Genomic DNA, 53997 nt, shown 5'->3' on the forward strand with positions numbered 1-53997 from the left:
AGGCGCAGGTGACGCTGCGCGGTGACCACGGTGGCCGGATCGTCACCTGGCCGGCCCGGGTTTCCCGGGTGCGCCCGGGCACCGAGGCGTGGGACACCACCGCGCCGCTGGTGGCGGCCAAGCGCCTGAACGCTCCGGGCCCGACCGCTGAACTGGTCGCACGGTGGGCCGCCGACGGCTGTGCGGTGAACCGGCTCGCCCCGGCCGCTACGCCGCTTGCCGGCGCCGACCTGCCGTCCGACGCGCAGTCCGAGTCGCCCCGCGCCACACCTGCGGTGCGGGCCACCCGCAAGCCGTTCCGCCTGCACCGGGTCCGCCGCCGCTGAGACCGGTGGCCGGGCCGTCAGGCCACGCCCACCACCTCGACGTCGGAGTCGACGAGGTCGAGCACCTCGCGCAGGGTGCCGAGCACCGGCCCGCGCCAGTCCCGGTCGGCGTTGAACACCATGTGTTCGCCGAGGTCGGGCGCGGCGAGCCGGACGGCCGTCATCCCTGCCCGCTCGGCCCCGGTCAGCTCCTGACTGCCGCCGTCGCCGACGTAGAGGCAGTCCGCCGGCGCCAGCCCGAGCCGGCGACAGGCGGTCAGGTAGAGCGCCGGATCCGGTTTGCACTGTCCGACCTGCACGGAGAAGACCCGCACGTCGACAAGCGGGGCGACTGCGAGCTGCGGGAAGAACGCCGGCAGTTCGTGCGTACAGTCGCTGATCACCCCGGTGCCCAGGCCGCGTCCGCGCAGGGCCGTGAGCACCGGCACCGCGTCGGGGCGCAGCCGGGTGTCCGCGCGGACGGCCCGGTGCCGGGACGCCACGGCCGCGCGCAGCGCATGGTCGCTGGGGTGTACGCCCACCTGGGCGCACACCCACCGTAGGGTCGCCTCCGCGTCGCCGAGCCGGCCGGTGGCCCGCTCGTAGTAGGTGCGGTCCAGCACCTCGGTCAACGTGTCGGTGGGGCATCCGAGCAGTTCGGCGGTGCCGAGGTGGGCTACGCCGCGCTGCACCGAACGGGTGAGCGTGCCGAAGAAGTCGAACAGAACCGCCTGGTAGCTGGGCATGGGGGAACGCCTCCGGGCGGTCAGGGGTCGCCGACGGGACTGCGTGATCGTAACGGAGTGCTGACCGTCCGTGTTGGCGGTCATACGTGTGAGGATTGCTCCCCGTGGCCCCACAGTCATCCCGCCCGTCCCTCGATCCGCTGACCACAGGCGCGGTCGGCCTGGCCGTCGTCGCCGTGTCGTCGTCCGGGCCCCTGATCGCGTACGCCGCAGCTCCCGCGCTTGCCATCGCGTTCTGGCGCAACCTGCTCGCGGTCGCCGTGCTGAGCCCCTTCTCCCTGGCCCGGCGCCGGGCCGAGTTCCGCAGGCTGACCGTCGGCGCCGGCCGGCGTGAGGGTCTGTTCTGTGTCCTGTCCGGTGTCGCGCTGGCCGGGCACTTCGCCACCTGGGTGCCGAGCGCACAGCTCACCTCGGTCGCCGCCGCCACCGCCCTGGGTGCCACCCAGCCCATCTGGCAGGGGTTGATCGCCCGCGCCCAGGGGCGGCGGCTGCCGCTGGTCGTGTGGATCGGCGTCGCGGTGGCGGCCGGCGGCGCCGTGATCGCCACCGGCGCCGACGTGGGCGTGTCCGGCAGGGCCGTCGTCGGTGACCTGCTGGCGGTGACCGGTGGCATCTTCGCCGCCGTCTACACCGCCTTCGGTGAACGCGCCCGGGCGAGCATCAGCACCACCACGTACACCACCATCTGCTACGGCATCTGCGCGCTCATCCTGCTGGTGGTCTGCCTAATCGGTGGCGTACGACTGGTCGGCTTCGACCCGCGCACCTGGCTGGCCATCCTGGCTCTGGTGGCCGGCGCCCAACTGCTCGGGCATTCGATGTTCAACTACGCCCTGCACAAGATCTCGGCGACCACCGTGAGCGTGCTGATCCTGCTGGAGGTGCCCGGCGCGGCGCTGCTCGGCTGGGCGTGGTTGGGCCAGTCGCCCCGCCCGTACGCGCTGCTGGGGATGGCGCTGCTGCTGGTCGGGGTGGCGGTGGTGGTGCTGGGTGGGGCCCGGGCCGGCCGTCGCGTCACACCACCCACCCCGCTACCGGCCGACCCGGCCCCGCTGGACGGCTGACGACGTTCAGAGGTACGCGGCGAAGTGGTCGGCGACCAGGTCGGTCAACTGGTCGCCGCCGAGCGTCCCGTCGACCCGGACCACCCGTACGCCCAGCCGTTCGGCCTGGGCGACCGCGTCGGCCGTCACCAGTTCGTCCCGCGCCCAGCGGTTGCGCAGGGCCCGTTCGGGATCACTGAGGTCCGGTACGGCGAAGCTGGCCCGTGGCAGCCGTGCCATCTGGTGGGCACGGAACTCGGCGGTGGGTGTGAGCACCACCATCTGCCGTACCGAATCGACGACGGGTGCCACCAGCTCCGGCCTGCCTGTCGTAGAGGTACGCGGTGAGCCCGTGCCGCAGGGCGAGCGTGACGGCGACAGTGGACTTGCCGGCCCATTGTCCGCCGCCGATCCACAGGGCCCGCCGGGCGGTGGCTGTCGCATCGAATTCCATGCACCGACCCTGGCCTCCGGACACGCCAAGATCAAGTCTTGTTTCTGCTGGTGAGCCGTGATGAAGTAGGGGAAGAGAGGCGACCTCGACCAGTGCCTAGACCTCGTGCGCCTCGATGACCCTGGTGTTCGGCGCGGCTTCTCCGAGGGCGGCGCGCAGGGCGGCCCGCTCCGGGTCGACGAGGAACGACTCGTACCCGGCCCGGTCCGCGAAACGGATCACGTGCACCTCGCACTGCCCGTCGACGCTGCGCAGCCGCCGCTCCAACCCGCCGCCGTGCCGGCCGAGCAGGGCCAGCACCGTGTCCTCGTAGCGTTGCCCGGCGGCCTCGGCCCCGGTGGGATACTCCACGACTGCGACGAGAGTGAGCATGGCGGTCACGCTACCCATCGACGCCGACGGCCGTGGTGCCGTGGACGGGCCGTTCTGGTTGCGGCGGGGACGGGGCGTCAGGCGCGCTGGGCCATCACCGCCACCCGGGGCAGCGCCTCCGGATCCGGCACGTCGGTGAGCAGGTCGTCGACGGCTGTGACGTGCTTCGGCACCCAGCCGGCGTCGGTCAGTGCGGCGAGCACGTCGGCGACCCGGTGTGCGGTGTTGGTGATCGTCGTGGCGAAGGGGGTCGTACGCCCGTCGTCGGTGCGCAGCTCACCTGTGATGTGCAGCGGGCGGCGCTCGCCGTCGAGCGGGCCACGGGCCGCCACGACGGAGGCCGTGCCATCCTCCCGGCTCACAGGGGGGACGTCGGCGCTGAGCCCTCTGATCGTGGACATGTCGAAGCCGAACCAGCCGCCCGGGGTGACCGCCGCGTGGACGCGACGCAGGTAGGCGCTCACCCGGTCGAGCTCACCCACGTGGTTGACGATGTCGTACGTGGAGAGCGCGAACGCGCAGGGGCGCGGCACCTCGAAGTCCGTGGCGTCCGCGGTCAGCAGCACCGCGTCGGTGCCGGCCAGCCGCTCGCGGGCGCGGGCGATCATTGCCGCCGACACGTCGACCCCGACGACGCGGTAGCCGGCGGCGGCGAACCGGGCGGCCACGATGCCCGTGCCGCAGCCGACGTCGAGCAGGCTCCGTTCGGCTCCCGGCGCCAGGTGCGCGTGCAGACGCAGCCACGCCTCGCCCATCCGCTCCGGGTACGGCGCCCAGAAGCGGTCGTACGCCGTGGCGAAGGCGTCAATGTACTCGGCCATCGGGTTGCCTTTCGTAGTGCCGGACGGAGGAACTGACCAACGGGACGAGCGCGGCTACGAAGATCACCCCGGCCAGGCAGAGCAGGGCCGGCCGTACGCCGATCTCGGGTACGACGAAGCCGGCGGCAATCATGACCGGTGGCCCGAGACCCACCGCCCCCAGCCACTCGTACGCGCTCACACGGGACATTGCCTCGACCGGCACCTCGGACTGGACTGTCGTCTCCCACAGCACCCCGAAGACGTCGAACGCCACGCCGGCCAGTACTGCGGCGAGCACCACGGCTGGCAGCGCGGCACCGGAGCCGAGCAGCAGCGCCGGCAGTCCCAGCATCGACACGGCGAGCACTGCCACGCGCAGCGGCCGGGTCGTCCGGACCCGCATCGCGACAAGCACCCCGGCGAACATGCCCACCGCGTACCCGGCGAGGACTGCCGACCACGCGCCCGCGCCACCGAGGTGGGTCCGGGCGACCAGCGGGCCCGCGAGCCCGAAGGTGACCCCGACGGCGGCGTTGACCACCGCGGCGGCGAGAATGATCTGCCACAGCCAGCGCCGCCTGACGAACTCGCGCCAACCGTCCCGGAGCTGGGCGGGCAGGTTCCGGCCGGTCGCCCGGCGGGCCCGGTCGAGGCGGAGCCGCGCGAGGAGCGCGGCGGCGACGGCGAACGTCGCGGTGTCCAGGGCCAGCGCCCAGCCCGGCCCCAGCCAGGCGATCAGCGTGCCGCCGGCGGCGAAGCCCGCCACCGTCGCAGTGTTCGTGCCCAGCCGCAGCACGGCGTTGCCACGTTGCCGTGCCCCGGGCGCGACCAGTTCGGCGGTCAGCCCGTTCAGCGAGGGCAGCAGCAGCGCCGAGGCGGTGCCGGCGACGGCCGCGCAGAGGGCGAGGGTGGCGACGCCCGCCCGCCCGGTCAGGACGAGGACGGTCATCGCGGCGTACGCCGTGCCGCACATCAGCTCCGCCGCCACGAGTACGAGGTGGCGCGGCAGCCGGTCGCCGATGACGCCGCCGAGCAGCATCAACGCGATCCTGGGCACCGAGATCGCGGCGAGCACGAGGGACAGCGCCGGAGCCGACCCGTCGGGCAGGTCGAGCACGGCGAAGGTCAGCGCCAGCGGGCCCATGGCGTTGCCGAAGACGGAGATCGTCCGGGCGGCGGCGAACTGGACGAACCGGCGCTCGCGCAGGGGATCCGTGACCTCCACCGTGTCGGTCACGTCCGGTGCCGGCGGACCGGCGCCCGCCACCGTGTCGGTCATGCCCGGTCCGGGCGGACCAGCGCCTGCCACCGCGCCACCGGCTCGCCCGAGTCGAGCACGTGCAGCAGCGGCTGGCGGGCCACCACCGGGCAGACGTGCCCGGGCAGCACCCGCACCTCGTCGCCCACGCTCACCGAGTCGGCGTGGACCGGGGTGCCGTCGAGGCCCGTCATCACGACACCGCTCATCCAGGTCTGGTCGGCGCCCGTGAGCAGCTCGTCGGCGTCGGTGCGCGGCACCGGCCCGTCGGTACCGGTGACGGTCGCGGTGACGGCTATCGCGACCGCCTCGCTGTCGCACTCGCCCAGCCGGGCGAGCCCGCCGTCGAGCAGGGCGTACGCGCCTGCGCAGACCTCGGTCACGCCGGCGACGCCAAGTGCGCCGAGAAGGGTCGGTGTGCCGCCGACGCTCACCGTCGGGCAGGCCGCTCCGGTGGCCCGGATGCGCCGCGCGACCGACACCAGCAGTTGCGCCTGGTGGCGGCCCATGTCGAAGCGGTCGCGGGCGGCAGCGGGATCGGTGATGCCCACGTACCCGGTCACGCCCGTCAGGCGCAGCCCGTCGGTCACCGCGATCGACTCGGCAAGCTTCCCGGCCGCCTCCGGGTCGACGCCGCCCCGGTGCAGGCCGGTGTCGACCTCGATCCGCACGTCGAGTGCGACTCCGTGCGCCACGGCGGACGCGCCGAGGCCGGCCACCGTGTCGGGGTGGTCGACGTGCACAGTCACCGCGCAGCGCCGCGCCAGCCGGGCGAACCTGTCCCACCGCCACGGGTCGCGCCACGGCCACGCCACCACGACGTCGGTCACGCCCACCGCCAGGTAGGCCTCGGCCTCGGCCGCGGAGTGGACGGCGACGCCCACCGCGCCGGCGGCCACCTGCCGGGCGGCGATTTCGGGCGTGCGGTGCCCCTTGACGTGTGCGCGCAGTGCGACGCCTGCCTCCTCGGCGAGGGCGCCGTACCGCGCGATGTTCGCGTCGAGCCGGGCCAGGTCGACTGTGATCCTCGGCGTCATTCGCCCCGTCCGTGCCAGGCGTCCGGGGGGAAGGAGAAGGCGGCCTCGCCACCGTCGAGCATCGCCGCCTGCCGGTCCCGTTCGGCGGGGTGCGGCACGCCGACGCCTGACACCCCGAGGAAGATCTCCTCCGACCAGGACAGGCCGAGGGTGTCCTCGACGGGCTCGTCCCTGGTGGCGGCGGTGAAGAACGTCCCGAGACCGAGCGCGGTCGCGGTGAGGTAGACGGTCTGACTCAGGTGGCCGACGTCGAGCAGGAGCGCCCGGTATGCCCGCGCCGCCGGATATTTCCACACGGTCCGGTCGAGGACCGCCGCGTACATCAGCAGGAAGCCGGCCTGGGCGGCGTGTGGCTGCCCACCGCACCACTCGCGCAGCCGGTCCTCGCCGCTCGCGTCGGCGAGCCGCACCAGCTCGTGGCGGCGCACGGAGTAGTGGTAGACGCCGGGCTCCACCCCCGCCACGTCGCGGATGACCGGGTAGACCTCGACCGGATGGCGGGATCCGCCGGACGGCACTGTCTTCATCAACGCCGTCCCGACTCCCGCGACATCCACCTCGCGCCTGACCCCGGCCGTCCACCGCAGGAGGGCGGCGAACGCCGACAGCGGCACCGGGGTCTCGGGATCGAACCATCGCGTCGACCGCCGGGCGTCCAGGACCCGGGTGAAGTCGACGGCCGGCGGGTCGGTGTGGGGCAGCGCGGTGCGGGGCCCCTCGTATTCCTTGACCGGATCCGGCTGGGTGGTCTTGGCACGCAGCACGGCGGCGTCCTCGGCGGCGGAGCGGAAGACGTCCTTGCCGAGGGTGCGGCTGGCCAGGTGGTAGTAGGTGGCCGCCGGGCCCAGGTCACGCCAGGCGGCGAGACGTTCCTCCTGGGCGTGTTCCGGCGAACCCTCGGCGACGAGGACGTGCGCGGCGAGCAGCTGCTGCGCGAGCTTGCCGGTGGGCTCGGCCCAGTCGGCGTAGTCGCGCAGCAGCCGCTCCGCCTCAACAGTCAGCGCGAACTGCCGGTGCCGCAGCGGATCGTCACAGACGAGCTGACCATCACGCCACAGAAAGACGACCAGCCGCGACACACGGACACGCACGACTGGTCAGGACTCGACCGGCGGCTCCAGGCAGGTCAGCTCCTGGTCGTAGTCGTCCGATGCCACGGGCTCGAAGGCCTCAACCTGCTCGGTCATGCGGGTCTCCTCATCAATCGGCGTTGATCACTGGGCCGCATCGACCGTATCAGCAAGTCCACTGTGAACACACCCCCTGTGGGGGCTCGACTACGCGGGGATGCCGACCGCCTCGGCGCTGGCCGACCAGAGCCGGGCCGCCAGCCGGGGGTCGGCGGCCTTGCGGTACGGCCGGCGGGGTCGGCGGTTGTAGTAGTAGCCGCCGTGCACCAGCCGGGCCGGGTCCTGGTTGGCCAGCCAGACCAGCGTTCCGGCGGCGCTCTCCGGGCTGCGGAACGGCAGGACCCGCATGCCGAACGCGACAAGCCTGCTGTCGTTGGCGAACCGGGTCCGCACCAGGCCCGGGTGGAAGCTGTACGCCGGGATGTGCGGCCAGCGGCGGGCCGCCTCGGCGGTGAACAGGATGTTCGCCTGCTTGCTGGTGCCGTACGCGCCCATCGGCCGGTAGCGGCGCAGCGGGCTGTTCAGGTCGTCCGGGTCGAGCCTGCCGAAGCGGTGCGCGCCCGAGGCGGTGACCACGACCCGGCCGATCCGGTCGGCGAGCAGGTTGGTCAGCAGGAACGGGGCCAGGTGGTTGGCCTGGATCGACATCTCGAAACCGTCGACGGTGGTGAGCGGTTGCAGCGCGATCGCGCCCGCGTTGTTGGCGAGCACGTCGATGCGGTCGTACGCGTCGCGCAGCCGCTCGGCGAGCCCGCGTACGTCGTCGAGCGCCGCGAAGTCGGCCCGGAACAGCTCCGGACGCTCACCCGAGGCCTCCCGTACGCGTTCCGCGGCGGCCTGGAGGCGGGCCGGGTCGCGCCCGACCAGCACCACCTGGTCACCACGGCACGCCAGGTGCTCGGCGGCGGCCAGCCCGATGCCGGAGCTGGCCCCGGTCACCACCACCAGTCGGCGCCCAGTGAGATCTTCCACAGGTCCATTCACCCCGGTCATGGCGCGAGGTTACCGTGGCGTCACCACGCCCTTTGGGATCGTTAAGTTTCTCGGATCTGTCGTCAGCTGGCGTCGGCGTGCCCGCCGGACGCTTGAAGGAGTGCACCCATGGCCGCAGTCGGTCGTCCCCGCCGGTCCTGCCTCGCCGTACCCGGTTCCAGCGTCAAGATGCTCGGCAAGGCGCAGGGTCTCCCGGCCGACCAGGTCTTCCTCGACCTGGAGGACGCCGTCGCCCCGCTGGCCAAACCGGACGCGCGAAAGAACATCGTTGCTGCTCTCAACGAGGGCGACTGGGCCGGCAAGACCCGGGTGGTCCGGGTCAACGACCTGACCACCCCGTGGACCTACCGGGACGTCATCGAGGTCGTCGAGGGCGCCGGCGCGAACCTGGACTGCATCATGCTGCCCAAGGTGCAGAACGCCGAGCAGGTGCACTGGCTGGACCTGCTGCTCACCCAGATCGAGAAGACGCTCGGCCTGGAGGTCGGCCGGATCGGCATCGAGGCGCAGATCGAGAACGCCGCCGGCCTGGTCAACGTGGACGCCATCGCGGGCGCCTCGCCCCGGGTGGAGACCATCATCTTCGGCCCCGCCGACTTCATGGCCTCGATCAACATGAGGTCGCTGGTGGTGGGTGCGCTAATCCCCGACTACCCGGGCGACCCGTACCACTACATCCTCATGCGGATCCTGATGGCCGCCCGGATGCACGACAAGCAGGCCATCGACGGCCCGTTCCTGCAGATCCGCGACGTCGACGGCTTCCGCGAGGTGGCCAAGCGTTCGGCGGCGCTGGGCTTCGACGGCAAGTGGGTGCTGCACCCGGGCCAGGTCGACGCCGCGAACGAGGTGTACCAGCCGGCGCAGGCAGACTACGACCACGCCGAGCTGATCCTCGACGCGTACGAGCACTACACCTCGGAGGCTGGCGGCAAGCTGGGCGCGGTGATGCTCGGCGACGAGATGATCGACGAGGCGTCGCGCAAGATGGCGCTCGTGATCGCCGCCAAGGGCCGGGCCGCGGGCATGAGCCGTACGTCGTCGTTCACCCCGCCGGAGTGACAGGCGGGGTCGGGGTGGGCACCACTGGTGATCACCCCGACCCTCGGCGGTGCGCCGTCAGTAGCTGCTGTCGCTGCTGGCGCCGGTCGTGATCGCGAGGACGATCACCACGATGTAGAAGATGATGAGCAGCACCAGGAGCGCGGTGAGGATCCAGCCGATGATGATGGCCGCCTTCGCCATCCCCTCGCCGCCCTCACCGGTGAGCCGGATCTGCTTCTGAGCCACGTGGCCGAGGATCGCGCCGACCGGCGCGGTGATGCAGGACGCGAAGCCCACCAGGGCCAGCACCAGCGCCGCGATGGCCATCCCGTTGGTCTTCGGGGCCGGCGGGTAGCCGTAGCCGGGGTACTGCGGCGGATACCCAGCCGGGGCGTACCCGGGCGGGGGATATCCGGGCACCGGCTGGCCCGGTGGGGGCTGCGCGCCGGCGTACGGGTCGATCGGCGCGTACGGGCCCGCCGGGCCGGGCTGGGTGGGCACCGGCTGACCGGCCACGAGGGTCGGGTCCGGCGGCGCGCTGGACGGCTGCGCCGACCACGTGGGGTCGGTCCAGCCGCCGGGCGGTGGGGAATTGGTCATGCGAAGTCTCCGTCAGGTCGGGTGCGCCGTCAGGGTAGCCAGCGTCGGGTAAACACGACGCCCCCGCTACCGGGTGCCGCGTTGCTCGGGCCGGTCGCAACGGGCAGGATCCCTGGCATGGCAATAGACGCGCGCGCTGCGGACCGCTCCGGCAGTCGACCGAGACGGGACGTCAGCCGGCCCGGTATGGCGCGACGGGCCCGTGCGGCCACGCCGGCCGGCGGTCCCGGCCCCGACGAGCCTGTCGCGCTCGCCGACCCGGTGACCATGCGGCTCGACGGGCGGGTCGCCCTCGTGACGGGGGCGGGCAGCGCGGACGGCATCGGGTACGCCACGGCCCGCCGTCTAGCCGACCTGGGCGCCCGGGTGGCCATCGTCTCGACCACGCGGCGCATCCACGACCGGGCCGGTGAGCTGGGCGTGACCGGCTTCGTTGCCGACCTGACCGACGAGTCCGAGGTCGGCGCCCTCGCGGACGCGGTCGCCGAGCAGTTGGGCGACGTGGAGGTGCTGGTCAACAACGCCGGCCTGGCGAGCCGGGCCAGCCCGGAGGTGCTGCGGCCGGTCGCGCAGTTGACCTACGACGAGTGGCGCGGCGAGATCGACCGCAACCTGACCACTGCCTTCTTGTGCAGCAGGGCGTTCATCGGCGGGATGGCGGAGCGCGGCTGGGGCCGGATCGTCAACCTGTCGGCCACGGCCGGTCCGGTCAACGCGCTGCCCACCGAGGCTGCGTACGCGGCGGCGAAGGCAGGCGTGGTCGGGCTGACCCGGGCGCTGGCCATGGAGATGATCGCCGACGGGGTGACCGTCAACGCGGTGGCGCCCGGCACCATCTACACAGCGGCGTCCACGATGGCCGAGATCAAGCAGGGGCTTGGCACACCAGTGGGTCGACCGGGCACTCCGGACGAGATCGCCGCGGCTATCAGTTTCCTCTGCTCGCCGGCCGCCTCGTACATCACTGGTCAGATGCTCGTGGTGGACGGCGGCAACAGCGTCCGGGAGGCCCGCTTCCGCTGACCGGCGTGGCCGATCAGTAGCCGCCGCTGTCGCCGGTGTTGCCGAAGATCACCAGGGCCAGCCAGCCACAGCAGGCCAGCACCGTGAGTCCGGTGAAGACGTAGCCGAGGATCAGCCCCCACGTGGCGAGCTGGTCGCCCTCCTCGCCGCTGGTACGGATCTGCCGCTTGGCCACGTGGCCGAGGACGGCGCCGGCCGGGGGGAACACGAAGGCGAACACCAGGGACAGGATCGCCAGCACGTTCGTGCCCCGCCCCGGGCGGGCCGACTGTGGGCCGTACTGGCCGTAGGGGCCCTGCGCGCCGTACGGCGGCTGTTGGCCCCAGTGCCCCGCCTGGTGCGGCCCGGGCTGCCCGTACGGCGACGGTTCGTCCGCCGGCGGCCCGTACGGCGAGCGCTCCGGGGGCGGCTCGTGGGACGGCTGGCCCGGCGCGTACGGCGACTGGTCCCGGGGTGGCTCGTAGGGTGACGGCGGTGGCTCGTCGCCAGGTCCCGACGGCGGCGGGTGGCTCACGGCGTCGTCCTCCTGCCGGTGTCGGAAACGTCCCTCTTGCCGGACGCTACCCGCAGCGGTGAACCTTTTCACAGCGGTTGTGTGGACTGGTCACCTTGGCCTCGCCGGCCCGGAAGCCGATACTGACCGAGCGTTCAGTTACCCATGAGTAGTGCGCTGATCCCCGGAGGCTGAGATGGCTCGACTCGCCCAGACACCCGGCCTGACCGACGTGCAGCAGTCGATTCTGGAGACCGTCCGGGAGTTCGCCGACAAGGAGATCATCCCGCACGCCCAGCGGCTGGAGCACGCCGACGAGTACCCCACCGACATCCTCGACGGGATGCGCGAGATGGGGCTGTTCGGCCTCACCATCGACGAGGAGTACGGCGGGCTCGGCGAGTCGCTGCTCACCTACGCACTGGTGGTGGAGCAGCTGTCCCGGGGCTGGATGTCGATCTCCGGCATCGTCAACACGCACTTCATCGTGGCGTACCTGATCTCCCAGCACGGCTCCGCCGAGCAGAAGTCCCGCCTGCTGCCCAGGATGGCCACCGGCGAGGTGCGCGGGGCCTTCTCGATGTCCGAGCCGGAGACCGGTTCCGACGTCTCGGCGATCAAGTCCCGCGCGGTCCGCGACGGCGACAGCTACGTGCTCAACGGGCAGAAGATGTGGCTGACCAACGGGGCGTACTCCTCGGTGGTGGCCACCCTGGTCAAGACCGACACCGGCGCCGAGTCGGTGTACGGCAACATGAGCACCTTCCTGCTGGAGAAGGAGCCGGGCTTCGGCGAGACCGCCCCCGGCCTCACCATCCCCGGCAAGATCGACAAGATGGGCTACAAGGGCGTCGAGACCACCGAGATGGTGCTCGACGGCGTCACGGTGCCCTACTCGGCCATCCTCGGCGGCGCCGACAAGGTGGGCCGCGGCTTCTACCAGATGATGGACGGCATCGAGGTGGGCCGCGTCAACGTGGCCGCCCGCGCCTGCGGCATCTCCATCCGCGCCTTCGAGCTGGCCGTGCAGTACGCCCAGCAGCGCAAGACCTTCGGCCAGCCGCTCGCCAAGCACCAGGCGATCGCCTTCAAGCTCGCCGAGATGGGTACGAAGATCGAGGCCGCGCACGCCCTGATGGTCAACGCCGCCCGGCTCAAGGACGCCGGCCAGCGCAACGACGTCGAGGCAGGCATGGCCAAGCTGCTCGCGTCCGAGTACTGCGCCGAGGTCGTGCAGGAGGCGTTCCGCATCCACGGCGGCTACGGCTACTCCAAGGAGTACGAGATCGAGCGGCTGATGCGCGAGGCCCCGTTCCTGCTCATCGGCGAGGGCACCTCGGAGATCCAGAAGACCATCATCAGCCGGGGCCTCCTGAAGGAGTACAAGCTCTGACCCGTACGCGGGCCGCCGCGACCGGCTCAGTGATGCGAGCGTTATGACTCACGGGTATGAAAATGACCCTGAGGTATAGCGCTCTCCACTGTCCTGGGCGACATGCCCGGTGCTCCAGTACGCCGCTGCGCGGGATTCCTCGACGGTCCTCGTGACCGCGGCCGACCGAGGGCCCCTCAGCCGAGACGGGTCAGGCCGGCGGCGGCGCGTTCCACGATGAGGCAGCGGTCCTCGACGTAGTCCATTCCCGCCTCCTCGGCGATCCGCCGCGCCTCGGCCGAGGCGATGCCCAGCTGCAACCAGACGGCCGGGGCGCCGATCGCCGCCGCGTCCCGGACCACCTGTACGGCGTCGGCGGCCGGCCGGAACACGTCCACCAGGTCGACGGGGTGCGGGATGTCGGCAAGAGTCGGGTAGGCCCGCTCGCCGAAGAGTTCGTCGACAGTCGGGTTGACCGGGATGATGCGCCAGCCGTACCGCTGCATCTGCAACGGCACGCTGTGCGCGGCCTTGCTCGGGTCGCGGGACGCGCCCACGACGGCGATCACGGCGGAGTCGGCGAGGATTTGATGAGCGGTACGCACCCGCCGACTGTAGCTCCGGCCTCGGCCTAGAGCAGGGTGAGCTGCTCGGCGTCCGGCGGTGGTGGCGGCTCGGGCAGGCTGCGGTTGTCGCCCATCTCGGCGCGGTGCAGGCCGTGGCGGCGGGCCGCGATGCGCACCCGCGCGGTCAGCTCCCGCTGGTACGCCTGCGGCGCGTAGGAGCCGGCCCGGTACAGATCGCGGTAGCGGGGCACGAGGTGCGGGTACTCCCGGCCCAGCCAGTGGGCGTACCACTCACGGGCGCCGGGACGCAGGTGCAGGGCCAGCGGCGTCACACTGCTCGCACCGGCGGCCGCGACCGCCGACACCGTCGCCTCGATGGACTCGTCGCTGTCGCTGAGGCCGGGCAGGATCGGGGCCATCAGCACCCCGACGGAGAAGCCGGCATCGGTGAGCGCCCGGACCGCGTCCAGTCGGCGGCGCGGGTGCGGTGTGCCCGGCTCGACGCTGCGCCACAGCTGCTCGTCGACGAAGCCCACCGAGAAGGAGATGCCGACCCTGGTCACCTGGGCGGCCTCGCGCAGCAGGGGCAGGTCCCGCAGGATCAGCGTGCCCTTGGTCAGGATCGAGAACGGGTTGGCGAAGTCGCGCAGGGCCGCGATGATCTGCGGCATTAGCCGGTAACGGCCCTCGGCCCGCTGGTAGCAGTCCACGTTGGTGCCCATCGCCACGTGCGCGCCCCGCCACCTCGGCGCGGCCAGCTCCCGCCGCACCAGCTCACCGGCGTTGACCTTGACGATCACCTTCCGGTCGAAGTCGACACCGGCATCAAGATCGAGATAAGTATGAGTATTTCTCGCAAAACAATAAACGCAGGCATGGGAACAGCCTCGGTACGGGTTGATCGTCCACTCGAACGGCACGCGGGACTGCCCGGGCACCCGGTTGAGGATGGACTTGGCCTGCACCTCGTAGAAGGTCATCCCGGCGAACTCGGGGGTGTCGAAGGTGCGGGCAACGGCGCCGGGCAGCGCCAGCGGCAGGGGTGGCGTCGCTGGCGCTGCCCGCTCGGGGTCTCCCTCAACCGGGGGAGCGGTGAGGTTGTCCCAGCGCATGGGCACTATTCGAACACGTGTACGAGGTCGGCGCAAGTGACCCGCCGGACATCGGTGACTGATCCACGGTGCGGCGGGGGAGGATGGACGGCATGGAGACGTCGACCTTCGTCTACGACGGTGACTGCGCGTTCTGCACGGCCTGCGCGGAGTTCATCGAACGTCGGATCCCCACCACCGCGCGGGTGGTGCCCTGGCAGTTCGCCGACCTCGACGCGCTCGGCCTCACAATGGCCGAGTGCGAGGAGGCCGTGCAGTGGGTCGGCGCTGACGGCTCCCGCGCCGCCGGACCGGACGCCATCGCGAAGTTGCTCGCCGCGAGCGGCCCGTTGTGGCGGGTCGCCGGGGCCGGCCTGCGGTTTCCACCGGCCCGCGCGGCGGCCTGGCCTCTGTACCGCTGGGTGGCGCGCAACAGGCATCGCCTGCCGGGCGGTACGGCCGCCTGCTCGCTGCCGCAGGAGGCCCGGGAACGGCTCTACGGCCCGGCCGGTCGCCCGACCACCGGCGCCTGATCGCCGAGGGACACGGATGCCGGGTCCGACTCCGTGCCGGGCTCGGCCTGGTCGTCGACCGCGCCCGTCACGGGCCGGGGCGCGGGGCGGCCGGCGAGGCGGCGGGCCCAGACGATCGGGCGGACCCGCTCCAGCGGCAGGAAGCTGGTCATCGCGGCCAGGTGCGGCGCGAACGAGATGGTGATGGTCGCGATGGTGACCGCGTGGAACGAGTAGAAGAAGCCGACCATGGCGAGTCGCCAGCGGGGTGGCAGGAAGAAGACCACAGGGCTGAGCAGCTCGAACGCCACGATGCCGAACTGGGCGACGATCAGCAGGTACGGCACCTGAGCGATGAGGTCCGCCAGCTCGGTGCCGCGCCTGATGATCGCCCGGGCCAGCACCGAGCCGGTCAGCCAGTCCAGCCCGCCGAAGCGCAGCTTGGCGAAGGCGGCCAGGAAGTACGTGCAGATCACCGCTATCTGGGTGACGCGTAGGGCCCAGCCGCCGGCCTCGGTGCGTGTGGTGTCGCCGTGCCGGGCCCGACCGGCGGTGGGCAGGACGGCGAGCGCGACGAGCAGCCCGAACCGGTCGTGGTCGACCTTCCCGTAGCTCATCGCGATGATCATCCACTCCAGGTACAGCGCGCAGACCGTCCAGCCGAGCAGTCGCGGTGCCCGTCCGGTGGCGGCGAGGAGCGCGAGCACCAGCAGGGACCAGAAGATCACCGCGACCACCGCCGCGGTAGGCGTCGGCAGGTGGAGCAGGCGGCCGATCAGCAGTGGTTGGTAGAGGTCGCCGGGCACGCTGACCCGGGTGCGTACCCAGGGGGTGAAGATCACCAGGTCGGCGGCCACGAAGAGGTAGATGACGGTCCGGAACGCGGCCACCCGCCCCCGGGGCACGGCCTCGGTCAGCCAGCGGGTCATCGGGATGCCTGCCAGCGCACGACCGTCTCGTCGGTGTGCTGCCCGGTCGGCCGGCCGGCGCGGATGCCGTGCCAGCGGATCACGATGCGGACCTCGACCAGCGCGGGGGCGTCGGGGTGGCGTTCGGCGTACGCGTCGGCGACCTCGGTGAGCAGCGCCGGGTCGGCGGCGTACCGGGCCTGCTGGCCCTCGATCTCGGCGCGGCGGATGCCTGTCGCGTTCTGATCGAGGTCGATCACGGCCCCGGCGGCGTTCACGCCTTCGACCCGGGTGTCCGGAGCGGGTGCGTTCGGCGGGTTCGAGGTGGAGTACATCCGGAACGGGCCGAACGGGAAGTCGTCGTCGCTGCCCCAGAAGGTGCCGACGACCAGCAGGGCGAGGCCGAGTGCGGTCGCGCCGAGCCGGGTCACGCGCCCGCGGGTGGTCAGGGTCTCCATCGGGTCGTGACGATACGGGATGTACCGACCGTGTCGGGTCCCACCGACGGTCACTTCGGTCTGTCCGGGAAGCTGATCATGCGCGTTTCCTCCGGGTACGACGAAGGCCGGGCCCGCACCGGGCCCGGCCTGCGCATGTCGTCGTGGGGACGACTCAGTGGTTGTGCTCGGCCAGCTGCTTGCGGACGTCGTCCATGTCCAGTGCCTCGACCTGCTCGATCAGGTTCTCCAGGGCGGACTCGGGAAGCGCGCCCGGCTGGGCGAAGACGATGACGCCGTCGCGGATCGCCATGATCGTCGGGATCGACCGGATGTCGAACTTGGCGCCCAACTCCTGCTGGGCCTCGGTGTCGACCTTGCCGAAGACGATGTTCTGGTGCTTCTCCGAGGAGCGCTCGTAGACCGGGGCGAACCGCTTGCACGGGCCACACCAGTCGGCCCAGAAGTCGACCAGGACGATGCCGTCGTTGCCGGTCACCTCGTCGAAGTTCGCCGAGGTCAGCTCAACGGTTGCCATTGCACTCTCCGATCACCGCGGTTTACCTACGTCCCGTAGAACCAGGGCTGACCGTATCGAATTCCCGGGCGGTGGGGCGCGAAACGTGCCGCGGGCTGCCCGGGGCCCCCGCGAGTCATCGATCCGCGTCTGTCCGTGCCGGTCGTGCGGAACGCAAGTGCACGACGCACTTGCGTGACCAGCCGTGATGGGAGCGTTTCCAGGGAGATCCACGCCATTGAGCACTACGAATCGGTAACTTGAGCCCTGACAAGGAGGTATCCAGCCTGCGGAGATCGCCGATCAACTCGTGTTCCGTCACGCACAGTAGTGTTACAAAAAGATAAATGTGGCCTCGATCTCTGTCGAACCTACGCCGCCGTAGGGCAGAATTCCTCGCATCAGAGCGTGGGCGGCGGGTGCCGGGGAGGGCCCCGCCGCTCATTGCGTCTCCCCCCGTGAGTGACAGGTGTGACATTTCCGCCGTGGTCACGCCCCGCCGATCGCCTTAACCACCGGTAAGGCATGCTGTGCCGAACTCCATCGCCGCCCGTCGAAGGGGACCAGGATGCAGTTCGGCCGCTACTACGAGGAGTTCGAGGTCGGCGCGGTCTACCGGCACTGGCCGGGCAAGACCGTCACCGAGTACGACGACCACCTCTTCTGTCTGCTCACCATGAACCACCACCCCTTGCACATGGACGCGCACTACGCCGAATCGGCCAGCCAGTTCAAGCGCAACGTCGTGGTCGGCAACTACATCTACTCGCTGCTGCTCGGCATGTCCGTGCCGGACGTCAGCGGCAAGGCGATCGCCAACCTGGAGGTCGAGTCGCTGCGGCACGTGGCGCCCACCTTCCACGGCGACACCATCTACGGCGAGACCACGGTGCTGGACAAGCGGGAGTCCGGCTCCAAGCCGGACCGGGGCGTGGTGTCGGTGGAGACCCGCGGCTACAACCAGGACGGCACGATGGTCTGCGTCTTCCGCCGGAAGGTCATGGTCCCCAAGCGGGAGTACGCGGCAAGCGCCGTCCCCGACGGGGTGGACCCGGAGCGCCCGAGCTTCCCCACCCCACGCTGAACGCACGTGGCGTCCCGGACGCCGCACCACCAGGGCTCCTTCCCCTCAGCAGGTTCTGCCGGGGTCGGGCCCTGGTCCCTTTTTGGGGCATATGCTGACGCCGGAGGTTCCGATGAGCCACTCCGTCGCCGGAGAGCCGTCCTCTGCCGGCCGCCGTGCCGCACCGCTGACCACCGCTGCCTACTCCGCCGCCGAATGGGACCTGCTCACGAGCCTTCCCGGTCGGGTGCTCGTGGCCGCCGCCGCTCCCGGGCCGGGCCGTCCCGAGCGGGGCGTCCCGGCGGGCCTCGCCGGCCTGGACGCGGTGGCGGCCGGGCGGGCCTTCGACAGTGACCTCGTCCGTGCCGTCGTCGCCGCGATCTATGCCCGCCACGACGGCGCCCCACAGCCCGGCGAGCGACTCACCGACCTGGTGGATCTGCTGGCCGCCTGCCGGGCGGCGGTCCGGGTCCTGCGCCGACGCGCCGACCCCGCCGACTCTGCCGCGTACCGCCAGTGGGTGCAGTCGGTCGCGGCGCGGGTCTGTCGGGCGGCACCAGGCGCTGCCGGTCAGCCGCCGAGCCCGGCCGACAGGCGTTTCCTGGACCGGCTCGGCCGCGCGCTCGGGTTGGGCTGACATCGGCGGGCCGTCGCGGCGGGCGCCGCGGTGGTCCGTACCCTCTGATGACCGTGACCGACGACCAGCTTGAGGTGGGTGTGGGCCCCTGGCCGGGGGACCCGCCGGACGACAGTCGCTACGACCCGCGGTTGCTGGCCGAGGGCGACAGGCGCAACGTGGTCGACCGCTACCGCTACTGGCGGCACGAGGCGATCGTCGCCGACCTGGACCGGCGCCGGCACGGCTTCCACGTCGCCATCGAGAACTGGCAGCACGACTTCAACATCGGCACGGTGGTTCGCAACGCCAACGCGTTCATGGCCGCCGAGGTGCACATCGTCGGACGACGGCGGTGGAACCGGCGCGGCGCCATGGTGACCGACCGGTACCAGCACGTCCGTCACCACGAGACGATCGAGGAGTTCGTCGACTGGGCTGCCGGGCGGGGGCTGCCCGTCTTCGGTATCGACAATCTGCCCGGCTCGCTCCCGCTGGAGACCGGCACCCTGCCGCGGGACTGCGTGCTGTTGTTCGGCCAGGAGGGGCCCGGTCTCTCCGAGCCGGCCCGCGCGGCCTGCGACCAGCTCTACTCCATCGCCCAGTACGGCTCCACCAGGTCGATAAACGCGGGCGTTGCCAGCGGGATCGCCATGCACGCGTGGATCCGTACCCACGCCGGTCCGCCGCCGGACTGAATCCGCGCCGCGCCGGCCCGATCGGACGGTCCGGCTTGACGCGCGGGCGGTACGGGGCGACGGTGGGGATGTGAGTGTCGCGGTGAGTTGTCCGAGATGCGGGGGCCCGGTACGGGCGCCGGATCTGATGCACACCGAGTCGAGGTGCCTGGGTTGCGGGCCGGTCCCGCCGCTGCACGTGCCCGAACACATCGGACCGGAGATCGTGGCGAGCGTGGTGGACCGCATCACCGCGACCGCGGACGCGCCTGTGACGCCGCTCTGGTGTCCGTGGCCGCTGCCGCCCGGCTGGACCCTCACCGGCGTGGCGTACGCGGGGGACGAGCGGACCGGTGTGCGGGCGACCGCCGTGGCCTGCGCGGGCCCGGCGCCGCTCGGTGGAGGCCCGGCCGACCTGGTCTTCGTGGCCGAGGAGCCGGGTGTCGGCCTGGGCACGCGACTCGCCGGACTGTCCGGTCCGGACCCGGGACCGCAGCTGGTCGACGCGCTCACCGACCCCGGCCCGGGTCATCCGGAGCACGTGGGGCAGGCCCGGATCAGGGTCGGCGGGCACCCGACTCCACTGTGGTTGGTGAATTCACGAACGGATCGAAGCGCGTACGCCGGCGAGGCTCGGGGAATGTGGCTGCATGCGATAGCCTGGCCGGCGAGTGCGGGACATCTGCTCGCGGAAGACGTCGTGCTACACGACCTGACCGAGTGGACTCCGCCCGAACTCGTGTACGGCGCACCATCTCCGCACCTATCAGGTAGGGCTTGACAACCCACCCTGATTGACGGAGAACGGACGCAGATATTCACTGTACGACACCACACTGATACTCTGGGTGCCGCTGCGGTAATGGGACCCGGCGCCGCGCGAGAGGATGGCCCGCCATGGTCAAGAAGGTCCTCACCTGGGCCGGAATCGCATTCTTGATCTTCTTCGTCGCCTACCGGCCAAACTCGGCGGCGGATGTGTTCAAGTCTCTCGGTGGTGGCATCGTCGACATCGCCCAGGGTTTCGGCGACTTCTTCACGAGCCTCGTCGCCTAGCCGTCGATGGGCAGCCCCTCCGGTCCACCCTTCGACCCGGACGACCCTGACCGGGAACGTCGCGAGCGGGACACCGAGCCGATTCCGCGGATCGGGCCGGATGACGGCCCGGGCTACGGTGCTGGTCCGGGCCTGTCCGACGGGCCGTCCCTGTCGGACGACGTCGGCTACGGCGACGGTCCCGGCTACGCCGGGGAGGGTCGGTCCGGCCGGGCCTGGATCCGTGATCCCGAGGCCAGCTACCAGCCGCCGCAGATCTCCGAGGACGAGCTGGCCGGGCTGCGCGCGGACGCGACTGGCGCGACTCCTCGGCGGGTGCTGCCGCTGGAGGACGAGCCCAGTTCACTCGTCGCCCGTTACCTCTTCCCCACCGAGCGCTACCGGGGCGAGTGGAAGCGGCACTGGGTCCACCTCACCACCCCGCTGCTGATCGGCGTCGCGGCGACCTTCGTGCTTGGCTACCTCTCCGGCTTCCTCGCCGGGCAGAACGTGGGCGCGTTGACGACAATCGCCGTGCTGCTCTGGTTCGCCGTCATGGGCTGGGTGGCGTGGAAGGTCGCCGACTGGTGGTACGACCGGTTCATCCTGACCAACAAGCGGGTGATGGTGGTCAACGGCATCGTCACCCGCAAGGTGGCAATGATGCCGCTGGTCCGGGTCACCGACATGAAGTACGAGCAGACTCCGACCGGCCGGGCGCTCAACTACGGCACGTTCGTGCTGGAGTCGGCCGGCCAGGAGCAGGCCCTCCGCGAGATCAAGAATCTGCCCAACCCGAACGAGCTCTACCTGCGAGTGGTGGAAGAGATGTACGAGCCGCAGGCGGTGGAGGCCCGGTTGGGCAAGGAGGCCGACGAGGCCAAGGCCGACGACGGGGCGTGAAGGTTTTCGTCCGAACATCGGAGCAAGTGCGCACCTTTCGTCATGGACCAGACGGCCTCTGACGTGGCACTCTGCCAGGACGGCCGGGTGGCGGGAGGTGGGCGGTGGCGAGCAGGGACTCGTTGGAGGAGGAGTTTCGCGACTTCGTCGCGGCTCGTTCCGCCGCGCTGCTGCGCACCGCGTACCTGCTCACCGGTGACTGGGCGACGGCCGAGGATCTGCTCCAGACGGCGCTCACCAAGACCTACCTGGCGTGGAAGCGCCTCGGCGGGATCGAGGCCGTCGAGCCGTACGCCCGACGGGTGATGGTCAACACCTCCACGAGCTGGTGGCGGCGGCGCTGGCACGGTGAGCGCCCCACCGAGGTGCTTCCCGAACGGGCCGGTGTCGACGAGATCGAGCAACAACTGGACCGTGACCTGCTCTGGCGGCATCTCAAAGAGCTGCCCACGCGCCAGCGCGCGGTGCTGGTGCTGCGTTACTACGAGGACATGTCGGAGGCGCAGACCGCCGCGATGCTGGACATCTCCCCGGGCACCGTGAAGAGCCAGGCGTCCCGGGCGCTTTCCACCCTGCGCCGCCGGATGGGATCCGCCCTGCCGGACCTGGACGGCGAAGCCGCCACGCCGGCCGAGGCGAACCGCACCCGCGGGGCTGCCACCGCCGGTGGCGCGGGCAGTCCGAGCCGGAGGGGCACCGCCGGCGGCGGTACGCCTCGACCCCGGCCGGTGCCGGACCGGTCCGTACCCAACCCGTCCGCTGCCCGTCCGGCCACCCCACGCCCGATCGGTCCGTCGATCGAGCTGCCCTCCGCTCCGGCGGCCGTGCCCGTTGGCACCGGTCCCGGAGAGAAGAAGTGAGCGGGTACCGGGGCCGGTCCGACAACCTGACGGGCCGGCCGGCGCGTCCATACGACGTGCGGCCCGACGAGATCGAAGGCGCGGTGCGGGAGACCCTCTCGCGCCAGGTCGCTGTCGCCCGTCCGCTGAGCGCCGACCCCGCCGGCCAGGCCATCCGCCGCGGGAACCGGATCCGCCGCAGGCGTACCGCGGCCGGTCTCTCGCTCGCGGCGATCGCCACAGTCCTGGTCAGCACCGGCATGGCCCAACTCGGTCAGGACTCCGGGCGGGAGGGCTCACCCATCGTCGTCATCGGTGACCCCGACCCGTCGGCCCGACCGATCCCCACGGCCACCGTGCCCGCCCCCCTGCCCTCGCCCGGCATGTCCGCCGATCTGCTCGTCGGCGGGACGTTGATCAGCGCCGACGGGAAACGACTCGAACTGCCCAGCGTCGGGCCGGCCGAGAGCGCCCGACCTCTGCCCGCCGGTGGAGGGTTGCTTGTGGTCGGCACGCAAACCACGGCCGGCCGATCCCTCTGGGTCGCCCAGGACGACGGGCTGGTGCAGGTGCTGCTGGCCGGGGCGGGCGGGATCGTCGTGGCACCCGACGGCCGTCAGGTCGCCTGGCGCGACGGCACCGACCTCGTGGTTGCGGGAGTGATCGGCACCCAGCTCATCGGCTCGGCGCGTACGCCGGTGCCGGCCGGGGCGGAGCCGGTCCGGTTCGTCGGCGACAGCGTGCTGGTCCGGCTCGATCCGGACGCGCCGGGGCACGCCCTGTGGCGGCCGGGTGCCGGGCAGTTGACCCCGGACGGCGGCCGGCACACCCTCAACGTCTACGGCACTCTGCCGGACGGGCGTCTGGTCGGTCAGGTCGCGGAGGGCGAGCCGGGCGACACCTGCCTGGCCGTGCTCGACCCCACGCCCGCGCTGAAGACGGTGGGCACCGGCTGCGGCCCAGAACTGAGCACGGACGGTGCCGGCGGGATCTCCCCCGACGGGCGGTGGCTCCTGGTGAACGGGAGGGCAGGCAAGGCCGACCGGTCCCTGCTTGTCGACCTGAGCCGGCTCGGTCCGGCCCTGACCGCCCTGCCGGCCGGCCCGCCGGTGACCGGTGCGGTCGCCTGGACGACCGGATCGGCGGCCTCGTACGTCGACGGCGCCGGCCAGCTGGTCCGGGTCGACGTCGACCAGGTACGGGCCGGGAAGCCGGCCGAGCCGTCCCCCGTCGCCGACCTGGGACCGGGGGACCGTCCAATCCTGGTGACCGGCTCCTGACGGTGGCGCCGACCTCCTGGGTACCGTCGGGGCCGTGATCTCGCGTACCGGACCCGCAGCACGGATCGACATGCACACCCACTCGACGGCAAGCGACGGCACGCTCAGCCCGGCCGAGCTGGTCCGGGCGGCCTCCCGAGCCGGGCTGGACGTCCTGGCGATCACCGATCACGACACCACCGCCGGCTGGGAGCCGGCGGTGCGGGCGCTGCCGCCGGGGCTGCGCCTGATCCGGGGAGCGGAGCTGTCCTGCCGCTGGTCCGGTAACGACCCGGCGGTGCCGCTGCACCTGCTGGCGTACCTGTTCGACCCGGACCATCAGGAACTCGTGGCCGAGCTGGCCCGGGTACGCGCGGCCCGCGAGGAGCGCGGCGAACGCATCGTCGCGCTGCTGCGCGCCGACGGCATCGACGTGAGCTGGCCGGACATCCTGGCCGGCGCGGGCGGTGGCACGGTGGGCCGACCGCACATCGCGCAGGCGCTGATCCGGGCGGGTCTGGTCGGCAGCACCGGGGAGGCGTTCGGTCCGGACTGGCTGGGGGAGCGGTACCGGCTGCCCAAGGAGGACATCGACGTGTTCCGGGCCGTCCGGCTGGTCCGGGCGGCCGGCGGTGTGCCGGTCTTCGCCCATCCCCGGGCCACCAGACGCGGACGGGTGGTGCCCGACGAGCTGATCGCCGATCTGGCCGCCGTCGGGTTGGCCGGGCTGGAAGCCGACCACGAGGACCACAGCCCGGCCGAGCAGGCGCACGTACGCGCCCTCGCCGCCGAGCTGGGCCTGCTGGTCACCGGTTCGTCCGACTTTCACGGCACCCACAAGACCGTCCAGCTCGGCGCGTTCACCACGGGCGTCGAGGCGTACGAGCGGATCGTCGATGCCGGGGTGACCGAGGTCGCTTCGGGCTGATCCGAGCATTTCGTCCACCGTGCCACAGCTAGGTTGATCACGTGGATCTGAAGCTGTTCGGCGAGGTTTTCGTGACCCTGCTGGTGATCACCGACCCGCCGGGCATGATGCCGATCTTCCTGGCGCTGACCGGCCCGCTGCCGGCCCGGGACCGTAACCGTGCCGCCTGGCAGGCGGTAGCGCTGGCGCTCGGCGTCATCGTGATCTTCGCGGTGGCCGGCCAGACCCTGCTCGACTACCTGCACGTCGACCTGCCGGCCCTCCAGGCCGCAGGCGGACTGCTGCTCGTACTCGTCGCCCTGGAACTGCTCACCGGCAAGGCCGACGACCCGAGCCAGCAGGTCACCTCGAACATCGCGCTGGTGCCGCTGGGCACCCCGCTGCTCGCCGGCCCGGGCGCCATCGTGGCCACCATGCTCTTCGTCCAGCAGGCCGACGGGCTGGGCGAGTTCAGCGCCATCGCCGTGGCGATCCTCGCCGTGATGGTCGCCGTCTGGATCGTCCTGCGCTTCTCCGGCGGCATCGTGAAGATTCTCCGGCCCGGTGGCATCGAGGTGCTGACCCGGATCGCCGGGCTGCTGCTGGCCGCGATCGCCGTGCAGCTCATCGCTGACGCGGTAGCCGCCTTCGTGACGCAGTACGTGAACATGGCCTGACCGGGGCACCGCGCTGTCGGGGGTGGATGGCAGGATCGCAGGCGTGCGACGAGCCTCACCAGCCGGACGACCCGCCGCCGGCGGCCGGCCGCCTCACCAGCGCGCCGGTGCCCCCGAGCAGCTCGGCTTCGAGGGCATGCCGGAGCGGCTGTTCGTCTGCACCCCGAGCAAGCTCGGCGCGTACGCGGACTGCCCACGCCGCTACCGCTACTCCTACGTCGACCGGCCGACCCCGCCGAAGGGGCCGCCGTGGGCGCACAACTCCCTCGGCGCCAGCGTGCACACCGCCCTGAAGAACTGGTATGCGCTGCCCACCGAGCGGCGCCGGCCCGAGGCGCTGGCCACCCTGCTCAAGGGCACCTGGGTGCGCGAGGGCTACCGCGACGACGAGCAGGAGCGCGCCGCGTTCCGGCGGGCGTTGGGCTGGCTGGAGGCGTACGTCGAGACGCTGGATCCGGACACCGACCCGCTGGGTGTGGAGCGGGTGGTGGCGGTCAAGACGGCGGTGCTCGCCTTCAACGGTCGGGCCGACCGCATCGACTCCCGACCCGGCCCGGACGGGCCTGAGCTGGTCATCGTCGACTACAAGACCGGCCGCACGGGGCTGGACACCGACGACGCGCGGGGTTCGCAGGCGTTGGCGCTCTACGCGTACGCGGCCGAGCGGGTGTTTCGCCGGCCCTGCCGCCGGGTGGAGCTGCACCACCTGCCGACCGGCACGGTCGCCGGTCACGCCCACACGGTCGAGTCGCTGACCCGGCAGGTGACCCGTGCCGAGGAGACGGCCCGCGACATCATGGCCGCCGAGCGGGCGGTGGCCGACGGTGGCGACGCGGATGAGGCGTTCCCGACGGCGCCCGGCCCGCGCTGCGGCTGGTGCGACTTCCGGCGGCACTGCCCGACCGGCTCCCAGACTCCCGGCAAGGAGCCGTGGGCTGCCGTGGACCGTCCCGCCGACGGCTGACCCGGGCCGGCTCGGCCCTGGTCAGTCGGCCAGCAGCGCCGCGACGCCCTGCCGCCCGTCCTGCCCCGCCGGCGATGTCGCTGCCTGCCGCGCGGCGGCGTGCCGTTCGGCGCGCTGCTTCGCGGCCTGCGTCAACGGGCCCTCCAGGTAGCGGCGGGGCACCGCAGTGAGCGCGAGACGCAGGGCGCGCACGCTCAGGTCCGCCGTCAGCGCGGTGGTGGGCAGCCCGAGCCCGCCGTACATCCGGCGGGCCCACGCCGGCAGCAGCCCGAGCGCGGTGCCGGCGATTCCCAGGTACGCCCAGCGTGGCGGGCCGAGGGTGAGCCCGAGCCGGGCGGGCAGGCTGAGCTTCCACGGCAGCGGCGGAGCGGTGAGGAACAGCGCCGTCTCGGCGGCCTCCCGGGTCATCCGCAGCCCCGGCCGTACGGCCCGGTAGTAGTCGTCCACCTCGGCGGCGGTGCCGGGGACGGTGGCCGGGTCCAGGCCGACGAGCGCGGCGGAGCGGCGCTGCTCGGTGTAGTAGCGGTCCACCTCGTCGTCGGTCAGCGGCAGGCCGGCCCGCCGGGCGGTGTCGAGGAAGGACTCGACCTCGGCGACGTGCACCCAGCACAGCAGGTCGGGATCGTCGATCCGGAACTCCTCACCGGTGCGCGGATCGGTGGCTCGCAGCCGGGCGTGCAGCCGGCGCAGTCGGGCGCCGGCCGCCTCCGCCTCGGCGGTGGTGCCGTAGACGGTGGTCCCCACGAAGGTGGCGGTGCGCACCAGCCGCCCCCAGGCGTCGGTGCGGTAGTCGCTGTTCTGCGCGACCCCGGCCATCGCCCTGGGGTGCAACGCCTGGAGGTAGAGCGAGCGCAGGCCGGCGACGATCAGGATCGGCTCGTCGTGCACCTTCCACGTGACCGAACCCGGACCGAAGAGGCCGAGGTCATCGGAGTCCACCGCCCAAGAGTGCCACGCCCGTGCCGGCCTCGCCGCTCGCCGACGGGTGCCGGGCGCTGTGGGTCAGCGGTCGGCGGACCGGCGGGACTTACAGCTCGGGCAGAGCCCCCAGAACGTCACTTCCGCCTCGTCCACCTCGAAGCCGTGGGAGACGTGCGGCTCCAGGCAGGGGGCGCTGCCGACCGCGCAGTCGATGTCGGCGATCTCGCCGCAGCCCCGGCAGACCACGTGGTGGTGGTTGTCGCCCACCCGCGCCTCGTACCGGGCGGGACTGCCGGCGGGTTCGATACGGCGGGACAACCCGGCCCGGGACAGCGCGCCGAGCACGTCGTACACCGCCTGGGTGGAGACCGAGTCGAGGCGTTCACGGACCCGCCTGGTGATCTCGTCGACCTCCAGGTGGCCACCACTGGCCAGCACGTCGAGCACCGCGAGGCGCGGTCGGGTGACCCGCAGCCCTCTCGATCGCAGCAACTCCTCGGCACCGGACATGCGCCAATGACAGCACGGACGACAGGCATCGACAACCGGCGTGTCGCCGGGGTGGCCACCGACACAGCCGACGGGCCGAGCCGATCGATGAACCCGAGCGCGCCGCCGTGCGTGTCTGAGTGCGAGAGCTCGGAGGCGGGCCGGCCGCCCGTAGGCTGGCGGTCCTGCGACCGTTGATCCACCTGGAGGTTCGATGTTCGAGGAGATCCTGGGTCTACCGGTCCACGTGCTGGTGATCCACGCGGTGGTCCTGTTCGTGCCGCTGCTGGCGGCGCTTGCCATCGCGTACGTGGGTCTGCCCCGGTGGCGGCACCGGCTGGACTGGGCGCTGGGTCTGCTCGCCGTGGCCGCCCCGGTGACCACCTTCGTGGCCGTCGAGTCGGGTGAGGCGTTCACCGACGCGCTTGTCGCCAGGGGTTTCCAGGGGCCGATCCTCGACCAGATCTTCGAGCACTCCCGGTACGGCGACATCCTGTTCCGGATCGTGGTGCCACTCGGGATCGTGGCGATCCTGCTGCTGGCGGCGACCAGCGGGCATCCGCGGGTGCCGCGGCTGCCGGCGTTGGTCATCCCGGTGCTGGCGGTGGCCGTCGTCGCGCTCTCCATCGCCTCGCTGGTCTACGTCTACCTGACCGGTCACTCCGGCGCCGAGGCGGTCTGGGGCACCACCCTCTGACCTGTCGCGGTCAGAAGATGATCCGCGAGCAGAGCAGGCAGACCAGCACCACCAGCACCACACCGGCCGCCGCGCCGAAACCGTAGGTGACCCGCTGCGAACGCTGCTCGGCCGCGTCCAGGGCGGCCATGTCCTGCGCGGGCAGCCGGCGGGGCGCTGTCGGCTCCAGGTGTACGGGCGGACGCCAGCCGGCCGGCGGCGGCGTGCTCGGCGGAGGGCCCGCGTACCCCCCGGTCGGTGTGGGGGCCGGCCCGGCGGGCTCCGCGACGCCGCCGTCGCCGGGGCCGGGCCGCCGCCAGTAGTCGTCAGGGGTGCTGGCACCGCTGGGGGTCGTCACGCCGTCCGACGCTACCAATCAGGTCGTCCGCCCGGCCGCTTCTGGCCGGCGCGGCCACCCTCGGCTGCGCTAGTCTTGCCGCTCGTGAGCACCGAGGACCCCGGCACGCGGGGAGCGCGCGGCGACGACGACCGCACCGTCGACCTGAGCGACGACTTCGTGGTGCTGCCCGAGCAGACGTCCGACGACACCGATCACGGTTGGGGCGAACGGGCCGGCGGCAACGACGACTGGCTGCTGTCGCAGCGCCCCCCGCACTGGGACTGACCCGCGCTAGCCGCGGACGACTATGGCGAAGCGGCTGCCCTCGGGCAGCCCGACGGCCCGTTGTGCCTGGTCGGGGCGGAGCGCCAGGTAGAGCGCCGCCGACCCGTCGGTCGCGCCGCCGCCCAACACGTCAAGCACCAGCGCGCCGGCGGCCAGCAGGATCGCCTCGGCGCCCGCCTCACCGGGGGGCGCCGCGAGCAGGTCGACCCGGGCGCCGGGGCGGACCACCGCCAGCGCGGCGGGCTCGGCCAACCGGACCGGCACCCCTACCGACCCGCTGGGCAGCGGCAGCGGCACGGGGCCGGACGACGGCCCGCTCCGGTCGCCCGCCTCGGTGGGTCCCGTGCCGGGGACGGGCATCTGCCCGTCCGTTGCCGCCGGTGCGCGGTCCGGGGACGGCGTGCTGCCGGTGACCGCAGGGCAGCCGGTCGGGGTGTGCAGGACGGCGGCGGCCAGGCCGAGCAGTGCGGCGACCAGGCCGGCCCGCAGCAGGGTACGACCGCCGGGCAGGGAGGGTCGGCGCAGCGGTCGCAACGCCCGCGTCGAATCCGGATCGACCATCGCCCCGCCGCCTCCCGTCGGGGCGTCGCGGCGACGCCCGTGGACGGCAGGTTAGGCCTGTCGGGGACCGGTCGGTCGGCCATCCGGGCGTGCCTGTGGACAACCGGCCGGCCTGTGGACAACCGCCCACCGGCAGGCTCGACCTGCTAAGAGGCCACTGTCGGCCGACCCGACGTCACGACACCAGGGGTGCCCGACGGGTCAGGACGTGGAGCTGGCCGCCGGCGCCTTGCCGCCGCTCGACCCACCCGAGGACGAACCGCCGGACGAGGACGACGACGACCCGGACGTCGAGGACGACCCGGACGAGGAGGACGTCGAGGACGACCCGGAATCCCCACCCGATGACGACTCGGACTTCGCCGGCTTGCTTGCCGTGCCGCCGGCCGAGGTCTCGGACCCGGAGGCGCGCGAGTCGGTGCGGTAGAAGCCGGAGCCCTTGAAGACGATGCCTACCGAGTTGAAGACCTTGCGCAGCCGTCCCTGACACGCCGGGCACTCGGTCAACGGCTCGTCAGAGAAGGACTGCACCGCCTCGAGCTGGTGACCGCACGCGGTGCAGGCGTACTGGTACGTGGGCACGTTCTCCTCCGGATCTGGGCTCGGCCCATTGGCACTCGACGTATTCGAGTGCCAATGGTGCGTCATTCGCCCCGGGTTCGTCCAGCGGACGTGTGGGGCGCGACACCACGCGACAAACCCGGGCCGCCGTCAAGCGTACGCATCCCGTCGGAGGGGGTGAGCACCGCGCGGACCTGACGGTCGTGTGGTTCGGCGGGCAACGCCTCGACCAGCTCCCCGTCGTGCAGCGGGACCACTGTCAGCGTGCCGGCCGGCACCCGGGCCAGCGCGCGGTCGTACGAGCCGCCGCCGCGACCCAACCGCCGGCCGTTCCTGTCGACGGCGAGCGCCGGTACGACCACCAGGTCCGCGTCGGCCACCGCGCCCACCCCGAGCCGGGGCCCGTCCGGCTCCCGCAGACCCCGGCCGGCGGCGATCAGGCCCTCCGGCCCGGTGTACGCGGCCCAGTCCAGATCCAGGTCGGGCAGGAGCACCGGTAGCAGCAACTCGGCGTCGGCAGGCAGCGCCGCCAGCAGCACCGCCGGCAGGTCGGGGCCGCCCGGCTCGGAGCCGACAGGCACGTACGCCGTCATCCGGCGGGGTCGCAGCCGGCGTACCAGGGCTACCAGCTCGGCCTGGACGCGCCCGGCGGCTTCGGCCCGGGCCGGAGCGGACAGCGTCCGGCGGCGGGCGAGCAGTTCGGCGCGGGCGTCCCGCTTCGCCACAGCTGCCGCTTCCGCTTCATAAGAAAAATCCGGCATGCAACACTCCTGACGCAACGCCTCCACCACGGTCGCTCTGTGTCAGCATCGCAAGCAACGGAGGCGGAACTTCCGGGGGGACCGAGTGACGCTACGCGGGCGGTTGACGGCAGCCTTCCTCGTGGTGGTGCTCGGCCCCGTCCTGCTCGGCGCGCTCTTCGTGGCGTCCACCGCCGCCGCGGTGGACCGCAGCCGCTCCACCGAGCGTCTCGCCGTGGCGGCGTCCACCGTGCGCACCTCCGTCGACGCGCTCTGCCAGCAGCTCCGGGCCACCGCCGACGCGGTGGCCCTCAACGGTGACCCGTCCGCCGCCGCCAACCAACTGGTCAGCCGGGGCTTGGCCGCCGCCGTACTGATCACCGACGTGACAGGCCGGGTCACGTACGCCTCGGCCGGCGCGCCGTCGACCCCCTGGCGGGACTGCGCCGGCACCGGGGAGACGCAGCCCGGCCCGGTGTACGCGCTCGCCGCCCGGGTGGACCTGCGCGACCGGGCCGGCGCCCTGCTCGGCACTGTGGCCGCCGCGCAACTCGTCGACCCGGCGTTCGTGACCCGGCTCGCGGCGGTCACCGGCGTGGCGGTCACCCTGCTCGGCGGCGCGGGCAGCGACCGGGTCACCCACACCACCGAGTCCCGGGAGGTCCGCGACGCGGTGCTCGCCGCCGCCGGCGCCGTCGACAGCGAGCGGGTCACCGAAACCCACGACGGCCGGTACGTGCGCAGGATCGGCCCGTCCAGCGGGCAGCCGCTGCCGCTGGTCCTGTCCGTACCCAGCGAACGACCGCCCGGGCTGCACGTCACGCTGCTCGGCGCGGTCGTGCTGGCCGGCCTGCTCGCCGTGCTCACCGCCTGGCGGCTGGCCCGGGTGACCACCCGACCGCTCGTGGAGCTGGCCAGCGCCGTCGACCGGGTGGCGTACGGCGACCTGACCGCCCGGGTGCCGGTGCGCAGCCGCGACGAACTGGGCCGGCTGGCCGCCGCGTTCAACCGGATGACCCGGGAGACCGGGTCGTACGTCGCGGCGCTCACCAGCAGCCGCGACCAGTTGCGCGGCCATCTCACGGTGCTCGGCGACACCCTGGCCAGCACGCACGACCTGCAACGCATCCTGCGGGTGATCCTGCACAGCGCCATCGCCGCCACCGGCGCCCGGGCCGGCGCGGTGCTGCTCGTCGAGGCCGGCGGTGTGCTCGCCGCGCAGTGCAGCGAAGGGCTGGACGGGCGCTGGCCCGACGGCGACCCGGACGAGCCGCAGACCCTGCGGGTGCCGGTGGGCGTCGGCGTGGTCGGCGCGGTGGCCGCCACCGGCGAGCCGCAGCGAGGGCGGATGGAGCCGACCGAGGCCCCCGCCGGTGAGCCGCGCTGCCGCACGTACGTCGCCGTGCCGTTCGCCACCCCGGGCGGGCCCGCCGCGCCGACCGGCACCCCCGCCGCCGACGAGGCAGGTACGCCGGCGTCGGCACTAGGCGTCCTGGCCCTCTACGACCGGGTGGGCGCGGACGAGTTCGACGACGACGACCTGGTCACCCTTCGCACCTTCGCCGGGCACGCCGCCGTGGCCGTGGAGAACGTCCGGGTGCACGAGGAGGCCCAGCGGCTGTCGCTCACCGACCCGCTCACCGGCCTGTGGAACTACCGCTACCTGCGCGAGTCGATCCGGCGGGAGGTGGAGCGGGCCAGCCGGTTCGGCCGGATGCTCAGCGTCCTCGCGCTGGACCTGGACCGGTTCAAGGACGTCAACGACACGTACGGGCACGCGGCGGGGGACACCGTGCTCGCCGAGTTCGCCAGGCGGGTACGCGGCGAGATCCGCGAGGTCGACCTGGCCTTCCGGCAGGGCGGCGAGGAATTCGTCCTGCTGTTACCGGAGACCGACGCCCGGGGCGCGGCGATAGTGGCCGACCGGCTGGGCGCCGCCGTGCGGGAGGCGCCCATCGCCGTCGAGGCGTACGCCGGGCCGGTCATGGTGACCGTGTCGGTGGGCATCGCCGTCTACCCGGACCACGGCAGCACCGGACGGGAGGTGCTGGAGGCCGCCGACGACGCGCTCTACGCCGCGAAGGCGGCCGGCCGGGACACCTACCGGGTCGCCGAGGTACGCCCCGACGTGCCGACCCGGGAGTTGCAGGTGCTGGCCGGCGCCCTCAGCCCACCGGACGGGCTGCCGCGTGCCGGCCGACAGGTGCAGGCCCACCGGGAGCCGGGCGGCCACGCCCGGTCGGAGCCGGCGGTGGGCGTACCCGAATCGTCGCCGCCGGGGCCGGCGCACGCCCGGCCGGAGGTGGCCGACGACCCGGCGGCCGATGCCGCGGAGGGTGCCCGGGCCGGTCCGGACGCCGCGCGGCCGGGACCGGGCGGCGGCGCGTCTTCTGGGCCACACCCGCCGCGGCAGAGCCGTGGCCGATAGTCTCGCGGCATGTCGGAGCACTCAGCGAACCCCTCATCGACGGTCGCCGCAACCGGCCGTCCCCTGGCGGTCAAGGCCGTAATCCCGGCCGCCGGACTGGCCACCCGCTTCCTGCCGGCCACCAAGGCGGTGCCCAAGGAGCTGTTGCCGGTGGTGGACCGGCCGGTGCTGCAGTACATCGTCGAGGAGGCCACCCAGGCCGGCATCGGCGACGTGTTGCTGATCACCGGTCGGGGTAAGACGTCGATGGTGGACCACTTTGACCGTCGCCCCGACCTGGAAACCAGGCTGGAGGAGAAGGGCGACGCCGAGCGGCTGGCCGCCGTGCGCCGGCCCAGCGAGCTGGCCGAGATCTACACGGTCCGCCAGCCCGAGCAGCTCGGCCTCGGCCACGCCGTCGGGTACGCCGAGTCGCACGTCGGCGACCAGCCCTTCGCGGTGCTGCTCGGCGACGAGTTCGTCAAGCCGTCCGAGCCGCTGCTGCCGGCGATGCTGGAGTTGCAGGCCCGCACCGGCGGTGTGGTGCTCGCCTTCTTCGAGGTCGACCCGGCCGACACCAAGCGGTACGGCATCGCCTCCGTCGAGCCCGCCGAGTCGGAGCTGACCGACATCGGCGAGGTCGTCAAGGTGACCGGGATGGTGGAGAAGCCCCAGCCGGAGGACGCGCCGAGCAACCTCGCCGTGCTCGGCCGGTACGTGCTGCCCGGCAGGATCTTCGACGCGATCCGGCGGACCAAGCCGGGCAGCGGCGGCGAGATCCAGCTGACCGACGCCATGGAGCTGCTGCGCACCGAGGGCGTGCCTGTGCACGCGATCGTCTACCGGGGCACCCGCTACGACACCGGTATGCCGCTGGGCTACCTCCAGACGGTCGTGCAGATCGCCGCCGAACGCGAGGACCTCGGCACCGAGTTCCGCTCCTGGCTGGCCGAGTTCGTCAAGGCCGACGCGGCAGGCGGAACTGGTACATGACAGCGACGGCCGACGCCGAGGCGGCCGCGAACGAGTTGACGCCGCTCGCCGACTACCTGGGCAGCGTGCTGCGCAGGTTACGAGCGCTGCCGCCACTCGACCTCGACCTCACCCAGGCACACGGCAACGTCCTCGCCGAGGACGTGGTCGCGCCGCACGCGTTCCCGGCCTTCGACCAGGCGGCCGTGGACGGGTACGCGGCCCGCTGGGAGGACATCTCCGGAGGGGGTCGGGGCCCCAGCTACGTCCCGGCCCCCTCCGGCACGCCCGGCGGGCGGACCATCCGGCTCAACGTGGTCGGTGACCTCGGCGCGGCCAGCTGGCGACCCGTCCGGCTCACCCCGGGCTCGTGCTTCTCGGTGGCCGCCGGGGCGCCGCTGCCCGTCGCCGCCGACGTGGTGGTCCCGGTGGAGTGGACCGACCAGGGCATGGCCGCCGTGGAGATCTTCCGCACCCCCAAGCGGGGGTACGGCGTCCGCCGCGCCGGTGAGGAACTGCCCGCCGGCACCCTGCTCGCCCGCGCCGGCACGTACGTGTCCCCGGCCCTGGTAGCGGTCTTCGCCGCCACAGGCATCGGGCACGTGGTGGTCCGGCCCAGCCCACGGGTGGTCATCGTGGCCACCGGCGACGAGTTGGTCGACGTGGGCCGGGGCAGCCAGCCCGGTCAGGTGGTGGACGCCAACTCGCACGCGTTGACCGCCGCCGCGGCCGAGGTGGGCGCCCTGGCGTACCGGGTGGGGATCTGCGACGACGACCCGGAGGGGCTGCGCGGGCTGCTGGAGGACCAGACCCTGCGCGCCGACCTGATCATCACCACCGGCGGCACCGGCACCGGCCCCGGCGACATGGTGCGTCGCATCCTGTCCCGGCGCGAGGGTGGCCGTGCCGGCCCGGTCACGTTCACCGACGTGGCGCTCTATCCCGGCACCGCGCTCGGGTTCGGCACGGTCGGCGCCGAGGAGGTGCCGGTGGTCTGCCTGCCCGGCGACCCCGGCGCCGCGCTCATCGGCTTCGAGGTGCTGGCCCGCCCCGCCATCCAACTGCTCGCCGGTGCCGAACCGGTGTTCCGACCCAGCGTCCGGGCGCACCTGCTGGAAACCGTGTCGTCGCCGGGCGGGCTGCGCGAGTTCCGGCCCGCGCACGTCGCCGAGCGGCGCGGCGGCGGGTACACGGTGCAGCCGCTGCGCGGTGGGCCCTTCACCCTGTCCGGGCTCGCCGAGGCGAACGGTCTGCTGGTGCTCGGCGAACGGGTCACCACCGCCGCCGCCGGTTCCACCGTGGACGTCCTGCTGCTGGACCGCCGCCGATGACGGCTTCGTGGTGTCACCGGCACATCGTGGGTCCACTTGCGCACGAACCGGTCCCGCGCGGGAGACTGTGCGGGTGAGTCTCTTCGGACCAGCCCGGGCGCCCGGATGGCCGGCGGTGCTGGTCGACGGTCCGGTGCTGCTGCGGCCGTACCGGCGCTCCGACGCGGCGGCCTGGTCGGAGGTACGCCGGGCCAACCGGGCCTGGCTGGCGCCCTGGGAGTCGTCGCTGCCGGGCAGTTGGGACGAGATGAACTCACCTGCCGCGTTCCGCTGGGTGCACCGCGACCAGCGCCGGTCCGCGCGCGAGGGCGAGGGCATGCCCTTCGCGGTCTGCCTGCGCGAAGCCGACCGGGACCGGCTGGTCGGGCACCTCAACGTGGGCAGCATCGTGCGGCGGGCGTTCTGCTCCGGGTACGTCGGCTACTGGGTGGACGCCCGCGTCGCCGGCCAGGGAGTGATCCCGACGGCGCTCGCGCTCGCCGTCGACCACGCGTTCGGCCCAGGCGGGCTGCACCGGGTGGAGGTGAACATCCGTCCGGAGAACCGGCCGTCCCGTCGGGTGGTGGAGAAGCTCGGCTTCCGCGAGGAGTCGTACCACGTGCGCTACATGCACATCGACGGCGCCTGGCGGGACCACATCGGATACGCGATGACCAGCGAGGAGATCGCCGCCGAGGGCGGACTGCTGGCCCGCTGGCACCGGATACGCGCCGCCGCACGGTGAGCCGTCCCACGGACGGGATCGGCGCGGCGCGGTGGCATGACGGTCGGTGCGCCGTAACCTCAAGTAACTGCAAGCTGTGGCAAGCGCTGCCCGTCCGGACGATCCACGCACCCGAGCGCGACTGGTGGAAGATCCTGCGGTCCGGCGGCGGTTGCTCCGAATTCGGTGACGGGAGGGGTGAGGGTGCCGACCTCGGTGCTCCTCGCCGTCCTCGCCGCCGCCGGCCTGCTCGCCCTGGCCCCGGCGCTGGTCCGCCGGTACGACGCCACCGAGCGGCTGGTGGCGGAGCGGGCGCAGTCGACGGCGCGGGTGCTCCAGCGCCGCCGACGGCGTCGCACTGTGCCGGGCCGCAAACCGGTCCAGCCGCCACGCTCACTCGTCATCACCCTCAGTGAGGATGCGACTACGGGGGCATTGGTGGTGCCTGTCTCCGCGCCGCCGGTGGCCCGCCGCTCCGGCCGGCTGCGCGCCGTGCCACCCGCCGCGAAGCGACCCCGCCGACGGCCACCCCGCCGGCACCACACGCCAGCTGTCTACCGGCGCCGCCGCGTCCTCGCCGCCCTGCTGCTCCTCAACGTCGTCGAGCTGATCGGCGTGCTCTTCGTCAGCCCCGGCTTCTGGGTCGGCTTCGGGGTCACCTTCCTGCTGCTGGTCGCCTACGTCGTCCACCTGCGTGGTCAGGCGCTCGCGGGACGCCGTCGTCGCCGCGCCCGGGCCCGCGAGGCGGCCTGGCTGGCCGCCCGGCAGGCCGAGGTGCGCCGCGAACAGGCCCGCCGTGCCGCCGCCCGCCGGGAGGCGCAGCGCCGCCTCGCCGCCCAACGCGAGGGGGTACGCCGCGCCGCGATGGGCCTCGACCGACCCGGGGACCTGCCGGCCGCCGTCAACGGCGGGTCGGTGTCGTACCGGCGCGCGGGAGGCCTGCGCGGCCGTCCCTACGAGGCCGGCCGGGGTGCCTGACCGCCCCGTCGCCAACGTGCCCCGCCGCAGTCGGAGTGCTGCCGCAGTCGGGGTGCGCCGTGCGCTCGGGTGCCCTGCGCATTGATCCACTCCAGGTCGACGATGTGGCGGCATCATCGCCGGTCGGACACCGCCACATCGGCAAAACGGAGTTGATCACACGCACCGCGCCGCGAGCGCGGCGTCCGGAAGCCCGGGATGCCCGGTTTGCGGAAACGCGAGTGGATCTCCGATGGGGTGTCCGCGCCGCGCCCGGGGGCGGATTCGCGGTGAAGGTCGGCGACCTGTTAGCCTTGCTCCCGGCCCGCCCGGTGTAAGCCGGGTGGGACCGAAGCCGGTTCGCCGGCGGGGGGCTGTGGCGCAGACTGGTAGCGCACCTCGTTCGCATCGAGGGGGTCAGGGGTTCAAATCCCCTCAGCTCCACCCCAGATCAAAGGCCGTTTCCGCCAGGCGGAAACGGCCTTTCTCGATCTTGCCCTGGGCTGCTCAGCTCAGCGGATTCAGAACCGTCTGCCGGTCATCCCCGCCGGGCCCGTACGGCGTGGGCGGCGCTTCGCGGCAGTGGGCCGACGTCGGAGTGGCGGCCGGGACGCATGGCCGCGTGTCGTTGGCCGGGGCCGGCGCCGTCACGGGCGGCGAGAGTGTCGGCGACCGCGCCGGTGACGAAGCCGTAGATGGACTTGTGCAGGACGTCGACGGCGAGCTCCGAACGCGGCCAGGTCTGCGGCGGGGCGCCCACGCCTGTGGCGTTCTCGAGAATCTGGTCGCTTGTCAGCCGTGCGGCGGTGAACATGCTCGACGCCCAGACGCCCCGCAGGCCGACCTGCGCCATCGTGCTGCGCAGCACGCCGACGAGCGCGCCCTGGCCGTAGTGCATCGCGAGGTTCCGCCACCGCGGCTGCCGGGTCGGCGCCTCGGGCATGCCGGTGAGCCGTGCCAGGACGCGGGCCGGCACGTACGAGTCGGGCCTCCCGGTCACCCGCTGCTCCAGCTTCTCCGCCGCGGTCATCACCGCGGCCCCCGCCAACCCGGCCACCAGTCCCTGCCACACCGCACGCTTCAGCATGGCGATTCCGTACCCATCGGTCGGTCGGCCACACCCGGACCGCCGCTCGAACCCTCCTGCGGCGGACCGAAGGCCTAGTAGTGGTCGTCGATCGGCCGGCGAGCCTCGTCGAACAGCGCCGGGCCCTCGTACCGCACCGGGGGCAGCGGCGGTGTGGCCGGCTTGACCTGCTCGAACTGTTCGGCGGACAGGGCGTACACCACCCGGCCGAGGCCGGAGCGGTCGATCGCTGTCGCGCACATGGGGCAGGGTTGGCAGCTCGTGTACATGGTGGTGCCGGCCGCCACGTCCGGGGCGAGTTCCCGGGCGGCCCAGCGGGCGAGCTTCAGCTCCGGGTGGGCGGTGATGTCCGAGTCCGAGACCACCGTGTTGTGGTCCTCGATGAGGATCGTGCCGTCCGCGCCGACGAGCAGCGAGCCGAACGGCCGCTCACCGGACGCTCCGGCCTCGTCGGCCAGGTGTACGGCGCGGCGGAGAAACGTCTCGTCGTCTGGTGTCATCGGTCCTCCTGGGATGTGTGGTGCGCGGCCACGGCCGCGAGGGTCAGCCATGCGCGTCCGGGTTGGCGGATCTCGGTCAGGTCGCCGTTGAACGGGTCGAGCACCACCGTCCCGGCGCCGAGCAGTCGGATCTGGTCGAGGTCGGCGAGGATCTGCTCGATGGTGCCGACACCCGCGAGCCGGTCCCGGGCGGTGACCGGGTCGCGGGTTTCCTGGAGCGCGATGCGCGGCGTCATCGGGGGCGCCGGGCGCCCCACTTCGTCGGCGATGGCCTGGAGCCGCGCCGCCGCCTCGGTCAGCCATCCCGGCGTGAACCGGAGCGGGTGCCACGCGTCGCCGAGTCGTACGGCGCGACGCATGCCGGCATCGCTGTTGCCACCGACCCAGATGGGGATCGGCTGCGTGTCGTAGTCGTCGGTGTCGCTCCAGGCGTCACGCATGGCGTGCAGGTATTCGTCGGTGAGCGCGCCGCGCCGCCGGAACGGCACGCCGAGCGCCTCGAACTCCTGCCGGGCCCAGCCGACGCCGACGCCGAGGACGAGCCGGCCGCCGCTGAGCCGGTTGAGGTTCGCCGCCATCCGGGCGGTGAGTAGCGGGTGCCGGTACGGGACGATGAGCACCGTGGTGCCCAGCCGGATCCGGCGGGTCAAGCCGGCCAGCCAGGACAGCGTGGTGAACGGCTCGTAGAACGGCGCCGGATACTGCTCGGCCACGTCCGGGGTCACCGCGATGTGGTCGGAGACCATCAGCATGTCGAAACCGAGCCCTTCGACTGTCTGCGCCCACTGCCGCAGCATCTCGGGGTCGGTGCCGGGGGCGAAGTTCGGAACGTTCACGCCAATCCGCACGGGTTCGAGGCTAGTCAGCGGACATCGGGCCTGTGAACGCCTTTCCCACGGACCGGCTCAGGCGAAGCGCTCGGTGGTCACAGGGATCAGACCCTGTTCCCGCAGCGCGTCCGTCAGCTCGGACAGCGCCCCGCCCACGGCCGTGTCGGTCGCCCCGGATCTCATCAGGACGGTCAGGTCGACACACCAGGCGAGGCCGCGACCGATCCGGCGCAGGTCCCAGGTGAACAGGGTGCCGCCGTCGTCCAGGTGGCCGCTGGCGTGTGATCCGCCGTCGCAGCCACCTGTCCAGCGCGACCGGAGGTGCGCCACCTGTTCCGGCCGCAGGTCCCCGGCGAACAGAACGCGATACACGCGCCGCTCGAGGAACCCGCTCGGTGGCTGCGCGGGACCGAGCCGCAGCGGGGGAGCGGACGCCAGATCCAGGCGGTCGCGGAAGTACGTGCGCAGCACCGCCTCGGCGGGCAGGTCGACACCACCGAGCCTGCGGTGGACGCTCTCGGCCACCTGGCGGGAGGTGGGCATCACCCTCGCCCGCACCTCCGGGTCGCCGCGCATGTCTCGGCTGAACGAGGCGGAGTTCCACCAGCCGTCGTCCGACGCGGTCCAGCCGGCGCTGTCCAGCCCCGCCGTCGTGTGGTCACCGTGCCGGACGAACTCCTCGACGACGATCCCCCGCACCTCAGGCCCGCTCTGCCCGGCCAGCACGAGGTAGTAGTCCAGTGCTCGCGCGGCGGTACCGAGCGATGTGGCGGTCACGGTCGTAACCGTAGCGGGGAGAGCGGCTAGCATCCGGGATCTCGACGTGAGGAGCGCCCGGATGACAGCCACGGCCCAGACCCGGTTCGGCCTCGTCGGCAGCGGCTGGCGGGGTGAGTTCTTCCTGCGCCTGGCCCGACTCCTGCCCGACCGGTTCCGGGCGACCGGGGTGGTCACGCGTACCGCGTCGCGCGGTGACGTGGTGACGGCCGGGTGGGGTGTGCGGACCTTCCGCACGACGGCGGAGCTGCTCGCCCACGAACGGCCGGACTTCGTCATCGTGTCGGTGCCCTGGTCGGTGACGCCCGAGGCGACCCGTGAGTTGGTCGCGGCAGGTGTGCCGGTGCTCGCCGAGACGCCGCCCGCCCCCGACGTGGACGGGTTGCGGTCGCTCTGGTCCGACGTCGGCGGCAGCGGTCTGGTGCAGGTCGCCGAGCAGTACCTGCTGATGCCCGGGCACGCGGCCCGCCTGGAGGTGATCCGCGCCGGGGTGCTCGGCGAGCCGACCTCGGTGCAGATCTCCTCGACCCACCTCTACCACGCCGTGTCGCTGATTCGTGGTCTGCTCGGCGTCGGGTACGACGCCGCCGAGGTCAGCGCGCGGGCGTTCGTCGCGCCGCTGGCCAACCCGCTGTCGCCCGGCGGCTGGAGTGGCGACAGCACCCCGCAGCAGCTCAGCACCACCCTCGCGACAATCGACTTCGGCGGGCGGATGGGTCTGTACGACTTCACCGACAACCAGTGGTGGAACCCGCTGCGTACGCGTCGGCTGGTGGTCCGGGGATCGCTCGGCGAACTGGTCGACGACCGGGTCGTCCGCCTGGTCGACCCGAGCACGCCTGTGGAGTCGGCACTGGTCCGGCGGCAGACCGGCCTCGACCTGAACCTCGAAGGGCTCGACCTGAAGCACATCAGCTTCGACGGCCGCGTCGTCTACCGCAATCCGTTCGTCGGCAGTGGAATGTCCGACGACGACATCGCGGTCGCCGACATCCTCGCCCGTACCGGCGCGTGGGCGCGCAACGAGGGGCCGGCGCCCTACCCGCTGGCCGAGGCGTGCCAGGACCACCTGGTCAGCCTCGCGATCGAGGAGTCGGTACGCACCGGCCGTCCGGTCGTCACCGCCGAGGAGTCGTGGGCGCGGTAGCCCCTCGGCGTCGTGGGGCCGGCCGGGCCGACCCCACGTGCCGTGGGTTCAGGGCTTCCAGGAGCCGGCGGTCTCGAACCGGTGCTGGTACTCCAGCACCCCCGAGGTGTCGTGCACGTCGAACACGACGCTGCCGGTGCGCCTGCTGCCGGCCGTGAGGTCGCTGCCGGCGGGCATCGGTTTACCGCAGCCGGAGAACACCCCACCCACCGCGTTCTTCTCGGTGCCGTCGGCGGCGACCCACTGGAAGAAGAGCGGGTTCGCCGAGCCGGTGCCCCTGGTCACCGTCACCGTCACGTCGGCGATCACGTACATGCCCTCGTCAGGCTTGAGGCCGTACGACTTGCAGGGCTTGGTGGCGGTGCTGAACTTCGTCACGGTGATCTCGACGGTGCCGTCGTCACCATCGATGACCAGGGTGTCCCCGGCCGACATGTTCCGGGTGTCGCCGGTGGCCGACCGCGGGGTCGGCTTCGGCGGATCGGCCGGTGGCTGGCCGACGCCCCGGGTCACATCGGGCGTGGGCAGCGCCTCGGTCACCTGGTTCCCGGCACGGTTCGCGCCGATGACCGCCGCCACGATGCCTCCGGCGCAGCAGAGCAGGGTGAGCAGGGCAGCCGTGACCGCGACGGCCACGACTGTCGTCTTGGAGTTCTTCGGTGGCATGGGCGGGGGCATGGTGATCGGGTGGCCGGGACCACCTGCCGCCGGGTACGCGCCCCCGGAGAACGGCGGCGGTGGCCACGTCTGGTCGGGCGCGGGAGCGGTTGCGAACGGCGGCTGCGGTGTCGGTGGTGCCCACTGGCCCGATGTGCCCGGCTGCGGTGTCGCCGGGATCGCCTGCGTCGGCGGCTCCGGGTTCGGCTGCTGAGGGTCCTGCGGCCCGACGGGGGGCTGGGGGTGGGTCACCGTACTCCTTGACGCCTCGGTACGTGCGGTTCGGGAACCCGCCGACGCTACCGTGCGTCGTCGACAGCCCTGTCGTCGCGCCGCAGCGCGTCCACATCAGATCGAAACCGACCAGGATGGACACCCGGAGGGTCAGCGGGGCAGCAGGACGGCGGCGGTGCGGGCCAGCCCGTCGGCGACGACGAACCGTCCGCTGATCGTCGCGGGCGGGTCGACGACGTCGGCGGCGTCCACCCGGGTCGGTGCGATGCGGGCCGTGAACGTGCCGGCGTCCGGGTCCACCTCCAGCCGTGCGTCGTGGAAGTCGAGCCAGCTCCCGACGATCGGGTGCCAGACCTTGTAGACGGTCTCCTTGGCGCTGAAGAAGACGACAGGCCAGGAGATGCCGGCGGGAAGCCGTTCGCAGGCCTCCTCCTCCTCGGGCAGCAGCACGAGTCGGCGTACCCCCTGGTTGATCTCGCGGTGCTGCTCGGCGTCCATCCCGACGGACCTGATGTCGGTGCTGCGCGCTGCGGCCGCGGCGCAGTAGCCGGAGGTGTGGGTGATGCTGCCGACCACCCCGGCCGGCCAGACGGGCGCGCGGTCGGCGGCGGCCGGGACGGCCGTCGGCGGGAGGCCCAGGACGGCCATCGCCCGGCGGGCGCAGACCCGCCCGGCCGTGAAGTCCCGTCGGCGGGCCTGCACTGCCTGCGCGCTGAGGCCTGCCTGTTCGGCGGCGAGCAGTTCGCCGGCCCAGTCGTCGGCGGTGGCGACGGCCACGGCGACCGACGGCGGCAGGAGATCACGCACAGCTGCCCCCTACTGACGGGTAGTAGTGAGGTGATCGCTCAATCGTCAAATTTCCGACTCCCACGACCGCCGAAGGTACCGCAAAGATGTATCACCGGAGGGACGCGTCGCGCCCTCCCTGATGGCTCCGGGGGGACCACCATCAATTACTGGCCGGGCACGGCAGCCGCCAGTCCGTGGACATCTGGAGAGGACATGCGATGACCGATGGTGCGGAACGGCCGGGAGGGCGGGTTGACGATCACGCCCCGACGACCCCCGGCTGGAGCTGCGGCTCCTGCGGTGAGGAGTGGCCGTGCGCGACGAAGCGCAGCCGGCTGCTGGCGGAGTACGGGGGTGACCGGGCGATGCTCAGCGTCTATCTGGGCTCCTGTCTCGCCGCCGCCACGGAGGATCTGCGCGCCGCCCCGGTGATGTCGCTCCAGGACCGGTTCATCGGCTGGCTGCCCCGCGGCACGCGACGCGCCTGAAGACGCCTGTGGCCCCGCCGTCGGGCGGGGCCACCGGGCGTGCGGGTCGGCTCAGGCGCGCCGGGGCCGCCGGGTCAGGGCGAAACCCACCACTCCGGCCACCGCGGCGAGCACGCCGCCGACGCCGGTCCAGATCCAGCGCGAGCCGAGATCCGGCAGCCAGTCCGCGGGCCAGTCGCCGTCGTCGTCGGCCTCCGGGTCCACCGGGGGTACGGCGTTGAGCACCGTGCCCGCCTTCGTGTTCGGCACCAGCGGCGCGGCCAGCTCGCCGTCGTCGGCCGAGGCACCCCGGTCGGCGATGGTGCCGACCAGCAGGTCGACGTCGATCGGCGTGCCCAGGTCCGGCTCCGGCAGGTCGATCACGGAGAGCCGGATGACGTACGTGCCGGGCAGCGGGTCGGCCGACCACGGTTCCGCCCAGGGGCGTACCTCTCGCAGCGTGCAGCCCAGCGCCACGCTCGACGTCTGCGCGTCCACGGTCGGGGTCTGCGCCCCGGCGGTGCACGCCTGGCGCCGGCGCAGCCCGTCGAAGACGTCGACGGTCCAGGTGGAGGCGCCGCCGCGTGCCTTGGGGAAGGTGACCGTGGCGTTGATTTCGTGCACCTGGCCGGCCGTCGCCTGGAACGACCAGTACAGGTGGTCGCCGACCGAGGCGTCCACCCGTACCGGCTGGCCGGCGGTGATCGGAGTGGCGGTGAGGAACGACGTGCCGGCCCGGTTGACGGGCGTGGCACCGGGCGAGGGCGTCGGTGCGGCGGCGGCCGCGGCGGGCAGCAGGGTGGCCGCACCCGCGGCGAGCAGCGCCGCCATCGACCGGAGCAGTGCGGTACGCATCAGTTCTCCCTCCAGGTGGCGACCCACCAGCGGGTGAGCAGTCCGGCGAGCAGACCGGTGAGCAGTCCGGCCACGGTGAGCAGGACCAGCAGCATCCAGCCCCGGCCGAGGTCCGGTCCGTTCGGTGCGGGCGCGGCGGCGACCACGTCGATTGTCAGCTCCACGGGCATGCCGGGGGTGGCGGCGGTGCCGGGGCGCGCGGCGAACGAGTTGCTCACCACGAGGCACACGGTGGTCGGCTCCACGACGGGCGCCGACGTCTCCTCGGCCTCGGTGGCGTCCTCGTCGTCGGCGGTGGCCGACCAGCGCAGCCCTGCGGAGAGCACGTCGGCCCGTCCGCTGCCGGCGTCCGCGCCGCGGACCAGTTCCCGGCCGTCGGCGGCGGTGGCCCGCAGCAGCACGCCGTAGTCCCGGTTCACCGGCCGGTCCAGCGCCATGCTCACCGATGCGCGCAGCTCCTGGCCGGGGCGCACCGGCACCCGGTACCAGCGGTGCTCGGAGAACGCCTCCCGGTCGGCGTACACACCGGGGGCGAGCAGCGGTGCCGACGCGCAGGCGTTCGCGCCGCCGACGACTGTCGGCGCCCGGGTGTGGGTGTCGCCGGCGCGTTCGACAAGTTGTTTGATCCGGCCGGTCAGCTCCTCGGCGCTCTGCGCTGCGGTGTACGTGCCGCCGGTCGCCCCGGCGATGCACAGCAGTTGCCGGCGGACCTTCTCGTCGGGTGCCAGGCCCAGGGTGTCCACCACCAGGCTGGTGCCCTGGGCGGCCAGTTCCCGGGCCACCTCGCACGGGTCCGGCGGGGCGCAGGTGTCCTCCCCGTCGGTGATCAGCACGATCCGGCGGGTGGTGGCCCCGGTGCCCAGGTCCTGCGCGGCCGAGCGCAGTGCCAGCCCGACCGGCGTGAACCCGGTCGGTCGAAGGGTCGCCACGGCCGCCTTGGCCGCCGACCTGTCGACCGGGCCGACCGGGACGATCTGCTGGGTGTCCTGGCAGCCGACCTTCTTGTCCTTGCCCTTGTACGTCGCGCCGAGCACCCGGATGCCGAGCTGTGTCTCCGCCGGCAGTGCGTCGACCACCTCGTTGAACGCCTGCTGTGCGACCGAGATCCGGCTACGTCCGTCGATGTCGGCGGCCCGCATCGAGCCGCTGACGTCGAGTACCAGTTCGACCCGGGGCGGCTCGGCCACCGGCTCCTCGTCGTCGGCCGCCGCCGGGGCCGGCCCGATCAGCGCGGTGGTCGCCAGCAGTCCGAAGAGGACGGCCGCCGATCGTCTGAAGTTGATCACGGCCCGCAGTGTAATGAGATCCACTTTGGATGATCATCGGGGTGCCCGGTCCGTCCCAGGTGCTCCGACCAGGCTCTCGACCGACCTGGCCCGCGCTCTGGGTCCGCGCCAGGTCACCCTCGGTCAACTATCGGAGGACGAATATCGGATCGGCCACCATCCGTCGGAAATCTGACCCAAGTCGACCCGTTGTGCCGGTGGTGCGCCGTGGTTAAGCTCTTCATGCGCGCCCCAATCGCCCGCTTCCCCCGTGGCAGGCGATCGGGGCGCGCGTCTTTGTCGAACGGGCCCCCACGCTGCGCGCGTGGGGGCCCGTTTCCGTCGCGCTGCGCGGCGCGTCGCCTGCCGGTGCCTATATCCAGCGGCCGTCCAGCCACATCCGGGACAGCCAGTCCGAGTACGGGATCAGCTTGCCCACGAAGATCGGATAGAAGTACGCGAAGCAGGCCGCCACCAGAAGCACGTACGCACCGGCCGCGATGCTGCCGACGAGCCGCCTCTCGTAACCCGGGTCACCCGGGACCAGCGGGGCCACCTCACCTACCTCACCACCCGCCGGGGCGATCAGCGCGCCCAGCACGTACACCACGGCGAGCACCAGGAACGGCAGCGCCGGCGCGGCGTAGAACGAGAACATCGTCCGACCCTGGAGGGCGAACCAGAACCAGGGCAGCAGCCCCGCCGCCACGGTCAGCAGGATCGCGCCGGCCCGCCAGTCGCGGCGGGCCACCCCGAGCCAGGCCAGCGCCACCAGGGCGGGCAGGAACGACCACCACAGCAGCGGGGTGCCGAGCAGCAGGATCTCCGACGCGCAGCTCGGTGCGCCGCAGGCACCCTCGCCGGACCAGTGGAACGCCACCGGGCGCCCGAGCAGCAGCCACTGCCACGGCCACGACTGGTACTTGTGCGCGTCGTCGAGCTGGGCGTGGAAGCCGTACGCCGCGCGGTGGTACTCGAAGAGGTTGATCAGCGGCCCGATCACCGGGCGGTCACTGAGCGGGGCGTTCGGGTAGGACGACGCGAGCCGGTAGTAGCCGTCGTCGGTGAGCAGCCAGCCCGACCAGGTGGCCAGATAGGTGCCGACCATGAGCACACCGGCGAGCACCAGCCAGGGCAGTTCGTCGAGCAGCGTGTCCCGCAGGGGCCGGCGGACCCCCGCCGAGCGTCGGACGCCGACCTCCCAGAGGATCACCAGCAGCGCGAAGACCGGAACGAAGTACAGGGCGCTCCACTTCACCGCGCAGGCGCAGCCGATCAGCACCCCGGCGGCCAGCCGCCACCACGGCCAGGTGCGCCAACCGGTCGGCGGCCGGCCCGCGCGGCCCGGTCGGCTCGGGTCGAGCCCGTCGTCGAGCGCGCGTGCCCAGCGCCGACGGCTGGCGTCCCGGTCGAGCACCAGGGCGCCGAAGGCGGCCAGCACGAAGAACAGCAGGAAGATGTCGAGCAGCGCCGCGCGGGACAGCACCAGGTGGAAGCCGTCCAGCGCGAGCAGCAGGCCGGCCGCGCAGCCCAGCACCGTCGAGCGGAACATCCGCCGGCCGATGCGGACCAGCAGCAGCACCGACAGCGTGCCGATGACCGCAGCCGAGAACCGCCAGCCGAACTCCGGGGCGGTGGTGAACAGGTGCCCGGGCACGGAGACCCGCGAATCGGCGTCCTGGTAGCCGAAGGCCCACTCGCCGAGGCCGATGAGCCACTTGCCCAGCGGCGGGTGCACCACGTACGACGGGACGTTGTCCTTGTAGTTCCACTCGACGCCGCGGCTGATCAGCCCGAAGCCGTCCTTGGCGTAGTACGTCTCGTCGAAGATCTTGCCCTTGGGGCTGGACAGGCCGACGAAGCGCAGGATCCCCGCGATGGCCACCACCACGGCGGTGGCCAGCCACGAGAACCGGTCCAGTTGGCTGTCGACCGTGGCGAACCGTCGGCGGACCACGGCGGCCACCCCGCCGCCACCGGCACTCGGGGGGGTCGGCTCCGCCTCGGGGCTATGGTCGCTCGTCACCTCGACCATCTTTGCCGGCTCGGCGCTCGGGCTCTGCGCTGTCGACGCACTCGTCACCCGGCGATCGTAGGCTGCCAAGGTGTCCGGTGGCGCCCGTCGTCCCTGATACCGGTATCCGCTGTCAATGAAGGAGACGAATCCGTGGGTGAAATGTCCGAAGCTGGACGCCTGATCCTGCTCGGCGCCCCGCTCGGCAACCCCGCCGACGCCTCGACCCGGTTCCGGGAGGTGCTGACCAGCGCCGACGTGGTGGCCGCCGAGGACACCCGGCGGCTCACCCGGCTCGCCCGTGACCTCGACATCACCATCGGCGGCCGGATCGTCTCGTACTTCGAGGGCAACGAGGAGCGCCGCACGCCCGAGCTGGTCGAGGTCATTCTCGGCGGGTACGTGGTCGCGCTTGTCACCGACGGTGGGATGCCGAGCGTCTCCGACCCCGGCTACCGGCTGGTCCGCGCCGCGCTGGACGTCGGCGCGCCGGTCACCGTCGCGCCCGGCCCCAGCGCGGTGACCACCGCGCTGGCCGTCTCCGGGTTGCCCTGCGACAGGTTCTGCTTCGAGGGCTTCCTCCCGCGCACCCCCGGCGCCCGCCGCACCCGCCTGCGCGCCCTCGCCGCCGAGGAGCGCACCCTCGTCTTCTTCGAGGCGCCCCACCGGATCGGCGCGGCGCTCACCGACCTGGCCGAGACGTTCGGCGCGGACCGGCCCGCCGCGCTCTGCCGCGAGCTCACCAAGACCTACGAGGAGGTGCTCCGCCGTCCGCTCGGCGACCTGGCCCGGTGGGCCGCCGAGGGTGATCCGCGCGGAGAGATCACGCTGGTGGTGGCCGGCGCCCCGGCGATTCCGCGGGAACGCCCCGACGACGACACCCTGCGCGCGGCGGTCGCCGAGCGCGAGGCGGCCGGCCGCTCCCGCCGGGACGCGATCACCGACGTCGCCACCGAATACGCGCTGCGCCGCCGCGACGTCTACACGATCGTGCACAGCTGACCGCGGCTCGCGCCGACGGCCTGTTCACCAGGCGGCGGCGAGGAACCCGAGGGTGATCAGCGCGGGGCCGGCGAGCGCGGCGGCCACCGCCAGGCGCCGGTGCCGCCGCCCGGGCAGCCGGGTCGAGCCGGTCCACCGGGCGATGCCTGCGGCGCAGCCGAGCACCACCAGCAGGCCGGGCAGCCAGCGCAGGTGCCGGGTCAACCCGGTGTCGGCGTACGCGGTGCCCGCGTCCGGGCCGGTCATCCGCGCCGGCAGCGACGTGCCCGGCGTATCGCGTCCGGCAGGTAAGCCGCTGACCCGGACCCCGTGCGCCACGAACCGTCCGTCGTCGGCGGTGAAGATTCCCCGGCAGCGCTGGGTGAGCCCGGCGCCGGTGCAGCCGTCCACCACCACCGTGCCGACCCGGGCGTGCCCGACCGCGAGCCAGAACGGGCCGGCGCTCACCCAGGCGAAGAAGGCCACGACCAGGCTCAGCAGGACCAGCGCGGTCAGGCCGGGCAGCGGGTCCGGCGGTCGGGGGGTACGCGCAGAGCGGCGCCCCGCCGGGCCGGAACCGCGCTCCCGCTCGGCGGCGGCGTCCTCCCGGACCGGTGTGCCGTCCCAGTGCACCTGCTCGATCGGCGCCCAGAAGGCGCTGTCGTCGTCGGCCGGCACGTCGCCGTCGGCGCGGCGGGAGTCGCGGTGCCAGCGGCTCTGCTGCCGTACCGGCACCCGGCGGGGCACCGCGTCCACCGGCGCACCAGTGGTCGGCTCCACCTCGACGGCCTCCACCCGGTCCTGCCCGGTGGGGGTCGCCGCCGCCGCTGCGGGACGGGTCGGGCCGGGCACCGGTGCCACCGGGCCGGAACGGGCTGCGGGTGTCGGCGCGGCGGACGCCGGACGGGACGGGGTGGCGTCGAGCCCCGCCGCCGCACGGCCCGCCGGTGTCGGGCGCTGTTCCCCATCGGGGCCCGGACGTGCGCCGGCGCCCGGGTCGGTGACCGGCACCAGCCGCGGTTGGGGCGGGACGCCAGCCGCCCGGGACCCGCCGACCTCGGAGCCGGCGTCGTCGTCGACAGCCGACCCGGAGTGCCTGTCGTCCTGGTCCCGCGCCGCTCGTCTGCCACTCACGACGTTCATTGCACACCTGCGAAGGAGGCGGAACGGGCAGCTCGGACGCGTGTCGGCGACAAATCGGACCAACGGCCGGGGTGGTCGGCCCGGTCCGCCGGCCCGGCACCCCCTATTGGTTCGCGGGCGCCCGGCACGGGTCACTAGGCTTGCTGCTCATGAGTCACGTTCTCGCGGCAGTGGCCTGGCCGTACGCCAACGGCCCCCGCCACATCGGCCACGTCTCCGGTTTCGGCGTTCCCTCCGACGTCTTCGCCCGGTACATGCGGATGGCCGGCCACGAGGTGCTCATGGTCTCCGGCACCGACGAGCACGGCACCCCCATCCAGGTGCAGGCCGACGCCGACGGGGTCACCCCGCGCGAGCTGGCCGACAGGTACAACAGGGTGATCGTCGAGGACCTGCACGGCCTCGGGCTGTCGTACGACCTGTTCACCCGCACCACCACCCGCAACCACTACGCGGTGGTGCAGGAGCTGTTCGAGGGGATGTACCGCAACGGCTACATCGTGCCGAAGACCACCATGGGCGCGATCTCGCCATCCACCGGGCGCACCCTGCCCGACAGGTACATCGAGGGCACCTGCCCGATCTGCGGGTACGACAGCGCGCGCGGCGACCAGTGCGACAACTGCGGCAACCAGCTCGACCCGATCGACCTGATCGACCCGAAGTCGCGGATCAACGGGGAGACCCCGAAGTTCGTCGAGACCGAGCACTTCTTCCTGGACCTGCCGGCCCTGGCCGACGTGCTGCGGCAGTGGCTGGACACCCGGGAGGGGTGGCGGCCCAACGTGCTGCGGTTCTCCCGCAACCTGCTCGACGACCTCCAGCCCCGTGCGATCACCAGGGACCTGGAGTGGGGCGTACCGATCCCGCTGGACGACTGGCGGGACCGGCCCGACAAGCGGATCTACGTCTGGTTCGACGCGGTGATCGGCTACCTGTCCGCCTCGATCGAGTGGGCCCGCCGCTCCGGCGACCCGGAGGCGTGGCGCAAGTGGTGGTCGGCCGACGGCGAGGGCAAGGACGCCCGGTCGTACTACTTCATGGGCAAGGACAACATCGTCTTCCACTCGGTGATCTGGCCGGCGCTTCTCTCCGGCTACTCCGGTGAGGGCTCGCGCGACGGTGAGCCGGGCGAGCTGGGCCGGCTCAACCTGCCCACCGAGGTCGTCTCCAGCGAGTACCTGACCATGGAGGGGCGCAAGTTCTCCTCGTCCCGCAAGGTGGTCATCTACGTCCGGGACTTCCTGGAGCGCTACGACGCCGACGCGCTGCGCTACTTCATCGCCGCCGCCGGCCCGGAGAGCAACGACACCGACTTCACCTGGGCGGAGTTCCTCCGCCGCAACAACGACGAACTGGTCGCCGGCTGGGGCAACCTGGTCAACCGGTCCATCTCGATGGCCGCGAAGAACTTCGGGGCGATCCCGCCGGTCGACCCGGCCGGGCTCACCGAGGCCGACGAGGCGCTGCTCGCGGTGGCGCGCGCCGGTTTCGCCACGGTGGGCGACCTGATCGGCAGGCACCGGCAGAAGCAGGCCATCGGCGAGGCCATGAGGGTGGTAGCCGAGGCGAACAGGTATCTGTCCGAGCAGGCGCCGTGGAAGCTCAAGGACGAGGCCGACAAGCCGCGCCAGGGCACCATCCTGCACGTCGCCCTCCAGGTGGTGAGCGACGCCAACACGCTGCTCACCCCGTTCCTGCCGCACTCCGCCCAGCAGGTGCACGAGCTGCTCGGCGGCACCGGCGTACACGCGCCGATGCCGGTCATCGAGCAGGTCGACGACCTCGACGGCGGGCCGGCGTACCCGGTGCTGACCGGGGACTACACGGTCGGCGCGCGCTGGGAGTCGGTGCCGATCGAGGCGGGCCGGCCGCTGGCCGCGCCGAAGCCGGTGTTCCGCAAGCTCGACCCGTCGATCGTCGACGAGGAGCTGGCCCGGCTGGCCGGCTGAGCGTACGAGCCGCGCGGCGGGAGCACACCGCACCGCCGCGCGGTGTCACATCGCTACCTGGCGTCCAGCACCTGGTCGTCGGTCACCTTGGCGCCGGGCGCCCAGCCTGTCACCTCGTCGGCGCTCAACAACTCGTACGCGGCGCCCCGGGCGATCTCCTCGGCCGGGTACACGCCGCCGTCGAACGTCACGCGCAGCCCGGTGCGCTCGCTGGCGGGACTGCTGGGCTCGCTCACGCGGCGACGCCAGAGTCGCGCGGCGTAGTCGAGGTGAACGCCGGGTGGCGGGCGGATGGACAGGCCCGGTGTGTGATGCTGTCGCTGATGAGCGAGCCGACTGAAACCCGCCGCGAGCGTGCCGCCCGGCGGGCCGGAGAGTTCCCGCCCGCCCCCGAGCCGCTGCCCCGGCCGGTGCTGGACAGCCACACCCACCTGGACATCACTGTCAGCGAGGCCGGTGTGCCGGGCGGCGGGCCGGCCGACGACCCGGTCGCCGCGGCGGTCGCGGTGGCCACCGGCGTGGGTGTGGACCGGCTGGTCCAGGTGGGCGTGGACGTCGCCTCCTCCCGGTGGGGCGCGGACACCGCCGACGCGTACCCGGCGGTGCTGGCCACCGTGGCGCTGCATCCCAACGAGGCGCCCCGGCTGCCCGACCTCGACGAGGCGCTGCGGGAGATCGAGTCGCTGGCCGCCCGCGACCGGGTCCGGGGGATCGGCGAGACCGGGATGGACTTCTTCCGCACCGGCGACGAGGGCCGCGCCGCGCAGGAGGCCAGCTTCCGGGCGCACATCGCCATCGCCAAGCGGTACGACAAGGCACTGGTGATCCACGACCGGGACGCGCACGCGGACGTGCTGCGGATCCTCGACGACGAGGGCGCCCCGGACACGGTGGTGCTGCACTGCTTCTCCGGTGACGCCGAGTTCGCCAGCGAGTGCGTCCGCCGTGGCTACCTGCTCAGCTTCGCCGGCACCGTCACGTTCGCCAGCGCGACCGCGCTGCGGGAGGCCGCCGCGCTCACACCGGTGGACCAGCTCCTGGTGGAGACCGACGCCCCCTACCTCACGCCGACGCCGCACCGGGGCCGCCCGAACGCCTCGTACCTGATCCCGCTGACCGTCCGGTCGCTCGCCGAGACCACTGGCACCGACCTCGACGAGCTGTGCGCGGCGATCTCGGCGACCGGCGACCGGGTCTTCGGCCCGTGGTGAGCCTCCTCGGCCCGGCGGAGATCCGGGAACTCGCCGCCCGTCTGGGCGTCGCGCCCACCAAGAAGCTGGGTCAGAACTTCGTGCACGACCCCAACACCGTGCGTCGGATCGTCACGGCCGCCGGCCTGACCCCCGACGACGTCGCCCTGGAGGTCGGCCCGGGCCTCGGCTCGCTGACCCTGGGACTGCTGCCCGTCGCCGGGCACGTGCACGCCGTGGAGATCGACCCGGTGCTCGCCGGGGCGCTGCCGGAGACCGTCGCCCGGCACGCCGGCGCGGACGCCGGCCGGCTCACCGTGCACCGCGCCGACGCGCTGCGGATCGACCCCGCCGAACTGGCCGACCCGGCACCTACCGCGCTCGTCGCGAACCTGCCGTACAACGTCGCCGTGCCGGTGGTGCTGCACCTGCTCGCCGCGCTGCCCAGCCTGCGGCACGGCCTGGTGATGGTGCAGAAGGAGGTCGCCGACCGGCTGGTCGCCGGTCCCGGCTCCAAGGTGTACGGCATCCCGTCGGTCAAGCTCGCCTGGTACGCCCAGGCCCGCAGCGCCGGCCGGGTGCCGCCTAACGTGTTCTGGCCGGTGCCGAACGTCGACTCCGGCCTGGTGGCCTTCACCTGTCACGAGCCGCCCCGCGCCGACGTACCCCGGGAGCGGGTCTTCGCCGTTGTGGACGCGGCGTTCGCGCAGCGCCGCAAGACCCTGCGCGCCGCGCTGGCCGGCTGGGCCGGCGGCGCGGACCGGGCCGCCGCAGCGCTCACCGCGGCCGGCGTCGACCCCGGCGCCCGGGGGGAGTCGCTCACCGTCGCGCAGTTCGCCGCCATCGCCGCGTCGGCTCCGGTCGGTACGCCGGCCGCGAAGTAGGCTGTCGCCGTTGCCCGCCGAGGACGCCGAGGAGCAGATCGTGGCCAAGCCGTTCGACATCCGCCTGCCCGTACGGGATGTCACCCCGTGACCGAGGCCTGGCGACCGGACGGCGAGGACGAGCGACGTGGGGCCACCGGCCCGGTGCGGGTACGGGTGCCCGCGAAGGTCAACCTGCACCTCGGGGTGGGTCCGCTGCGCCGTGACGGTTACCACGAGCTGAACACCGTCTACCACGCCATCTCCATCTACGACGAGCTGACCGCCCGGCGGGGCGACACGTTGGCGTTGACCATGGAGGGGGAGGGCACCGGCGAGCTGGCGCTCGACGACTCCAACCTGATCATCCGTGCCGCGCACGCCCTCGCCGGGTACGCGGGGGTGCTCCCGCACGCCCGCTTGCACCTGCGCAAGCAGATCCCCCTCGCCGGTGGGCTGGCCGGTGGCAGCGCCGACGCGGCCGCCGCGCTGGTGGCCTGCGACGCGCTGTGGGGGACCGGCCTGTCCCGGGACGAACTGGCCGGGATCGCCGCCGACCTCGGCTCCGACGTGCCGTTCCTGATCTACGGGGGCACCGCGCTGGGCACCGGTCGGGGCGAGGCGGTCAGCCCGGTGCTGGTCCGCCCGACGTCCTGGCA

The 53997-nt window shown here is 72.8% G+C and carries 63 protein-coding genes, 1 tRNA gene and 1 pseudogene (2 of these 65 only partly in view); 33 read left to right on the top strand and 32 right to left on the bottom strand.

What is annotated here, in order from left to right; genetic code table 11:
* Positions 1–326 carry the 3' portion of a hypothetical protein gene (locus ACFY1S_RS01075; protein ID WP_387111388.1) on the top strand. Its footprint begins 205 nt before the window's first position, so the window shows 326 of its 531 coding nt (coding positions 206–531); the start codon falls outside the window, past its left edge; the stop codon is at positions 324–326.
* Between the two features lie 17 nt (positions 327–343).
* On the opposite strand, the gene ACFY1S_RS01080 is transcribed toward ACFY1S_RS01075, so the two are convergent.
* Complete coding sequence (locus tag ACFY1S_RS01080; RefSeq protein WP_387111391.1) at positions 344–1051, bottom strand: HAD family hydrolase; 708 nt, start codon at positions 1049–1051, stop codon at positions 344–346.
* Between the two features lie 95 nt (positions 1052–1146).
* Between ACFY1S_RS01080 and ACFY1S_RS01085 the strand changes: the two genes are divergently transcribed.
* Positions 1147–2115: a DMT family transporter gene (locus tag ACFY1S_RS01085; RefSeq protein WP_387111394.1), complete on the top strand. Its 969-nt coding sequence runs from the start codon at positions 1147–1149 to the stop codon at positions 2113–2115.
* 6 nt (positions 2116–2121) lie between these two features.
* Here the strand turns inward: ACFY1S_RS01085 and ACFY1S_RS01090 are convergent, their stop codons facing one another.
* The 7 genes from ACFY1S_RS01090 to ACFY1S_RS01120 all read right to left on the bottom strand — a co-directional run bounded on the left by ACFY1S_RS01090 (position 2122) and on the right by ACFY1S_RS01120 (position 8120).
* On the bottom strand, positions 2122–2406 hold the full coding sequence (locus ACFY1S_RS01090; RefSeq protein WP_387111397.1) for a hypothetical protein: 285 nt from the start codon (positions 2404–2406) through the stop codon (positions 2122–2124).
* A gap of 238 nt (positions 2407–2644) precedes the next feature.
* The gene (locus tag ACFY1S_RS01095; RefSeq protein ID WP_364368507.1) at positions 2645–2920 is read right to left on the bottom strand and encodes a hypothetical protein; all 276 of its coding nucleotides are present in this window, start codon (positions 2918–2920) and stop codon (positions 2645–2647) included.
* 77 nt (positions 2921–2997) lie between these two features.
* On the bottom strand, positions 2998–3741 hold the full coding sequence (locus ACFY1S_RS01100; RefSeq protein ID WP_364368503.1) for a class I SAM-dependent methyltransferase: 744 nt from the start codon (positions 3739–3741) through the stop codon (positions 2998–3000).
* Positions 3725–5002, bottom strand: a complete 1278-nt coding sequence (locus ACFY1S_RS01105) for an MFS transporter (RefSeq protein ID WP_387111401.1) — start codon at positions 5000–5002, stop codon at positions 3725–3727. Before ACFY1S_RS01105 ends, ACFY1S_RS01100 begins: the two co-directional genes overlap by 17 nt.
* Positions 4999–6018, bottom strand: coding sequence for an alanine racemase (locus ACFY1S_RS01110; protein ID WP_387111404.1), 1020 nt, complete (start codon positions 6016–6018; stop codon positions 4999–5001). The genes ACFY1S_RS01105 and ACFY1S_RS01110 overlap by 4 nt, the downstream gene beginning before the upstream one ends.
* Positions 6015–7109, bottom strand: a complete 1095-nt coding sequence (locus ACFY1S_RS01115; RefSeq protein ID WP_387111407.1) for a SagB/ThcOx family dehydrogenase — start codon at positions 7107–7109, stop codon at positions 6015–6017. The genes ACFY1S_RS01110 and ACFY1S_RS01115 overlap by 4 nt, the downstream gene beginning before the upstream one ends.
* A gap of 186 nt (positions 7110–7295) precedes the next feature.
* Positions 7296–8120, bottom strand: a complete 825-nt coding sequence (locus ACFY1S_RS01120; protein WP_387114191.1) for an SDR family NAD(P)-dependent oxidoreductase — start codon at positions 8118–8120, stop codon at positions 7296–7298.
* Positions 8121–8249: 129 nt separating this feature from the next.
* On the opposite strand from ACFY1S_RS01120, the gene ACFY1S_RS01125 reads away from it, so the two are divergent.
* Positions 8250–9203, top strand: a complete 954-nt coding sequence (locus ACFY1S_RS01125; protein ID WP_387111410.1) for an HpcH/HpaI aldolase/citrate lyase family protein — start codon at positions 8250–8252, stop codon at positions 9201–9203.
* A 57-nt stretch (positions 9204–9260) separates the two neighbouring features.
* Here ACFY1S_RS01125 and ACFY1S_RS01130 read toward each other — a convergent pair whose 3' ends face one another.
* Positions 9261–9785 (bottom strand): DUF4190 domain-containing protein, encoded by a 525-nt coding sequence (locus ACFY1S_RS01130; protein WP_387111413.1) that lies wholly within the window; start codon positions 9783–9785, stop codon positions 9261–9263.
* Positions 9786–9971: 186 nt separating this feature from the next.
* Between ACFY1S_RS01130 and ACFY1S_RS01135 the strand changes: the two genes are divergently transcribed.
* Positions 9972–10808, top strand: a complete 837-nt coding sequence (locus tag ACFY1S_RS01135; protein WP_387111415.1) for an SDR family NAD(P)-dependent oxidoreductase — start codon at positions 9972–9974, stop codon at positions 10806–10808.
* 13 nt (positions 10809–10821) lie between these two features.
* Here ACFY1S_RS01135 and ACFY1S_RS01140 read toward each other — a convergent pair whose 3' ends face one another.
* Complete coding sequence (locus tag ACFY1S_RS01140; protein ID WP_387111418.1) at positions 10822–11322, bottom strand: DUF4190 domain-containing protein; 501 nt, start codon at positions 11320–11322, stop codon at positions 10822–10824.
* A gap of 175 nt (positions 11323–11497) precedes the next feature.
* Between ACFY1S_RS01140 and ACFY1S_RS01145 the strand changes: the two genes are divergently transcribed.
* The gene (locus ACFY1S_RS01145; RefSeq protein WP_387111420.1) at positions 11498–12694 is read left to right on the top strand and encodes an acyl-CoA dehydrogenase family protein; all 1197 of its coding nucleotides are present in this window, start codon (positions 11498–11500) and stop codon (positions 12692–12694) included.
* Positions 12695–12870: 176 nt separating this feature from the next.
* Here ACFY1S_RS01145 and ACFY1S_RS01150 read toward each other — a convergent pair whose 3' ends face one another.
* Both ACFY1S_RS01150 and ACFY1S_RS01155 read right to left on the bottom strand, forming a co-directional pair.
* Positions 12871–13278 carry a CoA-binding protein gene (locus ACFY1S_RS01150; protein WP_387111423.1) on the bottom strand — a complete coding sequence of 136 codons (408 nt, stop codon included), beginning with the start codon at positions 13276–13278 and terminating at the stop codon, positions 12871–12873.
* A 26-nt stretch (positions 13279–13304) separates the two neighbouring features.
* Positions 13305–14351: an Rv2578c family radical SAM protein gene (locus tag ACFY1S_RS01155; RefSeq protein ID WP_387111426.1), complete on the bottom strand. Its 1047-nt coding sequence runs from the start codon at positions 14349–14351 to the stop codon at positions 13305–13307.
* Positions 14352–14443: 92 nt separating this feature from the next.
* Here ACFY1S_RS01155 and ACFY1S_RS01160 point away from each other — a divergent pair, with 92 nt between their 5' ends.
* On the top strand, positions 14444–14863 hold the full coding sequence (locus tag ACFY1S_RS01160; RefSeq protein ID WP_387111428.1) for a thiol-disulfide oxidoreductase DCC family protein: 420 nt from the start codon (positions 14444–14446) through the stop codon (positions 14861–14863).
* Here the strand turns inward: ACFY1S_RS01160 and ACFY1S_RS01165 are convergent.
* From ACFY1S_RS01165 to trxA, 3 genes are all read right to left on the bottom strand, one after another.
* Entirely contained in the window at positions 14827–15771 is a 945-nt protein-coding gene (locus ACFY1S_RS01165; RefSeq protein ID WP_387111430.1) for an MFS transporter permease, read from the bottom strand. The genes ACFY1S_RS01160 and ACFY1S_RS01165 overlap by 37 nt on opposite strands.
* Positions 15768–16208: a hypothetical protein gene (locus tag ACFY1S_RS01170; RefSeq protein WP_387111433.1), complete on the bottom strand. Its 441-nt coding sequence runs from the start codon at positions 16206–16208 to the stop codon at positions 15768–15770. The genes ACFY1S_RS01165 and ACFY1S_RS01170 overlap by 4 nt, the downstream gene beginning before the upstream one ends.
* 154 nt (positions 16209–16362) lie before the next feature.
* Positions 16363–16725, bottom strand: coding sequence for a thioredoxin (gene trxA, locus ACFY1S_RS01175; protein WP_030329190.1), 363 nt, complete (start codon positions 16723–16725; stop codon positions 16363–16365).
* A gap of 547 nt (positions 16726–17272) precedes the next feature.
* On the opposite strand from trxA, the gene ACFY1S_RS01180 reads away from it, so the two are divergent.
* From ACFY1S_RS01180 to ACFY1S_RS01230, 11 genes are all read left to right on the top strand, one after another.
* Complete coding sequence (locus ACFY1S_RS01180; RefSeq protein ID WP_139582462.1) at positions 17273–17788, top strand: MaoC family dehydratase; 516 nt, start codon at positions 17273–17275, stop codon at positions 17786–17788.
* A 91-nt stretch (positions 17789–17879) separates the two neighbouring features.
* Positions 17880–18404, top strand: coding sequence for a hypothetical protein (locus ACFY1S_RS01185; RefSeq protein ID WP_387111437.1), 525 nt, complete (start codon positions 17880–17882; stop codon positions 18402–18404).
* 53 nt (positions 18405–18457) lie between these two features.
* Positions 18458–19081, top strand: a complete 624-nt coding sequence (locus ACFY1S_RS01190; RefSeq protein ID WP_387111440.1) for a TrmH family RNA methyltransferase — start codon at positions 18458–18460, stop codon at positions 19079–19081.
* A gap of 82 nt (positions 19082–19163) precedes the next feature.
* Complete coding sequence (locus tag ACFY1S_RS01195) at positions 19164–19841, top strand: DUF6758 family protein (RefSeq protein ID WP_387111443.1); 678 nt, start codon at positions 19164–19166, stop codon at positions 19839–19841.
* 116 nt (positions 19842–19957) lie between these two features.
* Positions 19958–20116: a hypothetical protein gene (locus ACFY1S_RS01200; protein WP_165942702.1), complete on the top strand. Its 159-nt coding sequence runs from the start codon at positions 19958–19960 to the stop codon at positions 20114–20116.
* 6 nt (positions 20117–20122) lie between these two features.
* The gene (locus ACFY1S_RS01205; protein ID WP_364368454.1) at positions 20123–20998 is read left to right on the top strand and encodes a PH domain-containing protein; all 876 of its coding nucleotides are present in this window, start codon (positions 20123–20125) and stop codon (positions 20996–20998) included.
* A 104-nt stretch (positions 20999–21102) separates the two neighbouring features.
* Positions 21103–21858 (top strand): SigE family RNA polymerase sigma factor, encoded by a 756-nt coding sequence (locus ACFY1S_RS01210; RefSeq protein WP_387111447.1) that lies wholly within the window; start codon positions 21103–21105, stop codon positions 21856–21858.
* Complete coding sequence (locus ACFY1S_RS01215; RefSeq protein WP_387111449.1) at positions 21855–23117, top strand: hypothetical protein; 1263 nt, start codon at positions 21855–21857, stop codon at positions 23115–23117. The genes ACFY1S_RS01210 and ACFY1S_RS01215 overlap by 4 nt, the downstream gene beginning before the upstream one ends.
* Before the next feature lie 70 nt (positions 23118–23187).
* On the top strand, positions 23188–24024 hold the full coding sequence (locus ACFY1S_RS01220) for a PHP domain-containing protein (RefSeq protein WP_387114194.1): 837 nt from the start codon (positions 23188–23190) through the stop codon (positions 24022–24024).
* A gap of 41 nt (positions 24025–24065) precedes the next feature.
* A complete protein-coding gene (locus tag ACFY1S_RS01225) occupies positions 24066–24680 on the top strand; it encodes a MarC family protein (protein WP_091394729.1) in 615 nt (204 codons plus the stop codon).
* Between the two features lie 136 nt (positions 24681–24816).
* Positions 24817–25644, top strand: a complete 828-nt coding sequence (locus ACFY1S_RS01230; protein ID WP_387114197.1) for a RecB family exonuclease — start codon at positions 24817–24819, stop codon at positions 25642–25644.
* Between the two features lie 21 nt (positions 25645–25665).
* On the opposite strand, the gene ACFY1S_RS01235 is transcribed toward ACFY1S_RS01230, so the two are convergent.
* Positions 25666–26583, bottom strand: coding sequence for an oxygenase MpaB family protein (locus ACFY1S_RS01235; RefSeq protein ID WP_387111452.1), 918 nt, complete (start codon positions 26581–26583; stop codon positions 25666–25668).
* 63 nt (positions 26584–26646) lie between these two features.
* The gene (locus ACFY1S_RS01240) at positions 26647–27075 is read right to left on the bottom strand and encodes a Fur family transcriptional regulator (protein WP_387111455.1); all 429 of its coding nucleotides are present in this window, start codon (positions 27073–27075) and stop codon (positions 26647–26649) included.
* Positions 27076–27268: 193 nt separating this feature from the next.
* On the opposite strand from ACFY1S_RS01240, the gene ACFY1S_RS01245 reads away from it, so the two are divergent.
* Entirely contained in the window at positions 27269–27751 is a 483-nt protein-coding gene (locus ACFY1S_RS01245) for a DUF2231 domain-containing protein (RefSeq protein WP_387111458.1), read from the top strand.
* Positions 27752–27761: 10 nt separating this feature from the next.
* Here the strand turns inward: ACFY1S_RS01245 and ACFY1S_RS01250 are convergent, their stop codons facing one another.
* A complete protein-coding gene (locus tag ACFY1S_RS01250; protein ID WP_387111461.1) occupies positions 27762–28088 on the bottom strand; it encodes a hypothetical protein in 327 nt (108 codons plus the stop codon).
* An 84-nt stretch (positions 28089–28172) separates the two neighbouring features.
* On the opposite strand from ACFY1S_RS01250, the gene ACFY1S_RS01255 reads away from it, so the two are divergent.
* Positions 28173–28355, top strand: coding sequence for a hypothetical protein (locus ACFY1S_RS01255; protein WP_387111464.1), 183 nt, complete (start codon positions 28173–28175; stop codon positions 28353–28355).
* A 6-nt stretch (positions 28356–28361) separates the two neighbouring features.
* Here the strand turns inward: ACFY1S_RS01255 and ACFY1S_RS01260 are convergent, their stop codons facing one another.
* Positions 28362–28916, bottom strand: coding sequence for a flagellar biosynthesis protein FlgA (locus tag ACFY1S_RS01260; RefSeq protein ID WP_387111466.1), 555 nt, complete (start codon positions 28914–28916; stop codon positions 28362–28364).
* A gap of 208 nt (positions 28917–29124) precedes the next feature.
* Between ACFY1S_RS01260 and ACFY1S_RS01265 the strand changes: the two genes are divergently transcribed.
* Positions 29125–29343, top strand: coding sequence for a hypothetical protein (locus ACFY1S_RS01265; protein ID WP_387114403.1), 219 nt, complete (start codon positions 29125–29127; stop codon positions 29341–29343).
* 62 nt (positions 29344–29405) lie between these two features.
* Here ACFY1S_RS01265 and ACFY1S_RS01270 read toward each other — a convergent pair.
* Together ACFY1S_RS01270 and ACFY1S_RS01275 are read right to left on the bottom strand one after the other, a co-directional pair.
* Positions 29406–29564, bottom strand: a pseudogene (locus tag ACFY1S_RS01270) (FmdB family zinc ribbon protein); the annotation flags it as partial.
* On the bottom strand, positions 29561–30238 hold the full coding sequence (locus ACFY1S_RS01275; protein ID WP_387111468.1) for a 5-formyltetrahydrofolate cyclo-ligase: 678 nt from the start codon (positions 30236–30238) through the stop codon (positions 29561–29563). The pseudogene ACFY1S_RS01270 and the gene ACFY1S_RS01275, both read right to left, overlap by 4 nt.
* 85 nt (positions 30239–30323) lie before the next feature.
* Here ACFY1S_RS01275 and ACFY1S_RS01280 point away from each other — a divergent pair, with 85 nt between their 5' ends.
* The 6 genes from ACFY1S_RS01280 to ACFY1S_RS01305 all read left to right on the top strand — a co-directional run bounded on the left by ACFY1S_RS01280 (position 30324) and on the right by ACFY1S_RS01305 (position 37031).
* Positions 30324–32645 (top strand): diguanylate cyclase, encoded by a 2322-nt coding sequence (locus ACFY1S_RS01280; protein ID WP_387111471.1) that lies wholly within the window; start codon positions 30324–30326, stop codon positions 32643–32645.
* A 9-nt stretch (positions 32646–32654) separates the two neighbouring features.
* On the top strand, positions 32655–33617 hold the full coding sequence (locus ACFY1S_RS01285; protein ID WP_387111474.1) for a UTP--glucose-1-phosphate uridylyltransferase: 963 nt from the start codon (positions 32655–32657) through the stop codon (positions 33615–33617).
* Positions 33614–34927 (top strand): gephyrin-like molybdotransferase Glp, encoded by a 1314-nt coding sequence (gene glp / locus ACFY1S_RS01290; protein WP_139582488.1) that lies wholly within the window; start codon positions 33614–33616, stop codon positions 34925–34927. The genes ACFY1S_RS01285 and glp overlap by 4 nt, the downstream gene beginning before the upstream one ends.
* A 73-nt stretch (positions 34928–35000) precedes the next feature.
* Positions 35001–35651: a GNAT family N-acetyltransferase gene (locus ACFY1S_RS01295; protein ID WP_387111478.1), complete on the top strand. Its 651-nt coding sequence runs from the start codon at positions 35001–35003 to the stop codon at positions 35649–35651.
* Positions 35652–35828: 177 nt separating this feature from the next.
* A complete protein-coding gene (locus ACFY1S_RS01300; protein WP_387111481.1) occupies positions 35829–36608 on the top strand; it encodes a hypothetical protein in 780 nt (259 codons plus the stop codon).
* A 349-nt stretch (positions 36609–36957) separates the two neighbouring features.
* Positions 36958–37031 (top strand) — tRNA-Ala (locus ACFY1S_RS01305).
* 94 nt (positions 37032–37125) lie between these two features.
* On the opposite strand, the gene ACFY1S_RS01310 is transcribed toward ACFY1S_RS01305, so the two are convergent.
* The 4 genes from ACFY1S_RS01310 to ACFY1S_RS01325 form a co-directional block, all read right to left on the bottom strand.
* Positions 37126–37674, bottom strand: coding sequence for a hypothetical protein (locus tag ACFY1S_RS01310; protein ID WP_387111484.1), 549 nt, complete (start codon positions 37672–37674; stop codon positions 37126–37128).
* 74 nt (positions 37675–37748) lie between these two features.
* Entirely contained in the window at positions 37749–38174 is a 426-nt protein-coding gene (locus ACFY1S_RS01315) for a nucleoside deaminase (protein ID WP_387111487.1), read from the bottom strand.
* Positions 38171–39022, bottom strand: a complete 852-nt coding sequence (locus tag ACFY1S_RS01320; RefSeq protein ID WP_387111490.1) for an LLM class flavin-dependent oxidoreductase — start codon at positions 39020–39022, stop codon at positions 38171–38173. Before ACFY1S_RS01320 ends, ACFY1S_RS01315 begins: the two co-directional genes overlap by 4 nt.
* Positions 39023–39079: 57 nt before the next feature.
* A complete protein-coding gene (locus tag ACFY1S_RS01325) occupies positions 39080–39781 on the bottom strand; it encodes a hypothetical protein (protein ID WP_387111493.1) in 702 nt (233 codons plus the stop codon).
* Between the two features lie 61 nt (positions 39782–39842).
* On the opposite strand from ACFY1S_RS01325, the gene ACFY1S_RS01330 reads away from it, so the two are divergent.
* The gene (locus ACFY1S_RS01330; protein ID WP_387111496.1) at positions 39843–40928 is read left to right on the top strand and encodes a Gfo/Idh/MocA family protein; all 1086 of its coding nucleotides are present in this window, start codon (positions 39843–39845) and stop codon (positions 40926–40928) included.
* Between the two features lie 48 nt (positions 40929–40976).
* Here ACFY1S_RS01330 and ACFY1S_RS01335 read toward each other — a convergent pair whose 3' ends face one another.
* Both ACFY1S_RS01335 and ACFY1S_RS01340 read right to left on the bottom strand, forming a co-directional pair.
* Entirely contained in the window at positions 40977–41837 is an 861-nt protein-coding gene (locus ACFY1S_RS01335) for a hypothetical protein (protein WP_387111499.1), read from the bottom strand.
* A 132-nt stretch (positions 41838–41969) separates the two neighbouring features.
* Positions 41970–42626 (bottom strand): 4'-phosphopantetheinyl transferase, encoded by a 657-nt coding sequence (locus ACFY1S_RS01340; protein ID WP_387111502.1) that lies wholly within the window; start codon positions 42624–42626, stop codon positions 41970–41972.
* A 200-nt stretch (positions 42627–42826) separates the two neighbouring features.
* Here ACFY1S_RS01340 and ACFY1S_RS01345 point away from each other — a divergent pair, with 200 nt between their 5' ends.
* Entirely contained in the window at positions 42827–43096 is a 270-nt protein-coding gene (locus ACFY1S_RS01345) for a hypothetical protein (protein WP_364368375.1), read from the top strand.
* A gap of 51 nt (positions 43097–43147) precedes the next feature.
* Here the strand turns inward: ACFY1S_RS01345 and ACFY1S_RS01350 are convergent, their stop codons facing one another.
* The 3 genes from ACFY1S_RS01350 to ACFY1S_RS01360 all read right to left on the bottom strand — a co-directional run bounded on the left by ACFY1S_RS01350 (position 43148) and on the right by ACFY1S_RS01360 (position 47230).
* Positions 43148–43930, bottom strand: coding sequence for a peptidase (locus tag ACFY1S_RS01350; protein WP_387111505.1), 783 nt, complete (start codon positions 43928–43930; stop codon positions 43148–43150).
* Positions 43930–45216, bottom strand: coding sequence for a VWA domain-containing protein (locus ACFY1S_RS01355; protein WP_387111507.1), 1287 nt, complete (start codon positions 45214–45216; stop codon positions 43930–43932). Before ACFY1S_RS01355 ends, ACFY1S_RS01350 begins: the two co-directional genes overlap by 1 nt.
* Before the next feature lie 352 nt (positions 45217–45568).
* Positions 45569–47230 (bottom strand): dolichyl-phosphate-mannose--protein mannosyltransferase, encoded by a 1662-nt coding sequence (locus tag ACFY1S_RS01360; RefSeq protein WP_387114200.1) that lies wholly within the window; start codon positions 47228–47230, stop codon positions 45569–45571.
* 141 nt (positions 47231–47371) lie between these two features.
* On the opposite strand from ACFY1S_RS01360, the gene rsmI reads away from it, so the two are divergent.
* On the top strand, positions 47372–48211 hold the full coding sequence (rsmI, locus tag ACFY1S_RS01365; RefSeq protein ID WP_387114203.1) for a 16S rRNA (cytidine(1402)-2'-O)-methyltransferase: 840 nt from the start codon (positions 47372–47374) through the stop codon (positions 48209–48211).
* A 24-nt stretch (positions 48212–48235) separates the two neighbouring features.
* On the opposite strand, the gene ACFY1S_RS01370 is transcribed toward rsmI, so the two are convergent.
* Positions 48236–49333, bottom strand: a complete 1098-nt coding sequence (locus ACFY1S_RS01370; protein ID WP_387111510.1) for a hypothetical protein — start codon at positions 49331–49333, stop codon at positions 48236–48238.
* A 149-nt stretch (positions 49334–49482) separates the two neighbouring features.
* Between ACFY1S_RS01370 and metG the strand changes: the two genes are divergently transcribed.
* On the top strand, positions 49483–51285 hold the full coding sequence (gene metG / locus ACFY1S_RS01375) for a methionine--tRNA ligase (protein WP_387111513.1): 1803 nt from the start codon (positions 49483–49485) through the stop codon (positions 51283–51285).
* 53 nt (positions 51286–51338) lie between these two features.
* On the opposite strand, the gene ACFY1S_RS01380 is transcribed toward metG, so the two are convergent.
* Positions 51339–51521, bottom strand: a complete 183-nt coding sequence (locus ACFY1S_RS01380; protein WP_387111516.1) for a hypothetical protein — start codon at positions 51519–51521, stop codon at positions 51339–51341.
* A 75-nt stretch (positions 51522–51596) separates the two neighbouring features.
* On the opposite strand from ACFY1S_RS01380, the gene ACFY1S_RS01385 reads away from it, so the two are divergent.
* The 3 genes from ACFY1S_RS01385 to ACFY1S_RS01395 form a co-directional block, all read left to right on the top strand.
* The gene (locus ACFY1S_RS01385) at positions 51597–52496 is read left to right on the top strand and encodes a TatD family hydrolase (protein WP_387111519.1); all 900 of its coding nucleotides are present in this window, start codon (positions 51597–51599) and stop codon (positions 52494–52496) included.
* Positions 52490–53359, top strand: coding sequence for a 16S rRNA (adenine(1518)-N(6)/adenine(1519)-N(6))-dimethyltransferase RsmA (gene rsmA / locus ACFY1S_RS01390; protein WP_364368353.1), 870 nt, complete (start codon positions 52490–52492; stop codon positions 53357–53359). Before ACFY1S_RS01385 ends, rsmA begins: the two co-directional genes overlap by 7 nt.
* Before the next feature lie 87 nt (positions 53360–53446).
* Positions 53447–53997: the 5' portion of a 4-(cytidine 5'-diphospho)-2-C-methyl-D-erythritol kinase gene (locus ACFY1S_RS01395; protein ID WP_387111522.1), read on the top strand. It continues 400 nt past the right edge of the window; 551 of the gene's 951 nt are visible here — the first part of the coding sequence; its start codon is at positions 53447–53449; the stop codon falls past the right edge of the window.

The sequence above is a fragment of the Micromonospora sp. NPDC000663 genome (genome assembly GCF_042898105.1).
Classification (GTDB): domain Bacteria; phylum Actinomycetota; class Actinomycetes; order Mycobacteriales; family Micromonosporaceae; genus Micromonospora.

Bases quoted from the DNA above. Each gene is read 5' to 3' on its own strand.
- ACFY1S_RS01080 (WP_387111391.1), bottom strand. From the start codon at position 1,051: ATGCCCAGCTACCAGGCGGTTCTGTTCGACTTCTTCGGCACGCTCACC.
- ACFY1S_RS01095 (WP_364368507.1), bottom strand. From the start codon at position 2,920: ATGCTCACTCTCGTCGCAGTCGTGGAGTATCCCACCGGGGCCGAGGCC.
- ACFY1S_RS01100 (WP_364368503.1), bottom strand. From the start codon at position 3,741: ATGGCCGAGTACATTGACGCCTTCGCCACGGCGTACGACCGCTTCTGG.
- ACFY1S_RS01105 (WP_387111401.1), bottom strand. From the start codon at position 5,002: ATGACCGACACGGTGGCGGGCGCCGGTCCGCCGGCACCGGACGTGACC.
- ACFY1S_RS01110 (WP_387111404.1), bottom strand. From the start codon at position 6,018: ATGACGCCGAGGATCACAGTCGACCTGGCCCGGCTCGACGCGAACATC.
- ACFY1S_RS01125 (WP_387111410.1), top strand. From the start codon at position 8,250: ATGGCCGCAGTCGGTCGTCCCCGCCGGTCCTGCCTCGCCGTACCCGGT.
- ACFY1S_RS01130 (WP_387111413.1), bottom strand. From the start codon at position 9,785: ATGACCAATTCCCCACCGCCCGGCGGCTGGACCGACCCCACGTGGTCG.
- ACFY1S_RS01135 (WP_387111415.1), top strand. From the start codon at position 9,972: ATGGCGCGACGGGCCCGTGCGGCCACGCCGGCCGGCGGTCCCGGCCCC.
- ACFY1S_RS01145 (WP_387111420.1), top strand. From the start codon at position 11,498: ATGGCTCGACTCGCCCAGACACCCGGCCTGACCGACGTGCAGCAGTCG.
- ACFY1S_RS01155 (WP_387111426.1), bottom strand. From the start codon at position 14,351: ATGCGCTGGGACAACCTCACCGCTCCCCCGGTTGAGGGAGACCCCGAG.
- ACFY1S_RS01160 (WP_387111428.1), top strand. From the start codon at position 14,444: ATGGAGACGTCGACCTTCGTCTACGACGGTGACTGCGCGTTCTGCACG.
- ACFY1S_RS01165 (WP_387111430.1), bottom strand. From the start codon at position 15,771: ATGACCCGCTGGCTGACCGAGGCCGTGCCCCGGGGGCGGGTGGCCGCG.
- ACFY1S_RS01170 (WP_387111433.1), bottom strand. From the start codon at position 16,208: ATGGAGACCCTGACCACCCGCGGGCGCGTGACCCGGCTCGGCGCGACC.
- trxA (WP_030329190.1), bottom strand. From the start codon at position 16,725: ATGGCAACCGTTGAGCTGACCTCGGCGAACTTCGACGAGGTGACCGGC.
- ACFY1S_RS01180 (WP_139582462.1), top strand. From the start codon at position 17,273: ATGCAGTTCGGCCGCTACTACGAGGAGTTCGAGGTCGGCGCGGTCTAC.
- ACFY1S_RS01185 (WP_387111437.1), top strand. From the start codon at position 17,880: ATGCTGACGCCGGAGGTTCCGATGAGCCACTCCGTCGCCGGAGAGCCG.
- ACFY1S_RS01200 (WP_165942702.1), top strand. From the start codon at position 19,958: ATGGTCAAGAAGGTCCTCACCTGGGCCGGAATCGCATTCTTGATCTTC.
- ACFY1S_RS01205 (WP_364368454.1), top strand. From the start codon at position 20,123: ATGGGCAGCCCCTCCGGTCCACCCTTCGACCCGGACGACCCTGACCGG.
- ACFY1S_RS01220 (WP_387114194.1), top strand. From the start codon at position 23,188: ATGCACACCCACTCGACGGCAAGCGACGGCACGCTCAGCCCGGCCGAG.
- ACFY1S_RS01230 (WP_387114197.1), top strand. From the start codon at position 24,817: ATGCCGGAGCGGCTGTTCGTCTGCACCCCGAGCAAGCTCGGCGCGTAC.
- ACFY1S_RS01240 (WP_387111455.1), bottom strand. From the start codon at position 27,075: ATGTCCGGTGCCGAGGAGTTGCTGCGATCGAGAGGGCTGCGGGTCACC.
- ACFY1S_RS01245 (WP_387111458.1), top strand. From the start codon at position 27,269: ATGTTCGAGGAGATCCTGGGTCTACCGGTCCACGTGCTGGTGATCCAC.
- ACFY1S_RS01260 (WP_387111466.1), bottom strand. From the start codon at position 28,916: ATGGTCGATCCGGATTCGACGCGGGCGTTGCGACCGCTGCGCCGACCC.
- ACFY1S_RS01275 (WP_387111468.1), bottom strand. From the start codon at position 30,238: ATGCCGGATTTTTCTTATGAAGCGGAAGCGGCAGCTGTGGCGAAGCGG.
- ACFY1S_RS01285 (WP_387111474.1), top strand. From the start codon at position 32,655: ATGTCGGAGCACTCAGCGAACCCCTCATCGACGGTCGCCGCAACCGGC.
- glp (WP_139582488.1), top strand. From the start codon at position 33,614: ATGACAGCGACGGCCGACGCCGAGGCGGCCGCGAACGAGTTGACGCCG.
- ACFY1S_RS01310 (WP_387111484.1), bottom strand. From the start codon at position 37,674: ATGCTGAAGCGTGCGGTGTGGCAGGGACTGGTGGCCGGGTTGGCGGGG.
- ACFY1S_RS01315 (WP_387111487.1), bottom strand. From the start codon at position 38,174: ATGACACCAGACGACGAGACGTTTCTCCGCCGCGCCGTACACCTGGCC.
- ACFY1S_RS01330 (WP_387111496.1), top strand. From the start codon at position 39,843: ATGACAGCCACGGCCCAGACCCGGTTCGGCCTCGTCGGCAGCGGCTGG.
- ACFY1S_RS01345 (WP_364368375.1), top strand. From the start codon at position 42,827: ATGACCGATGGTGCGGAACGGCCGGGAGGGCGGGTTGACGATCACGCC.
- ACFY1S_RS01350 (WP_387111505.1), bottom strand. From the start codon at position 43,930: ATGCGTACCGCACTGCTCCGGTCGATGGCGGCGCTGCTCGCCGCGGGT.
- ACFY1S_RS01360 (WP_387114200.1), bottom strand. From the start codon at position 47,230: ATGGTCGAGGTGACGAGCGACCATAGCCCCGAGGCGGAGCCGACCCCC.
- rsmI (WP_387114203.1), top strand. From the start codon at position 47,372: ATGTCCGAAGCTGGACGCCTGATCCTGCTCGGCGCCCCGCTCGGCAAC.
- ACFY1S_RS01370 (WP_387111510.1), bottom strand. From the start codon at position 49,333: ATGAACGTCGTGAGTGGCAGACGAGCGGCGCGGGACCAGGACGACAGG.
- metG (WP_387111513.1), top strand. From the start codon at position 49,483: ATGAGTCACGTTCTCGCGGCAGTGGCCTGGCCGTACGCCAACGGCCCC.
- ACFY1S_RS01385 (WP_387111519.1), top strand. From the start codon at position 51,597: ATGCTGTCGCTGATGAGCGAGCCGACTGAAACCCGCCGCGAGCGTGCC.